This window comes from Diaphorobacter sp. MNS-0 (assembly GCF_019602835.1).
GTDB lineage: Bacteria > Pseudomonadota > Gammaproteobacteria > Burkholderiales > Burkholderiaceae_C > Diaphorobacter > Diaphorobacter nitroreducens.
Genome location: NZ_CP080761.1, coordinates 3,116,422 through 3,172,910, shown reverse-complemented (window position 1 = coordinate 3,172,910; position 56,489 = coordinate 3,116,422). Strand labels below are relative to the sequence as shown.

Sequence of the window (56,489 nt, the reverse complement as noted above, 5' to 3'; positions counted from 1 at the left end):
ACGATGCGCCGCCCCACGAGCAGCTGTCGGAGCGCGAGTTCCAGGTGTTCCTCAAGCTGGCCAAGGGCGAGACGGCGGGTGACATCGCCAAGTCGCTGTCGCTGAGCGTGAAGACCGTGAGCACCTACCGCACGCGGCTCATGGAAAAGATGGGGCTGTCCTCCAACAGCGATCTGACGTACTACGCGCTCAAGAACAAGCTCATCGATTGAGCGCAAAGCGCACAAAGCACAAGGGCCAGTCACTGACTGGCCCTTGTGCTTTGTGCAGAGGTTTGAGAGTAAGGATGGGCGCGTGTCAAAGTGCAGATGGGGCCCGCGCAGCGCCGTCAATTGGTGGCCGCTGAACTAGCGGCTGCCCGCTGCGTGCTGTTGCTGTGTTCGATGCAATAGTCCACCAGCGCCTCGATCTCGTTGGATTTGTCAAACACGGCGTCCACCCCCAACTGCGCACAGCGCATGCGCACGTCAGGTGTCGCGTAGTTGCTCAGCACCACCATCTTCTGCGCTGAAAGGCGGTTGCGGCAGGCGGCCAACACGCCCAGCCCGCTGCCTTGGCGCAGGAACAGGTCCACGATCGCCAGATCCCACTGGGAGGTGTGCGAGGTAAGCCACTCCTTGCCCTCGTCCTCCGTCTCGGCGATGCCGACGGCTTCCACCTCCGCCAGTTCTTCGAGCGTTCCGATCAGGTTTTCGCGGATGGTGGCGTTGTCTTCGACGATGTACGTGCGCAGTTTCACGGTGCTTCCTGTTCGGCCGGGAACGAAAAATAGGGCATCGGCGCTACTGTATGAAAACAGGCTGGCGGATTCTGCCAGCAGCCGGGTGCAGTGCCCGTAGGTGCATTCCTACCGGGCGGGTGCGTGCAGGGATCCGCATACGGGGCAGGCCGGGTCGCGCTCGGTGCGCACTTCGGTCCACTGCATGTCGCGCCCGTCCAGCATCAGCAGCCGGCCTGCGAGCGAGCTTCCGACCCCCACAAGCAGCTTGAGCGCCTCGGCCGCCTGCATGGTGCCGATGATGCCCACCATGGGGGCGAACACGCCCATGGTGGAGCACTGCACTTCCTCGAACTGCGCCTCGGGAGAGAACAGGCAGGCATAGCAGGGCGTGTCATCCCGGCGGGGGTCGTACACGGAAATCTGCCCGTCGAAGCGAATGGCCGCGCCTGCCACCAGGGGCTTGCGTTGGCGTACGCACGCGGCGTTGATGGCCTGGCGCGTCTGGTAGTTGTCCGTGCAGTCGAGCACCACGTCTGCGGCGTTGACCAGCCCATCCAGCGCGGCGGCGTCCACACGCTGGCGCACGGTGCGCACTGAAACCAGGGGGTTGATGGCCTGCACGGCCTGGGCCGCGGAGTCGACCTTGGGCGTGCCGACGCGCGCCGTGGTATGGGCGATCTGGCGCTGCAGGTTCGTGAGGTCCACCATGTCGTCGTCCACCAGCGTCAGGGTCCCCACGCCTGCGGAGCCGAGAAACAGCGCGGCCGGCGAGCCCAGACCGCCGGCACCGATGACGAGTACGTGGGCTGCCAGGATGCGTTCCTGCCCCTCGATACCGATCTCGTCGAGCAGGATGTGGCGGGAATAGCGCAGCAGTTGATCGTCGTTCATGGGGTGGTGGGCGTGAAAAAGGCCGGGCTCCGCGGGAGTCCCGGCCTGGTTGCCAAGAAAGACAGCGTCAGTTGTCCTTCTTCTCTTCCTTGCGTTCCGTGAGGGTCTTGCTGGCCAGCACGGTGCGGCCCTTGAGCTGGTTGAGTGCCTGGCTGAGCTGGAAGTCCTTGTCCGAACCGTACTCGGGCAGCTTGCGCTCGGACACGGGCTTCTTGGCCTCTTCCTCGAGGCGCTTGCGGGCCTCCTCGCGCGCCTTCTCGCGGCCGGCGTCCTTCGCTTCCTCGCCCTGGCCGCTGGTCAGGTGTTTTTCCAGGTCGGCTTCGCGCATGCGCAGCGATGCGTAGATGTCGCCCTCGGCGGTCTCGTCGAGCATGACGTCTGGCACGATCCCCTTGGCCTGGATCGATTTGCCCGACGGCGTGTAGTAGCGCGCCGTCGTGAGCTTGATGCCCGTGTCGGGGCCCAGCGGCCGCACGGTTTGCACCGAACCCTTGCCGAAGGTCTGGCTGCCCATGATGGTGGCGCGCTTGTGGTCTTGCAGCGCCCCCGCGACGATCTCGCTGGCCGAAGCCGAGCCTTCGTTGACCAGCACCACCAGGGGCACCGTCTTGATGGCGGCGGGCAGGCGCTTGAGCGGGTCGCCGCTGCCCCGGCGCAGATAGAACTCGGGCGAGGCCTTGAAGGTGGCCTTGCTCTCGGCCAGCTGGCCGTTGGTGGAGACCACCGTCACGTTCTCCGGCAGGAAGGCAGCCGACACGGCCACGGCTGCATCCAGCAGGCCGCCGGGGTCGTTGCGCAGATCCAGCACCAGCCCCTTGAGGCGGGGATCCTGCTTGTAGACCTCTTCGACCTTGCGCACGAAGTCGTCCACCGTGCGCTCCTGGAACTGCGACAGGCGGATCCAGGCGTAGCCCGGCTCGACGATCTTGCCCTTGACCGATTGGGTCTTGATCTCCTCGCGCGTGATCGTGACGGGAAAGCTGCGGCTCTCGTCGCGGCGCAGGATGGTCAGCGTCACTTGCGTGTTCGGCTCGCCGCGCATGCGCTTGACCGCGTCGTTGAGGGACAGGCCCTTCACGGCCGTATCGTCGATTTTCGTGATGAGGTCGTTGGTCTTGAGCCCCGCGCGGTCGGCGGGGGAGCCCTCGATGGGCGAGACGATCTTGATCAGGCCGTCTTCCTGGGTGATTTCGATGCCCACGCCCACGAAGCGGCCGGTGGTGCCTTCGCGGAATTCCTTGAACGACTTCTTGTCGAAGTACTGCGAATGCGGGTCGAGGCTGGCGACCATGCCACCGATGGCATCGGTGATGAGCTTGCGGTCATCGACCGGCTCTACATAGTCGGTCTTGATCAGGCCGAACACGGCCGAGAGCTGCTGGATTTCCTCCAGCGGCAGCGGGGTCATGGCGCCGCGTGCCACGGTCTGCAGCGAGACGGTCGTGAGCGCTCCGGCCACCACGCCCACCGATATCCATCCAGCAATTTTGAGTTTGTGGCCCATAGAACACCTCTACCGATTCAATATACACCTTGGAAGGGCTGCGGCCTGGGCAGTTCCTTCAGGATCTGCCTATTTTTCAAGCAAGACCGCGCTACGCTTTCCAGAAGGCGGCGGCTCAGGCCTTGCCTTGCGATGCCACCGCGGCTGCGGCCTTGGCGGCGGCCTCGGCGTCGCCCAGGTAGTAGCTGCGCAGGGGCTTGAGTTCCGCGTCCAGCTCGTACACCAGCGGAATGCCGTTGGGAATGTTCAGGCCCACGATGTCCTGGTCGGAAATGTTGTCCAGGTATTTGACCAACGCACGGATGGAGTTGCCGTGCGCTGCGATCAGCACACGCTTGCCCGAGCGGATCGTTGGCGCGATGGCTTCGTTCCAGTAGGGCAGCACGCGCGCCACCGTGTCCTTGAGGCACTCGGTCAGCGGCACCTGCTCGGGCGCCAGGCCCGCGTAGCGGATGTCGCCACGCTCGCAGCGCGGGTCGGTGGGCTCCAGGGCCGGCGGCGGCGTGTCGTAGCTGCGGCGCCAGACCAGCACTTGCGCGTCGCCATACTGCTTGGCCATGTCGGCCTTGTTCAGGCCCTGCAGAGCACCGTAGTGGCGCTCGTTCAGGCGCCAGCTGTGCTCCACGGGCAGCCAGGTGCGGTCCATCTCGTCCAGGCAGTGCCACAGCGTGCGCGTGGCGCGCTTGAGCACACTGGTGTAGGCCAGGTCAAAATCGTAGCCCTCGGCCTTGAGCAGGCGGCCGGCATTCTTGGCCTGCTCGATGCCCGTGGGGGTCAGATCCACATCGGTCCAGCCGGTGAAGCGGTTTTCCAGATTCCACGTGGATTCGCCGTGGCGGATCAGAACGAGTTTGTGCATGGTGTCCCTTGGGGCTTCAGGTCAAAAACCCGACATTCTAGAATTGCGCGGTTTGCATACCCCAAGGAACCCCGTGAATTTCGTTCTCGACAATTGGTATTTGATCTTCCTCGCGCTGGCCTCGGGCGTCATGCTGCTGCTGCCGGCGCTCAAGGGGGCCGGGGCCGGTACCCTGGGCACGGCGCAGGCCGTACAGCTCATCAACCGTGAGAAGGCGGTGGTGATCGACGTGTGCGAGCCTGAGGAGTTCGCCGCGGGCCACGTGGGTGGCGCCAAGAACATCCCGCTGGGGCAGTTGCAGGAGCGCCTGCCGCAGGTGGCCAAGAACAAGGCCGTGCCCATCATCCTCGTCTGTGCCAAGGGCGCCCGCGCGTCGCGGGCTGCAGGCATCGCCAAGGGCCTGGGCTACGAGAAGGCGCAGGCGCTGGCCGGCGGCCTGGCCGCTTGGCGCGAGGCCAACCTGCCGGTTGAAAAGGCCTGAGGCGCCCGCATCTACCAGCATTGTTCGTTACGCAGAAAGGTCGCCGTCCATGCAAGCCGTGAAGATGTACACCACCGCCGTGTGCCCCTACTGCATCCGCGCCAAGCAGTTGCTGAAGCTGAAGGGTGTGGAGCAGATCGAGGAAATCCGCGTGGACACCGACCCCGCCGCGCGCCAGCACATGATGGAGATCACCGGCCGGCGCACCGTGCCGCAGATCTTCATTGGTGACACCCACGTCGGCGGACACGACGACCTCGTGGCCTTGGACAGCCGTGGCGGCCTGGTGCCGCTGCTGGGCGCCTGAGCCTTTGCCGCCATTGGCGCGTTGCATAATGCGCCCCATGTTGCCCGCTGCGGGAGCCTCTCCCGGGCGGGCTTTGTTTTGACCGAAAGACCGAGACCACCATGGCCGAAGAAACCCCCGTGTTCCAGATTCAGCGCGTGTACCTGAAGGACCTGTCGCTGGAGCAGCCCAATTCGCCCGCGATCCTGCTGGAGCAGGAGCAGCCCAGCGTGGACATCCAGTTGGGGGTCGAGGCCACACCCGTGGTCGAAGGCATCTTTGAAGTGGCCGTGACCGCCACCGTGCAGACCAAGATCAAGGACAAGACTGTGTTCCTGGTGGAGGCCAAGCAGGCCGGCATCTTCGAGATCCGCAACGTGCCCGAGGACCAGATGGGCGCCATCATCGGCATTGCCTGCCCCCAGATCATCTACCCCTACCTGCGCGGCAACGTGGCCGACACCGTGACGCGTGCGGGTTTTCCGCCCGTGCACCTGGCCGAGATCAACTTCCAGGCCATGTACGAGCAGCAACAGGCCGCAGCCGCCGAGGCTGCCACCAGCACGGCCCAGTAAACGGCTTCTTGGTCGTAACGGGTGTTAGATCTGTTTCAGGCTCTAGCGCCCGCCTGATAAGCGCGAGTAGCTATGAAAATAGTAGTCCTTGGCGCAGGCGCCTGGGGCACTGCCCTGGCCATGAGCGCGGCTGCGCACGCAGCCTGCCATGAGGTGACGCTGTGGGCCCGTGACGCACCGCAGGCGCAGGCCATGCAGGTGAAGCGGCAGAACCCGCGCTACCTGCCCGGCCTTGCGTTCCCGCCCGGGCTGCACGTGGCGTCGGGTGACATGGGCGCGCTGGCCGCGGACGCCGACCTCGTCGTCGTCGGCACGCCCATGGCGGCGCTGCGCGGCATGCTGGAACGGCTGGACGGCTGCGCGGCGCCCATCGCGTGGCTGTGCAAGGGCTTCGAGGCCGGCACGGGGCTGATGGCGCATGAAGTGTGCGCGCAGGTCGCACCGCGGCTGCACAGTGGTGTGTTCAGCGGCCCCAGCTTCGCCCAGGAGGTCGCCACCGCCCAACCCACGGCCATGGTGGCCGCCAGCCCCCGTGCCACGGTGCGCGATGCGCTGGTGCTGGCCTTCCACGGGCCCGCGTTGCGCGTGTACGCCAGCGAGGACATCGTAGGCGTGGAAGTCGGCGGTGCGGTCAAGAACGTATTGGCGATTGCCACCGGCCTGTGCGACGGGCTGCAACTGGGGCTGAATGCGCGTGCGGCATTGATTACCCGCGGTTTGGCGGAAATGACCCGCTTAGGCCTTGCCCTGGGCGCGCGGCCCGAGACCTTCATGGGCCTGTCGGGCCTGGGGGATCTGGTGTTGACTGCTACGGGCGACCTGTCGCGCAACCGCCGTGTGGGGTTGTTGCTGGCCGAGGGGCGGACCTTGGCACAGGCGGTGGAGTCGCTGGGCCATGTGGCTGAGGGGGTGTACAGCGCCCGCACCGTGGTACAGCGCGCGCGTGCGCTGGGCGTTGAGATGCCCATTGCGGAGTGCGTCGTGGCGCTGCTCGACGGTGAACTGCGCGCTGCCGAGGCGGTGGCCCGGCTCATGGAGCGCGAGCCTACCGTCGAGCGCCATTGATGCGCACACATCTCCAGTGAACAGCAAAAAGCGGCCCGCAGGCCGCTTTTTGTCGTGCGCGGTTCAGGGTGCTTGGGTCACACGACACCGAACAGCATCAGCAGCAAAACGATACTCAGCGGGACACCCAGAAGCCAAAGAATGATCGGCATGTACGCCTCCTATAGGGATGGTTGAAACATGCCTTCACCTTAGCGATGGGCCAGACGCCCCGATGTCCGTCCAGGCTGCCACGCCGCGTAGGTCATCGCGGTCCTGTGCTTGTGCGAGTGCGCCTACGCACGGGCCGCCGCCGCGCGCGGTCTCAGAACTCCAGGTTGTCGATCAACCGCGTGCTGCCCAGGCGCGCTGCGCCCAGTGCCACCAGCGTACCGGCGGCGGCGCCTGTAGCGGGGGGCTGAAGATCGTGGCGCTGGCGCACGGTGAGGTAGTCGGGCGCCCAACCTTGCTGCGCCAGGGTCTGCAGGGCCTGTTGTTCCAGGGCGGCCAGCGGGGGGGCGCCGGGTGCCTGCGCCGCCTGGGCCAGCGCGCGCAGCGCCGCGGACAGTTGCACGGCCTGGGCGCGCTCGGCGGTGCTCAGGTAGCCGTTGCGTGAGCTCAGGGCCAACCCATCGTCGGCGCGGGCCGTCTCGCCTGCCACCACCTCTACGGGCAGCGCGAACTGCCGCACCATGCGGCGGATCACCATGAGCTGCTGGTAGTCCTTCTTGCCGAACACGGCCGTGCCGCCGCCGCTGGCGAAGAACACTGCGGAAAACAGCTTCATGACCACGGTGCACACGCCCGTGAAGAAGCCTGGGCGGAAATGCCCTTCCAGGATGTCGGCCAGTTGCGGGTCGGGCTGCAGCTTGAAGGTCTGGGGCTCGGGGTAGAGATCGCTCTCGCGCGGCGCGAAGACGATGTCGCAGCCCGCGGCCTCCAGCTTGGCGCAATCGGCCTCCCAGGTGCGGGGGTAGCTGTCGAAGTCCTCGTGCGGGAGGAATTGCAGGCGGTTCACAAAAATGCTGGCGACCAGCACGTCGCCCAGCGGCCGGGCCTGGCGCACCAGGGCGATGTGGCCGTCGTGCAGATTGCCCATGGTGGGCACGAAGGCGGGGCCCTTGCCGGGGCGGCCTGTACCGGGATGCGCGGCGATGGCGGCGCGCAGTTCGGGAATGGTGCGGACGGTGATCATGGGTGAAGGTGTTTGGTCAGTTCCAGGCGTGCAGTGCGTCGTCGGGAAAGCGCCCTTGCTTGACGGCCTGCACATAGGCCTCGATGGCGCCGCGCACGCTGCCCGCGCCTTGCATGAAGTCGCGCACAAACTTCGGGTTCTTGCCCAGGTTGATGCCCAGCATGTCGTGCATCACCAGCACCTGGCCGGCCGTGCCGCTGCCCGCGCCAATGCCGATGGTGTGGCAGCGCGGCAGTGCCTGGGTGAGGTCGCTGGCCAGCACGGCGGGCACCATCTCCAGCACCAGCATGGCGGCGCCGGCGTCCTGCAGCTCCAGGGCGTGGCGGCGCAGTTGCTGCGCGGCCTGGTCGCCCTTGCCCTGCACGCGGTAGCCGCCCAGGGCGTGCACGGTTTGCGGCGTCAGGCCCAGGTGGGCGCACACGGGGATGCCGCGCTCGACCAGAAACTGCACCGTGGGCGCCGTCCAGCCGCCGCCCTCCAGCTTGACCATGTGCGCGCCGGCCTGCATCAGCCGGCTGGCGCTGCGCAAGGCTTGTTCGCGCGATTCGTGGTAGCTGGCAAACGGCAGGTCGGCCACCACCCAGGCCGTGCCCTGCACGCGCTGCAGGCCGCGCACCACGCTTTCGGTGTGGTAGGCCATGGTGTCCAGTGCAACGCCCACGGTGCTGGGCAGGCCCTGGCAGACCATGCCCAGCGAGTCGCCCACCAGGATGCATTCCACGCCCGCGGCGTCGGCCACGGCGGCAAAGGTGGCGTCGTAGGCCGTGAGCATGGTGATCTTCTCGCCGGCTTCGCGCATCTGCGCCAGGCGCGGCAGGCTCACGGGGCGGCGCTGGGGCAGGGGCGATGCGGGCGGCAGGGTGCCATAGGGCGTGCCGGCGGCGGCTGCAGAGGTGTCGGTCATGGCGCTCTTGGTAGTGGCATTGCAAAAGTCCGGCGAGTCTATGCGATCGATGCGGCTATGCTCGCCCCATGACAACGAGAGAAGACTTGTTCGGCGCCGACGCGCTGGCGGCCCTGGCCCGTGCCGACGTGGCCCGCGCCCTGGCGGAAGACGTGGGCAGCGGCGACCTGACCGCCGCCCTGATTGACCCCGCGCGCCGCGCCCACGCCCGGGTGCTGGTGCGCGAGCCGGCCGTGCTGTGCGGCCAGCCCTGGGCCGAGGCCGCGCTGCGCGCCCTGGACCCCACGGTGCAGATCACCTGGCATGTGGCCGAAGGCGCGCGCTGCGCCGCCGACCAGGTGGTGCTGGAGATCGAAGGCCAGGCCCGCGCGCTGCTAAGCGCCGAGCGCACCGCGCTCAACTTCCTGCAACTGCTGAGCGCCGTGGCCACCAAGACCCGCACCTATGTGGATGCGGTGGCAGGCACGCGCGCGCAGATCGTGGACACCCGCAAGACGCTTCCGGGCCTGCGCCTGGCGCAGAAGTACGCCGTGCGCACAGGCGGTGGCACCAACCATCGCATCGGCCTGCACGATGCCGTGCTCATCAAGGAAAACCACATCGCCGCGGCCGGCGGCGTGACGGCCGTGCTGCGCGCGGCGCAGGCCGTGGCCGCGCAGGCCGCGTTCATCGAGATCGAGGTGGAAACGCTGGCGCAGCTGACCGAGGCGCTGGACGCCGGCGCCAAGATGGTGCTGCTGGACAACATGCCGCTGCCCATGCTGCGCGATGCCGTGCGCATCAACGCGGCGCACCCGGGTGGCGGGGCCATTTTGGAAATCTCGGGCGGCGTCACCCTGGAGGGGCTGCGCACCCTGGCAGAAACGGGCGTGGACCGTATTTCGATTGGCACCCTGACCAAGAATGTGCAGGCGACGGACTTTTCCATGCGCCTGCAAGAGATCGCCTGAGGAGGCCGCCATGACCACGATACCCATCAAAGACGTGGAGTACGAGCAGCCCGTCGCGGGCGCCGATGGCGCGGTGTGCTCCACCCGCCATGCCTGGGCGCGCGTGCCGCCCGAGCCCTCGCCCGCCGAGCGCGCGGCGCTCAAGGACCAGATCCGCCGCCTGCTCAAGGAAAAGAACGCGGTGATGGTGTCGCACTACTACGTGCACCCCGATTTGCAGGATCTGGCCGAAGAAACTGGCGGCATCGTCAGCGACAGCCTGGAGATGGCCCGCTTTGGCCGCGACCACCCGGCGCGGACACTGGTGGTGAGCGGCGTGCGCTTCATGGGCGAGACGGCGAAGATTCTGAGCCCGGACAAAACCGTGCTCATGCCCGACCTGGACGCCACCTGCTCGCTGGACCTGGGCTGCCCGATCGACGAGTTCAGCGCGTTTTGCGACGCGCACCCCGACCGCACCGTGGTGGTCTATGCCAACACCAGCGCCGCCGTGAAGGCGCGTGCCGACTGGCTGGTGACCAGCAGCTGCGCGCTGGACATCGTGCGCGCGCTCAAGGACGCGGGCCACAAAATCCTGTGGGCGCCCGACCGCCACCTGGGCGACTACATCCGCCGCGAAACCGGCGCCGACATGGTGCTGTGGAACGGCGCCTGCATCGTGCATGACGAGTTCAAGGCCTTTGAGCTGGAAGCCCTGAAAAAAGAGCACCCCAACGCCAAGGTGCTGGTGCACCCCGAAAGCCCGGCCGACGTGATCGCGCTGGCCGATGCCGTGGGCTCCACCAGCGCCATACTGAAGGCGGCGCGGACGCTGGATGCGCGTGAGTTCATCGTCGCCACCGACAACGGCATGATGCACAAGCTGCGCAGCCTCAACCCGGACAAAGTCTTCTACGAGGCTCCCACCGCCGGCAACAGCGCTACCTGCAAAAGCTGCGCCCACTGTCCGTGGATGGCCATGAACGGCCTGGCCGGCGTGGCCCATGCGCTGCAGACCGGCGCAGGGGCCATCACGGTGGACCCTGCGCTGATTCCGCGCGCGCGCCAGCCCATCGACCGCATGCTGGCCTTCACGGCAGCCCTTCACAGCGGGCAGCCCGCGGGCGCACTGGTACCGCATATCGGCGCGGCTTGATGCTTTTGTTTTGATAGCTGCTGGCGCATGTCTTTTCTGCGCTTCGCCCTGATTTCATGCTTACCCCGTCGCTGATCGATTTTGCCGACCCGCGCGACGCCGCCGCGCCGCGCCTGCGGCACGCCTTTGCCGCGCCGCGCCAGGTGCTGGCCGCCCGGCGGCTGGACGAAGTGCGCGGCGTGCTCGATGCGGTGCACGCTGCCGCCGCCGCTGGCCGCTGGTGCGTGGGCTGGCTGCGCTACGAGGCCGCGCCCGCGTTCGACCCGGCGCTGGTCGTGCGGGCCGACGCGCAGGAGGAGGGCGCGCCCGCGCTTGCGTGGTTTGCGGTGCATGACGCGCCGGCGCCCTGGCCCGCCGAGCCAGCGGGCGGCGCGGCGCACATCGACTGGGAGCAGGCCCTGCCGCGTGCAGCGTTCGATGCTGCGCTGGCGCAGATCCAGCAGGGCATTGCCGCGGGCCGCTACTACCAGGTCAACTACACCGCGCCGCTGGTGGGCACTTGGCTAGGCACCCGGCAGGGCGATGCTCGGGCGCTGTTTGCGGCGCTGCAGCGCGCCCAGCCCGGCGGCTATGCGGCGCACATCGACGATGGCGCCGGCACGCAGGTGCTGTCCGTCTCGCCCGAGCTGTTCTTTGACTGGCATGCGGCTCCGGGCGGCGTGGGCGACATACTCACCCGCCCCATGAAGGGCACCGCCCCACGCGGCGACACGCCCGGGCAAGACGCCGCCCTGGCCGCCGCGCTGCGCGCCAGCCCCAAAGAGCGTGCCGAGAACGTGATGATCGTAGACCTGCTGCGCAACGACCTGTCGCGCATCGCCCAGCCGCACAGCGTGCGCGTGCCCCGCCTGTTCCATACCGAGCCGCTGCCCACCGTCTGGCAGATGACGTCCGATGTGGTGGCGCGCACCCGCGCGGGCACGCGGCTGGCGGATGTGTTTGGCGCGCTGTTTCCGTGCGGCTCGGTCACCGGCGCGCCCAAGGTGGAGGCCATGCGCGCCATTGCCGCGCTTGAAGCGGCCCCGCGCGGCGTGTACTGCGGCGCCGTGGGCGTGGTGCGCCCCGACGCGGCGGGCGGGCCGGGCGCGATTGCCGCCACCTTCAACGTGCCCATTCGCACCGTGGAGCTGCACCCGGGCCAGGCCCGCTGCGGCATTGGCAGCGGCATCACGTCGGGCGCCACCGCAGAGGCCGAGTGGAACGAATGGCGCCACAAGCGCGTCTTTGTCGATCGCGCCAGCCAGCCCTTTGACCTGCTGGAAACCCTGGCGCTGGTCGATGGCCAGTTGCGCCACCTGGCCGACCACCTGGCCCGGCTGCAGGGCGCGGCCGCGCACTTCAATGTGCCGTTTGACGCCGCTGCCGTGCAGGCCAGCCTGCAGGCGCTGGCGGGCAGCCACCCCACGGGGGCCTGGCGCGTGCGCCTGCTGCTGGACGGGCGCGGCCAGCCGCGCGCCGAAGCCTTTGCCCTGCAGCCCACGCCCCAGCCGGTGCGCCTGCAGCTGGCCGATCGCCCGCTGGCGCAGGCACACAGTGAATTTGTGCGCTACAAGACCACGCGCCGCGCGCACTACGCGGCGTTTGCGCCCAACGCGCCCGGCGTGTTTGACACGGTGCTCTACAACGAAGCGGGCGAGATCACCGAAACCACCTTCGGCAACATCGCGCTGCTGCTGGACGGCCGCTGGGTCACGCCGCCGCTGGCCTGCGGCCTGCTGCCCGGCGTGGGCCGCGCCGTGGCGCTGCGCGAGGGCCGCCTGACCGAGGCCGTGGTGCGGCTGCAAGACCTGCCGCGGGTGCAGGGCCTGGCGTTTGTCAACAGCCTGCGGGGGTGGCTGACGGCTCGATGGGCGTCATGACTGCTGAAGCTGTGGGCTCCTGCCCTTGCCAATCAAAAGCGCGCAGCAATCAATGCCAGTCTTTCATCATCCAGTCATTGCCGCGAAAGCGGCAACCCAGTGTCCCTCCAGAAGGCCACAGAAAGCAGCCGTACCGGCTTTTTTGCAACAAAATGGAACTATTTCCACCAGTCTATGCGCTGGCGCTGCGGCTGCGGAGCCTTGACGGCTTGCTGCCTTGATCTGCGCCGCGCGGCATTCTTGAGCGCATGAGTCGATCTCTTCTTCACGCTTCGTTGCCGGCCCGACATCACCAGGCGGGCTTTTTGGGGGGGCGCAGTTCTGGTATTGCTGGTGTTTGCCGCTTACTGGGCCCAGTTGCTGGGTGACCACCAGGCGCGTCTGCAAGCGGCAGACAGTGATGCCCGCACGCGCGCAGTGCAGTTGTCAGCCAATGCGCAAGCCCATGTCAGCTCGCTGGTGGCCGGCCTGGAATACGTGGCCAAGACGCTGGCATCCACCTACGAGAGCGACCCCAAAGGCGCCTTTGTGCTGGCCGAGCGCACCGCGCGCAAGACCTTTGCGCACGACAGCATCACCCAGATCGGGGTGGCGGATGCGGAGGGGCGCATCGTGTATTCCAGCCTGGGCAAGCAGCCTGAAGGCGTGTCGGTGGCCGACCGCGAGTATTTCCGTGTGCAAGCACAGGGCGGACAGCCGCGGCTTTTCATCAGCCGGCCGCTGGTGGGCCGGGTGTCGGGGCAGTGGCTCGTGCAACTGTCCTACCCCATCATGCGGCAGGGCCGCTTTGCTGGCGTGCTGGCGCTGTCGGTGGCGCCCAGCCACTTCTCTCAGGGCTTTCACGACCTGTTTGGCAATGGCAGTGACGTGGCCATTCTGGTGCGTGACGACGGCAGCTACCTGACCATCTCGCATCCGCAGTTTGACGTGCTGGGCAAGTCGGTGCCGCAAGACCGGGGCTTCATCACTTCGCCCCAGGCGATGCACGGCGAGTACCGCGCCACCAACCCGATGGACGGGGTGGATCGCTATTACGCCTGGAGGCGGCTCAAGGCATACCCGCTGGTGGTCATCGTCGGGCTGGATCGCGATCGCGCCCTGGCGGCCGCGCGCAGTGCCAATCAGCAAAGCCTTTGGCGCAGCGGGGTGGGCAGCGCCGTCATCCTGGCGGCTTTGCTGGGCTTTGCGCTGCTGTTTCGGCGTACGCAACAAGACCGCGCGTTGCTTCAGGAAAACCGCCAGCGCTATTTGCTGGCGCTGGAGGGCGGCGCGCTGGGCGTGTGGGACTGGAGCCTGGCCAGTCAGCGCTTCAGCGTGGACCAGCATCTGGCCGGGGTGCTGGGCATGGCCCCTGACGGCATACAGCACAGCATCGAGGGTCTTCAGCCCCTGGTGCACCCCGACGACTGGCCCGCACTGCAAAGCCTGCGCGAGCAAATACGTCGCGGGCAGATCGACAGCTTTGCCCGCGAGCTGCGCATGCGCCACCAAAGTGGCCAGTGGCGCTGGCTGGACGTGCGCGGCAAGGTCAGCCAGCGCAACGCGGACGGACTGGCAGCGCGGGTGTTTGGCACCTTTTCTGACGTGACCGCCCGACGCGACGCCGAGGCCGCGCAGGCCGAACTGCAGGCGCGCCTGGCCAAACTGGTGGCGGCTGTGCCGGGCGCGGTGTATCAGTTTCGCCTCTGCTCCGACGGGCGCATCAGCTTTCCGTTTCTCAGCCCGGGCGTCATCAACGTGTATGGCGTCACGGCCGAGCAAGCCATGCAGGGTGACGCGCAACAACTGCTGCAGAATTTGCACCCTGAGGATCTGCAGCGCGTCAAGGAGGCCACGGCGGTGTCCGCGCGCGACCTCACGCCCTGGGAATGCGAATACCGCTACCTGCATGCCAATGGCGAGGTGCGCTGGCTGGCGGGCTATTCCCAGCCTGAGCGCGAGCCCGACGGCTGCACGCTGTGGCATGGCTATGTCCACGACATCACCGAGCAGCGCGCCACCCATGAGGCCCTGCGCCGCAGCGAAGAGCGCCTGCGCCTCACAACCGCCGCGGTGCGCGACGGCCTGTGGGAATACGACACCGCCAGCGGCTGCATCGAGTTTGATGCCCGCAGCCATGAGATCCTGGGCCATGCCGGCCGCGCCAACTGCATGGACTTTGCCGACTGGTGCCACGCCATCCACCCCAACGACCGCCCGCAGGTGCTGGCCGAGCTGCACCAGCAGGTTCAGGCGGGCGAGCCCTTTGCCCTGGAGCTGCGCCTGGGCACTGCCAGCGGCGACTGGTGCTGGGTGGAGCTGCGCGGCCAGGCGGCGCCCCTGCAGGACGCTGATGGCGAGCGCGTCATCGGCACCCTGACCGACATCACCCAGCGCCGCGCCGATGAGCACCTGCGCCGCGCCCTGCTGGACAACGCGGGCGCAGCCCTGGTGGTCACCGGCAACGACCGCGTCGTTCGGCTGGCCAACCAGCGCGCCGTGGAAGTCTTCGCGCCTGAAGGGCAGACCCTGGTGGGTGCCAGCATGCGCGTGCTGTACCTGGATGTGGCCGACTTTGACCACGCAGCCCGGCATTACTCTGAGATGCGCGAATATGGCAGCACCTGGGGCGAATACCTGTTGCGCACGGCCGAGGGCGAGCAGCGCTGGTTTGCCCTGAGGGGCACGCTGTTCGACCCGGACCAACCCGAGGGGCAGATCATCTGGACCCTGGTGGACACCACCGACCGCAAGCTGGCAGAGCAGGCGCTGACCAAGGCGCGTGCCCACCTGTTGGCAGTCATTGAACATGTGCCCGGCGGCGTGCTGGTGCACAACCTGGCCGGTGTGGTGGAAGTGGCCAACGAAGAAGCCTGCCAGCTGCTGGGGCTGCGCTCGCCGGCCGGCGCGCTGGTGGGGCTGGATGCCCAGGCATTGCAAAGCTTGATGCCGCCCGAAGTCCTCGGTCACTGGCAGGCGGCCCAGCAGGGCGCCCAGGTGGCAGAGTTGCGCGACGGCCGCACCCTCAAGTTCGAGCAGATACCCATGCGCAGTGCCGGCCAGGTCATCGGCCAGCTGTGGATCGTGCGCGACATTACCGAGCGCCGCCGCCACGAGCAGACCCTTCAGCACCTGGCCACAACCGACGCCCTGACCGGCCTGGCCAACCGGCGCGCCTTCATGGCGCGGCTGGAAGCCGAGCTGGAGCAAGTGGCTGAGGGCGGTGCGCCGGGCATGGTCGTCATGCTGGACCTGGACCATTTCAAGCGCATCAACGACACCTACGGCCACGCCGCCGGCGACCGCGTGCTGGTGCGCCTGGCGCAGATACTGCGCGGCCAGGGCTTGCGCCAGAGCGACCTGCCCGGGCGCCTGGGGGGCGAGGAATTTGCAGTGCTGCTGCCGGGCACCACGCCGGCCAATGCGCTGGCCGTGGCCGAGCGTCTGCGCCTGGCGCTGGAGCAAAGCGGCATTGACTCGGGCGAAGGTCACATCATCCGCGTCACCCTCAGCGCCGGCCTGGCACCGCTGGCTGGCGACGCCGAGCACAGTCTGGCCCTGGCCGACGCCGCGCTGTACGAAGCCAAAAACACTGGCCGCAACCGCGTGGTGCTGGCCGGCGTGCCCTCACCGGCCACCGCCTGAAGGACACCCATGACGCCCAAGACCCTGTCGGGTCCCCTGTACCGCCTGATCGAGCAGACCCATGACTATGTGCTGGATGAACTGGCCGAGGGGCTGACCTTGGCGCGATCGGGCTTTCGCACGGTGCATCGATATCCCGAGCGCGTCATCAAGGAGGCGATCACCAATGCCGTGATTCACCGCGACTACCGGCTCAATCGCGACATTCAGATCCGTATCTTCGACAACCGGCTCGAAGTGCTGAGTCCGGGGCTCCTGCCAGGCCGCATCACCGCCGCCACGATTCACAAGGCCGAATCGTTCGCCCGCAATCCCTTGCTGGCCAGCAATCTGCGGGAGTTTCCGGAGCCTCCAAATGTGGATGCCGGCGAAGGGGGCCGCATGATGTTCAATGTCATGCGCGCCAACAGCCTGTACCCGCCACAGTAGCGGGAACTTCGTGAGCAGACCCAAAAGGCCGTCATGGTGACCATGCTGAATGAAGAACGGCCGCCCATCTGGGAGCAGGTCAACGACTGGATGGATCGCCATGGGCCGATCAGCAACGGCCAGGTGTGCGCCATTTCGGACTTGGACACGTTGAGAGCCTCCAAGCTGCTGAGGCGCTGGGTGGAGCAAGGCTTGCTGGTGCCGGACCCCACCAAGGCCAAGCCCAAGCGCAACATGGTCTACCTCAAACCCGTCGCCGCGACCGGGAACGAGCCGGGTTTATTTGCCGGCACCGTGGATAACAACCCGGACGATATCGTTAACTGATTGAAATCATTGATGTTTTCAGAACGTTAATTATCCAGAGTGGGCAAGAACGACACACATGGGCCCTGCCGGACCGGAGGTCGTTTCTTATCCGTCGATCGGAAAAACAACCTGATGACTTCACCTAAGCAATTGAATTGATTGGATCTTTTCCGATCTTTGTTTTCCTGCGCCATCCGAATGAACACCTCCTCCTTCATCCAGAAAGTCTGGAACTTCTGCCACACGCTGCGCGACGACGGCGTGGGCTACGGCGACTACCTGGAGCAGCTGACCTATCTGCTGTTCCTGAAGATGGCCGACGAGTACGCGCAGGAGCCCTACAACCGCGACACCCGCATCCCCGCCCGGTACAACTGGGCCAGCCTGCGCAGCAGAACCGGCGAGCCGCTGGAGGCGCACTACCTGGCCACGCTGCACGCGCTCGGCCAGCAGCCCGGCATGTTGGGAGCGATCTTCTTCAAGGCGCAAAACAAGATCCAGAACCCGGCCAAGCTCTCGCGCCTGGTGCAGATGATCGATGAGCACAGTTGGGTGGGTATGGACGCCGACACCAAGGGCGACCTGTACGAGGGCCTGCTGCAGAAGAATGCCGAGGACACCAAGAGCGGCGCGGGCCAGTACTTCACGCCGCGCCCGCTGATCCAGGCCATGGTTGAGTGCGTGCGCCCCGAGCCGGGCAAGACGATTGCGGATCCGGCCTGCGGCACGGGCGGCTTCTTTCTGGGCGCCCACCAATGGCTGACCCGCCCCGGCGCCACCCTGAACAAGGCGCAGAAGGCCTTCCTGCGCGACCAGGCCTTTCACGGCCATGAGATCGTGCCGGGAACGCGCCGTCTGTGCCTGATGAACCTGTTTTTGCACAACATTGGCGAGCTGGACGGGGAGCCTGCGGTGGAGCGATCGGACGCGCTGATTGCCGAGCCGCAGCGCAAGGCGGACTACGTGCTGGCCAATCCGCCCGTCGGCAAGAAGAGCAGCATGACCATCACCAACGAGGAAGGCGAGGAGGACCGCGACGCGCTGACTTACGAGCGCCAGGACTTCTGGGAAACCACGTCCAACAAGCAGCTCAACTTTTTGCAGCACATCGTGAGCATGCTGAAGGTGGACGGCAAGGCGGCGGTGGTGCTGCCTGACAACGTGCTGTTTGAGGGCGGCGCGGGCGAGCGCATCCGGCGCAAGCTGCTGGAAAACTGCAACGTGCACACCATCTTGCGCCTGCCCACGGGCATCTTTTATGCGCAGGGCGTCAAGGCCAACGTGGTGTTCTTCGACAACGCGCCCAAGGATGGCCGCGTGCACACCGACGGCGTCTGGTTCTATGACCTGCGCACCAACAAGCACTTCACGCTGAAGACCCGGCCGCTGCGGTTCGAGGATCTGCAGGATTTCATCACCTGCTACCACCCGGAAAACCGCCATCAGCGCATCGCCACCGAGCGCTTTCGGTATTACCGCTATGACGAGCTGATCGCCCGGGACAAGGCCAGCCTGGACATTTTCTGGCTGAAGGACGAGGGTCTGGACAACCTGGATGATTTGCCGGCGCCCGAGGTGCTGCAGCAGGAAATCATCGAGCATCTGGAAGCCGCGCTGGCCGCCTTTCGGGACGTGGCCGCAGGCCTGCCGGGGCAGGGCGCTGCCACGCGGTGATGCAGCATCGGCCCAACGCGACCCAGCGCGACCCAGCCCAACGCGCCGCTACCGCCCCTGCCAAGCCGCCTGCTGCGCGACAAACCCATCAAACGCGCTGAGCAGCGGCGCAAACGCATCGGCGCTGCCTTCCAGCTGCGCCAGCGCCGCGCAGGTGGCCTCCAGGGTCGATAGCTGGTGAGGCTGGCGCGCTATGCGGACGCGGTAGCGCGAGACCGGCAGCGCGCGCAGCGGCAGTCGTGGCAGTTGCTGCAGCAGCGGGTTCAGGTGCAGCATCTTGCGGCTTTTGCGCCAGGTGCCGTCCAGCACCACCAGGCGCAGCCGCTCGGGCGTTTGCAGCAGCGCCGGGTTCAGCGGTGGCGGGGTGGCCAGGCCCAGGGCGGCATCGTGCGCCGATTCGGGGTACAGCAGCAGTGTCTGGCGCGGGGGCTCGGGTGCGTGGTGGGCGGTGAAGGGTGCGGTCAGCCAGTGCTGCAGCACGGTGGCGTCAAACTGTTCGCCCACCACCACGCGGCTGTGCGGCAGGCACAGGCGCAGCAGGCGGGCCGTACCCTTGGCCTGGTGCACCTCCAGCGGGTGCTGCAGGATCAGCACCTCGGTGCGGTGCGGCACCGCAGCCGTCCAGCGGCAGATGCACGCCCTGGGCGGACGCAGGCAGGCGGGGCAGCGGGGGCGCTGGGTCATCGTGAAACAGCGCCGCAGGCCGGGTGGGGATCAGCGCCGCAGCCCCGCGGCGTGCAAGCCATGGCGGTCACGGGCGGCTTACAGCCGCTCTTTGACGTAGGACGGACGATCCATGTCCACGATTTCCACACTCAGCTGCACCATCACGCCGGCCGGCCTGGGCGACAGGCGGCGCAGCACCTGGGCCACACGCTCGGACAGGTCTTTCTTGGCCTCGGGTGTGCGGCCCGACAGCAGGCGCAGCTGCGCATGCACGAAGGCGCGGTGGGCCGGCGCGGTGCCCACTTCGAACTGCGGCACCGCCGTGATGCGGCTCTTGAGGTCGGCCTCGTCGGCCACTTCGGGGCTGGCGCAGACGGCGGCGTTGAGTTCGGCCAGCGCCTGGGCTTCGGGGAAGCCGGCGAGGTTGCGGGAGTATTCGACGATCAGGTGGGGCATGGACAACCTTTGCGGGTGGTGAAAAAGTCAGGCGCGCCGGGGGCGCAGTTCGGCCAGGGCCTGCAGCAAGCGTGCCACATCTGCCGGGGTGTGGGCGGCCGACAGCGCAATGCGCAGCCGCGCCGTGCCCTCGGGCACGGTGGGCGGGCGAATGGCGGGCACCCACAGGCCGCGCGCGCGCAGGCCCTCCATCACGGCCAGCGCTTCGTCGTTGGTGCCGATCACCAGGGCCTGCACGGCCGTGCGCGACTCGCCCAATTGCCAGTGCGTGCCCTGCAGCAGCGGCGCCAGGCCGCCCCGCAGCTGTGCAATGCGCGCGGCCAGTTGCTCGCGGCGCCAGCCCTCGGCGGCAATCACCTGCAGGCTGGCCTGCAGTGCGCGCGCCAGTAGCGCGGGCGCGGCGGTGGCAAAGATGTAGCTGCGTGTTTTTTGCACCAGCCACTCGATGAGCGCGTCGGGCCCCGCAACGAAGGCCCCCGCCACGCCCGCGGCCTTGCCCAGCGTGGCCATGTACAGCACGCGCGGCGAGGCTGCTGCGCCGGTCAGGCCCGCCTCGGCCAGCGTGCCGCGCCCTTCGGGGCCCAGCACGCCGAAGCCGTGGGCGTCGTCGATCAGCAGCAGCGCATCGTGCCGCTCGCACAGCGCCAGCAGAGCGCGCACGTCGGCCACGTCGCCGTCCATGCTGAACACGGCATCGGTGATCACCAGCTTGCGCCGCGCGGGGCTGGCCGCCAGCAGGCGGCCCAGCGCGGTCAGGTCGGCGTGCGGGTAGCGGTGCACCGTGGCGCGCGACAGGCGGGCGCCGTCGATCAGGCAGGCGTGGTTGAGCTCGTCAGAAAACAACGCATCGCCCGCGCCCACCAGCGCGGGCACGATGCCCACATTGGCCGCAAAGCCCGCGTAGAAGTACAGCGCACGCGGCAGTTGCACGAAGCGCGCCAGGTCTTCTTCCAGAGCGGCATTGGCCTGGCTGTGGCCGCTGACCAGCGGCGAGCCGCCCGAGCCCACGCCAAACTCGCGTGCGCCCGCGCAGGCGGCTTCAGCCAACGCCGGGTGGCTGGCCAGACCCAGGTAGTCGTTGCTGCAAAACGCCAGCATGGGTGCGCCGTCCACCAGCAGGTGGGCGCCTTGTGCGGGCACCACGGCGCGGCGGCGCCGGCGCAGGTGGGCGGCGTCCAGCGCGGCGATGCGTGCGGGGAACTCATCGATCCAGGAGGTCATGTCCAGTCAGGGGGCAAGTGGTAGAGCGCGGCAAGGGCGCGTGCGTCGGGCTGGGGCTGGTGCGGCAGCTCGGCCAGCAGCGGCGCGCCCAGGTGCTGGCGCAGCCAGGCGATGTTGTCGTCGGGCGCCAGCATGTGCGGGTCCACCCGGTTGGCAACCCAGCCCGCCAGCGTCAGGCCGCGCGCGCGAATCGCTTCGGCGGTGAGCGCGGCATGGTTCAGGCAGCCCAGGCGCAGGCCCACCACCAGCACCACGGGCAGGCCCAGGGCCTGGGCCAGGTCGGCGCCGGTCTCGGTGTCGGACAGCGGCACATGAAAGCCGCCCGCGCCCTCTACCACCACGGCGTCGGCCAGCCGGGCCAGTTGCCGGTAGCTGTGCATGATGCCCGGGATGCTGATGCGCACCCCGGCGCGCGCGGCCGCGATGTGCGGCGACAGCGGGTCGGGCAGCAGCACGGGGTTGTCCAGCGCGGGCGGCACGGCCACGGTGGAGGCGGCGCGCAGGGCAATGGCGTCTTCGTTGGCCAGCTGGCCGCCGTGCAGCTCGGCGCCCGCGGCCACGGGCTTCATGCCCACCACGCGTGGGTGATGGCGCGCCAGCGCGTGCAGCAGCCCGGCCGATGCCAGGCTTTTGCCCACGCCCGTGTCGGTGCCGGTGATGAACAGGCCCCAGGTCATGGCAGGCGCTCCTCGGTGGGGGCTGCGGCACCGGCTTCCTCGGCCAGCGTGGCGTTCAGCGCGGCCAGTGCGTTGACGGCCAGGTGCTGCACGGCCTCGTCGTCCAGCACGTAGGGCGGCATGGCATACAGCGTGGTGCCAATGGGCCGCAGCAGCAGGCCGCGCGCCATGGCGTGGCGGTGGTAGCGGCGGGCGAAGTCGGGCAGGGTGGTGTGCACGTCCCAGGCCCAGATCATTCCCTGGCGGCGCGCATGGCGCACGCGCGGGTGCTGCGCCAGCGGCACGCAGGCCGCGTCGATGGCTCGCGCCAGATGCACGTTGCGCGCCAGCGCATCGGTCTGCTCGAACAGCTCCAGCGTGGCCAGCGCAGCGCGGCAGGCCAGCGGGTTGCCGGTGTACGAGTGCGAGTGCAAAAAGCCGCGCGCCACGTCGTCGTCGTAGAAGGCGGCGTAGATGTCATGCGTGGTCAGCACCGCCGACAGCGCCAGCGTGCCACCCGTCAGCCCTTTGGACAGACAAATGAAGTCCGGCCGTATGCCCGCCTGCTGGTGCGCAAACATGCTGCCCGTGCGGCCAAAGCCCACGGCGATCTCGTCGGCCACCAGGTGCACCTCGTAGCGGTCGCACAGCGCGCGCGCCTGGCGCAGGTATTCGGCGTCGTGCATGGCCATGCCGGCCGCGCACTGCACCAGCGGCTCCAGGATCAGCGCGGCGGTGGTGGCGTGGTGCTCGGCCAGCCAGGCCTCCAGCGCGGCGGCGGCGCGTAGGGCTACTTCACGCGCCGATTCGCCAGGCTGCGCGGCCCGCGCATCGGGGCTGGGCGCGGTGGCGGCCAGGCGCACCAGCGGCGCGTAGGCCGTGCGGAACAGGGCAATGTCGGTCACGGCCAGCGCGCCCACGGTTTCGCCGTGGTAGCCGCCGGCCAGCCCCACGAAGCGGCTCTTGTCCGGGCGGCCCTGGTTGCGCCAGTAGTGCGCGCTCATCTTGAGGGCGATCTCGGTGGCGCTGGCGCCGTCGCTGCCATAAAACGCATGGCCCAGGCCGGTGAGCGCGGCCAGGCGCTCGGACAGCTCCACCACCGGCGCGTGCGTGAAGCCTGCCAGCATCACATGGTCAAGCCGCGCCAGCTGGTCGGCCAGTGCCGCCTGGATGTGCGGGTGGCCGTGGCCGAACAGATTGACCCACCAGGAGCTGATGCCGTCCAGATAGCGCCGGCCGTCGCTGCCATACAGCCAAGGCCCCTGGGCGCGCGCGATGGGCACGGGCGGCTCGGCCTCGTGGCGCTTCATCTGCGTGCAGGGGTGCCAGACGCTGGCCAGGCTGCGCGCGGCCAGGGTGTCGGTGGTGTGGGTGGTGGCCTGCACGGCGGTAACCCTAGAAACGGCAGTTGGGCGCGCTTGCCAGCGCCGTGATCGACGTGGCAGGCAAGGCGCGACGACGCGGCGGGCTCATGCCCGCAAGAAGGAGCAACGCCGCATGGCGCGGCGAGCGCGGTGCTGGCGAGTGCGTAGCGCGCTCACCACGCAGGTGAGTCGTGCCGAAGCGGCAAAAGTCAATACACATGCGGCTTTCCTGATGGTGGCAAGCGGTCAACTGCCGTTTCTAGGGTCAGAGCGCCTGCGTGGGGACGTGGTGGCGCAGCTCGGTCTGGCGGTTTTTGTCATCGACAAACACCAGTTGCGGCTGATGCGCGGCGACATGGTCTTCGTGCACCTGGGCAAACGCGGCAATGATGAGCAGGTCGCCCACGGCGGCGCGGCGCGCGGCCGAGCCGTTCACCGAGATCATGCCGCTGCCGCGCTGGCCCTTGATGGCGTAGGTGACGAAGCGCTCGCCGTTGTCGATGTTCCAGATGTGGATCTGCTCGTTCTCGGCGATGTTGGCCGCGTCGAGCAGGTCTTCGTCGATGGCGCAGGAGCCTTCGTAGTGCAGCTCGCAATGGGTGGCGGCCACGCGGTGGATCTTGGACTTGAGCAGGGTGCGGAACATGGGGGCAAATCTCCTTGAACGTGAAAAACGTGGGGGCGGTGGCGCGGCGTTCTATCGCACCGGCGGCACCAGGATGGTGGGGGCGGCCGGGGCGGCCATGCCCGGCCAGTCGCGGCTGAAGTGCAGGCCGCGGCTTTCATGGCGCATTTGCGCGCTGCGCACGATCAGGTCGGCCACCTGCACCAGGTTGCGCAGCTCCAGCAGGTCGCGCGAGATGTGGAAGTGCGCATAAAACTCGTGAATCTCATCCTGCAGCAGCGCAATGCGGTGCGCCGCGCGCTCCAGGCGTTTGTTGGTGCGCACGATGCCCACGTAGTCCCACATGAAGCGGCGCAGTTCGTCCCAGTTGTGGGAGATGACCACCGACTCATCGGCGTCCTGCACGCGGCTGTCGTCCCAGCGCGGCAGCGCCGGAATCTGCGCGCGGGGTGCGGCCGCGATGGCCTGCGCCGCCGCGCGGGCAAACACCATGCATTCGAGCAGCGAGTTGCTGGCCAGGCGGTTGGCGCCGTGCAGGCCGGTGCAGGCCACCTCGCCCACGGCGTGCAGGCCGGGCAGGTCGGTGCGGCCGGACAGGTCGGTCAGCACGCCGCCGCAGGTGAAGTGCGCCGTGGGCACCACGGGAATGGGCTGGCGCGTGATGTCGATGCCCAGGCGGGCGCAATGCGCCAGGATGTTGGGGAAGTGCTCGTGCAAAAAGGCCGGGCTTTGGTGCGAGATGTCCAGGTGCACACAGTCCAGGCCGTGCTTTTTCATCTCGAAGTCGATGGCGCGCGCCACCACGTCGCGCGGGGCCAGCTCGGCGCGCGCATCGTGCTGGGGCATGAAGCGCGTGCCCCCGGCCGATGGCGGCAGCAGCAGCCGCCCGCCCTCGCCGCGCACGGCCTCGCTGATCAGGAAGGACTTTTCGTGCGGGTGGTACAGCCCCGTGGGGTGGAACTGGATGAACTCCATGTTGCCCACCCGGCAGCCCGCGCGCCATGCCGCGGCAATGCCGTCGCCCGTGGCGGTGTCGGGGTTGGTGGTGTACAGGTACACCTTGCCCGCGCCGCCGGTGGCCAAAATGGTGTGCGGCGCGCAAAAGGTCAGCACCTGGTCGGTGGCCTCGTCCAGCGCGTACAACCCCAGGCAGCGCGTCTGGCCAGGCAGGCCTAGCTTGGCGCTGGTGATCAGGTCCACCAGCGTGTGGTGCTCAAATACCGTGATGCCGGGCGTGGCGCGTACCACGTCGATCAGCGTTTTTTGCACGGCGGCGCCCGTGGCGTCGGTGGCGTGCACGATGCGCCGCGCGCTGTGGCCGCCTTCGCGCGTCAGGTGCAGCGCGCCGCCTTCCTGCGAAAAAGGCACGCCCAGGCCTTGCAGCCAGCGAATGGCGGCGGGCGCGCTTTCCACCACGAAGCGCGTGGTGGCCAGGTCGCACAGGCCGGCGCCGGCTTCCAGGGTGTCTTCGATGTGCGCGGCAAAGCTGTCGTCGTCGGCCAGCACGGCGGCAATGCCGCCCTGGGCCCAGCCGCTGGAGCCGTCTTGCAGCTGGCGCTTGGTGATCACGGCCACGCGGTGCGTGGGCGCCAGGTGCAGCGCGGCAGACAGGCCCGCCAGGCCGCTGCCTACGATGAGAACGTCGAAGTCATGAGATGCCATAGAAGGTATCAGTTGCCGTTGAGACGGGCGCTGCGCCATGCCAGGGCCACCGTGGAACTGGCTTCGCCAGGCCGCCGGTGGCGTCCCCCTCCCGCGCAGCGAGAGAGGGGAAGCGGCGCAGCCGCTCAGGGGGTGTCATACGGGTGTATAGGCCAGGCGCACGTAAATCGGTGCGAACGCCTCGGCCTGGGTGATTTCGATCAGGGTTTCCTTGGCCAGCTCCAGCAGGGCGATGAAGGTCACCACCAGCACGGTGCTGCCTTTTTCGGGCTGGAACAGATCCTCGAACGGTGCAAAGCGCCGGCCCTGCAGCGCCTTGAGCACATGGCTCATGTATTCGCGCACCGACAGCTCCTCGCGCGTGATCTTGTGGTGCTGCACCAGCTTGGCGCGCCTCAAGATGTCGCGCCAGGCTTCCTGCAGGTCGGTCAGGCTCACGTCCGGAAAGCGCGGCTGCAGGCTCTGCTCGATGGTGACCTGCGCGCGGAGGAAGTCGCGGCCGTACTGCGGCACCTGGTTCAGGCGCATGGCGGCCAGCTTGATCTGCTCGTACTCCAGCAGGCGGCGTACCAGTTCGGCGCGCGGGTCCTCGGGCTCGGCGCTGCCTTCCTGCTTCTTGGGCGGCAGCAGCATGCGCGACTTGATCTCGATGAGCATCGCCGCCATCAGCAGGTACTCGGCCGCCAGCTCCAGGTTGCGGCTGCGGATCTCCTCCACGTAGCCCAGGTACTGGCGTGTGACATCCAGCATGGGGATGTCCAGGATGTTGAAGTTCTGCTTGCGGATCAGGTACAGCAGCAGATCCAGCGGGCCTTCGAAGGCCTCCAGGAACACCTCCAGCGCGTCGGGCGGGATGTACAGGTCCTGCGGCAGGGCGAACAGGGGCTCGCCATACAGGCGCGCCAGCGCCACCTGGTCCACCACCTGCGGCAGGCCGTCGCCAGAGGCCGGCGGCGCACCGTCGGCGGCAGTCGCGGCGAGACGCGGGGCGGCCATGGAGCTTACTATTTATTCAATAGCTGCCAGCGCTTGCTGCATGGGCGCTGGAGCCTGATTTGATGTGTAGCGCGCTCAGGAGCGCGACTGGTACACGTAGGGCTGCTGGGGGATGCGCCCGGCGTTGTAGTCCTGCCAGGCATCGCGGTCCACCTGCTTGTCCCACAGCAGGGCGCGGCCGGCCTGCTGCTGGGCATCCAGCTCGGGCTTCTGGGCCTTGAGCTGCTTGATGAACTGGGTGGTGTCGGATTCGTAGTCGGGGCGGCGAAAGAAGGACATGGTGCGGTGCGTGAGCCTCTTGGTAACCGCGCATTTTAGCCCCGGCCCCTGGGCGACGGCCCGTGCGGCAGGCCCGCGGACGCTCTACAGTGCAGCCTGTGCGCCGCGACCGGGCGGCCGATCACCATGAGGATGGACCTACCGATGGCTTTACACCACTGGCTCAAGGGCGCGGGCGCCTCCGTGCTGGCCGTGCTCACCCTGCTGGCGGGCTGCGACGAGCAGCGCATCCGCGAATTGGAAGAGGGCGTCTCCACCGAGCAGGACGTACGTGCGCGCTTTGGCGAGCCCGAGCAGGTCTGGCAGGAGGCCGACGGCTCGCGCACCCTGGAGTACAACCGCCAGCCGGCCGGGCGGCGCAACTACATGATCACCATCGGCACCGACGGCAAGATGAGCGCGCTGCGCCAGGTGCTGGCACCGCACCACTTCGCCAAGGTGCAGCCCGGCATGACGCAGGAGCAGGTGCGCCGCCTGCTGGGCAAGCCTGGCAAGCAGGTGACCTACGAGCTCAAGCAGGAGACCGAGTGGGACTGGCATTGGACCGACGCCCCCGCGCAGGAGAAGCTGTTCACCGTGGTGTTCGGCGCCGACGGGCGCGTGCTGCGTGCGGCCAGCACCGAGAAGCTGCACGACGGCCCTTGAGCCGATCCTGGGCCGCCTCCTTGGAGCCGCCCTGAAATGCGCGAGCGGGGAGGGACGGGCGCGGGCGTCCAGCAGACCTAGGGTTTTCCATGAGATGATTGCGCCCCGGCGCCACCAGCGCCGCCCGCAGGATGCTCAGGAACCACACCATGGCCAGCCGCACCGCACACACTTTGCACGCCCAATCGTCTCTTTCCGCACTCGCGCCCGCTGGCGCGCACGTTCCCTCTTCCAACGCCACCCTGCGCCACGGCCCGTTCGAGGACGCCCAGGCGCTGTTCGCCGGCTCGCTGTTCGTCGGGCTGGCCATGCTCATGTACGCCCAGGCCGGGCTGCTCACGGGCAGCACGGCGGGGCTGGCGTTCGTGCTGCACTACGCCACGGGCTGGTCGTTCGGCGCGGTGTACTTTCTCATCAACCTGCCGTTTTACTGGTTTGCCTGGCGCCACCTGGGGCGCGCCTTCACGCTCAAGACCTTCGTCTGCGTGGCCATGCTGTCGCTGGTGATGGTGCTGGCGCCGAACGTGTTCCACATCGACTACCTGCACCCGGCGTTCGCCGCGGTGGCCGGAGGGTTGCTGATGGGCACGGGCGTGCTGTTCCTGGCGCGCCACCAGTCCAGCCTGGGCGGCGCGACCATCGTGTCGCTCTACGCGCAGCAGCGCCACGGCATCCGGGCTGGCAAGGTGCAGTTGGCCATCGACTGCTGCGTGGTGCTGCTGGCGCTGTGCGTGGTGCCATGGCAGCGCGTGGCCTGGTCGGTGCTCGCCACGGTGGTGATGTGCGTGTTCCTGTGGGTCAGCCACCGGCCGGGACGCTACCAGGGCGGTTGATGCCGTTGATATGAAAAAGTGAGCTGCTCGCGCTTTTCTGGAAAGCGCTAGAGGCCAAAATCATTCATATAAAGAAAGCCCCGCGGTGCGGGGCTTTCTTGCGTGGGGCTCTCGGCCGCCTCACGGCGCGATCTTGCGCTTGAGCGCGCGCGCCACCTGCGGCGGCAGGCTGGGCAGGGCGCGCAGCAGCCAGGGCAGCACCTTGCGCTTCGGGCCGGCGAGCGACTCGGGCACCAGTGCTTCGATCAGGTGCGGCCCGGGGTGCGCCAGCGCGTATTCCAGCGCCTGGCAGAAGTCCTCGGCCGTGCTGGCGCGCACCGCATGCACGCCCATGCCCTGCGCGAGCTGGGCGAAGTTGAGTACCGGGCCCTTCAGGTCGAGCTGCGACTTGGCCTTGGGGCCCGCTTTCTCAGCGCCCACGCGCTCCAGCTCCACGTTCAGCACCGAGTAGCTGGCGTTGTTGAAGATGACCGACACCACATGCAGGTTTTCACGCGCCATGCTCCACAGCGCCTGGAGGGTGTACATCGCCGTGCCGTCGCCGATCAGTGCGATCACCGGGCGGTTGGGGCAGGCGATGGCCGCGCCCACGGCATTGGGCAGGCCCTGGCCGATGGCGCCGCCGGTCAGCGTGATCAGGTCGTGGCGCGGGCAGCCCGCCGTCATCACGCCCAGCATCAGGCCGGAGGTGATGGCCTCGTCGATGAGGATGGCATTCTCGGGCAGCAGGTGGCCTACGGCCTTGCACACCTTGGGCGCGGTGAGCGGTCCGCGCGGGCGGCCGGGGCGCTGCGCCGGGGCCAGGGGCGGCTGCGTGGCGCTGGCGCGCAGCGCGGCGGACAGCTTGTCCAGGCTTGCCGCCGCGTCCTGCGCCGGGCTGCACAGGGTGTGCACCGTGCAGCCCGCGGGCACCAGGTCGCTGGCCTTGCCGGGGTAGGCGAAGAACGAGACGGGCGACTTCGCATCGACCAGCACCAGGTGCCGCGCGCCCGCCAGTTGCACGCCGGCCAGCTCGGCCAAGTAAGCCACGCGCTCCACGGCGGGCAGGCCCGCGCCGCGCTCCATGCGGGTGGGAAACACCTCGGCGAGCAACTGCACGCCGCTGTGGGCCGCAATGCGCGCGGCGCTGCGCAGCGCCCCCTCGCGCAGCGCGTGGCCGCCCAGCAGCAGCACGGTCTTCTCACCCGCGCGGATGGCCTGCATGAGGGTCTGAGCCAGGGCCTGCACCGCCTCGTCGCTGGCGGCGGCGGGCGCGGGCACCTCCGGGGGCGGGCAGGGCTGGCCGCCCTCGCCCCACGACACGTCGGCCGGCAGGACCAGCGTGGCCACCTGGCCCGGCAGGCCGCGCGCGGCAGCAATGGCATCTGCCGCGTCCTGGCACAGGTCCGCAGTGCTTTGCGCGGTGCGCACGAAGCCGGGCGAGACGTTGCGCGCCACGGTCTCGATGTCGGACTGCAGCTGCGCGTCGTACTGCGTGTGGTACGTGGCGTGGTCGCCCACGATGTTGACCACCGGCACCTTGCCCTTGCGTGCGTTGTGCAGGTTGGCCAGGCCGTTGCCCAGGCCGCAGCCCAGGTGCAGCAGCGTGGCGGCGGGCTTGCCGGCCATGCGCGCGTAGCCGTCGGCCGCGCCGGTGGCCACGCCCTCGAACAGCGCCAGCACGGCGCGCATGCGCGGCTCGCTGTCCAGCGCGGCGACGAAGTGCATCTCGCTCGTGCCAGGGTTGGTGAAGCAGACCTCGATGCCGGCATCGGCCAGGGTCTTGAGCAGGGCTTGTGCGCCGTTCATGGGAATCTCCTTGCTTCTTTATTCATAGCTGTTAGCGCTTGATGGGTAAGCGCTGGAGCCGTTTTTCATTACCAATCCGTGTCGAGGTGCTGGGGGCCGATGTCGGCCACGCGCGTCACGCCCGCCAGCGTCATTGCCAGCAGCAGCTCGCGCTGCCACTGGGCCAGCAGGGTGCGCACGCCCGCCTCGCCCTGCGCCGCCAGCGCCCACACCCAGGGGCGGCCGATGAGCACGCCGCGCGCCCCCAGGGCCAGGGCCTTGAACACATCCACGCCGCTGCGCACGCCGCCGTCCACCAGCACCTCAGTCTGCGCGCCCACGGCCTGGGCGATGGCGGGCAGCTTGGCGGCGGTGGAGGCCACGCTGTCGAGCTGGCGCCCGCCGTGGTTGGAGACGACGATGCCGTCCGCGCCCACCTGCACGGCGGCCTGGGCGTCCTGCACGTCCAGGATGCCCTTGAGCAGCAGGCGGCCCTTCCATTGGCCGCGCAGCCAGTCGATGTCCTGCCACGTCACGCTGGGGTCGAACTGCGCGTCCACCCAGGCCTTGAAGGCGCCCAGGTCGCGCGCGCCGGGCACTTGCGCGGTCAGGTTGCCAAAGCGCATGGGCTGGCCGCGCAGCGCCACGTCCCGCACCCAGCCGGGGCGCGCCAGCACCTGTGCGGCGCGGATGAGCGCCGGGCGCGCGCCACTCGCGGCCATGCCGTGGCGGATGTCGCGCAGCCGCATGCCGGGCAGGGGTAGGTCGACGGTGAAGACCAGCGTGCGGCAGCCGGCGGCCCAGGCACCGTCCAGCAGTGCGCGCACGGCGCCGCGGTCGCGCAGCATGTAGAGCTGGAACCAGGGCGGTGCGTCGGCGGCGGCCGCCACCTCGGAGATGGGGCAGATGCCCACGGTGGAGAGCGTGAATGGCACACCCGCCGCGTGTGCCGCGCGCGCGGCCTGCGCTTCGCCCCGGCGCGCGGCCATGCCCGCCAGGCCGATGGGTGCCAGCGCCAGCGGCAGTGCGCAGGGTTGGCCTGCCAGGGTGGCGCGCGTGTCCACCTGGGCCACGTCCACCAGCACGCGCTGGCGCAGGCGCAGGGCGGCGAAGTCCTGCACGTTGGCGGCCAGCGTGCGCTCGTCGCTGGCGCCGCCGTCGATGTAGTCGAACAGAAAGCGCGGCAGGCGCTGCGCGGCCCGGTGGCGCCAGTCGGCGACCGATGCGGGGTAGTGGGTCATGCGCCGGCCCTCCCGGTGATGGCGCGCGCCGCGGCGCGTGCGGTGAGGATGCAGCCGGGCAAAAAAGTGCCTTCCAGCGAGCGCTTGCCGTTCGCACCGCCGCCGCCAAAACCTGCCGCCTCGCCCACGCAGTACAGCCCGTCGATGGGCTGGCCTGCGCCGTCGAGCACGCGGCTGTGCAGGTCCGTTTGCAGCCCGCCCAGGCTTTTGCGCGTGATGAGCTGCATCTGGATGGCGATGAACGGCCCCGCGCCGGGCTTTTGCAGCGGCGCGGGCGCGCAGGTGCGCAGCCGGTCGGGGCCCCACTGGCGCGCGTGCAGGATGCGGCGGATCTGGTCGTCGTTGTGCAGCTTGGCGCCGTGGGCAAAGTTGGCGTCGAAGGCGTCGGCCGTGGCCTGCAGTACCTCAGGCGCCACATCGAGCGAGGCGGTCAGCGCGTTCATCTTCGCGGCCAGCCCGGCCAGCGTGTCGTCCACCAGGAAATGCGGGCTTTGCCGCTGCATCTGGCGCACCAGGCGGTGGTTGCCCAGCAGCGTTTCCTTAAGGAACTGCGGGAATTGCCTGTCGCGGATGCGCTGGTTGTGCTCGGCGCCGGAGATGGCGAACTCCTTGGCCGCGATGCGCCAGTTGAGCAGGTGCCAGGTCCAGGGCTTTTCCTGCGCGGCCACACGCTGGCACAGCCAGTGCGTGTCGAAGCCGGTGACCAGCGGCGCGGGGCCGATGCGCTCGCCCCGGTGGTTCAGCCACAGCGCCGACTTGCACGGAATGGCCGACAGGCCGTGCCCGTCGAAATGCGGGAACGGGTGTGGAAAGCCCGCCGCGTAGTTCCACATCTCGCCCGCGTGCGTGATCTGCGCGCCCAGGCGGGCGGCGTGGCGGTGCAATTTGCCATCGGCGAAGGGGTGCGCACCGTTGAGCATGGCGGCGGGGCGCGGCCGGCCTTGGGGCCAGTTGGCACGGGTCTCCTCGTGCCCGCCGTTGATGCCGCCCATGGCCAGCACCACCACCGGGGCGTGCAGGCGTACTTCCTCGCCCGTGGCTTCGTTCACCGCCACGGCGCCGGCGATCCGTCCGTCCTGGTGGTCCAGTGCCGTGACGCGGTGGCCGTGCAGCAGTGTGAGCCTGCTGCCTTCACCCGCACGCCGCAGCGCCGCGATCAGGCACCGCGTGAGTTCGCGCGAGGTGCCCCAGACGATGTGGTAACGCGGCAGGCTGTTGCCCTCGCCGTTCAATCCACGCTCCACCCAGTTCACCGCGGGCATGAACTTCACGCCCTCCTGCAGCAGCCAGTCGTGCACCTGCGCGCGCGAATGCTCCACGTAGTGGCGCGCCCAGGCGCGGGGCCAGTGGTCGTCAGCGTCCAGCTCGCCAAAGCGCAGCCAGTCGGCCAGCGCACGCTCGGGCGTGTCGGGGATCTTCATCTTCGCCTGCAGCGGCGTGCCCACCAGGGCCATGCCGCCGAAGGCCCACAGCGCCAGGCCGCCGAAGCGTTCGGGCGTGTCGCGGTCCACCAGCGTGACGCGCTGGCCCGCGCGCAGCAGCTCCAGCGCGGCCACGATGCCGGCCAGACCGCCGCCAATGACGACGGTGTCGGAATGTTGGGTTGCCATGCGGCTGTCTCCTTGCGCGCTCTGTGTGGCGCACTGCCGGCCAAGATAGCGGCATATCATGGCGCGGCATAGACTTTGGAGGCCACAGAAATTGACCTTGCAGGCCAGCGTTTCGATGAGTTGGGTGAACACCGTGCTGGCCGCCGCCGAGCGCGCGGGCGTGGCGCGCGAGCGCCTGCTGGCGCAGGCGGGCATCGTGCCGGCCGAGCTGGCGCACGAGCGCTGGCCCATTGACCACATCACGCGGCTGTGGCGCGCAGCCGTGCACTGCACGCAGGATTCGGGTTTTGGCCTCAAGGTGGGGGCACAGGTGGGGCCGGGCAGTTTCAATGTGGTGAGCTACCTGCTGCAGTCCGCGTCCAGCCTGCGCGCGGCCATTGCCGCGGTGCAGCAGTACCAGCGCCTCATCAGCGACGGCGGGCGTTTCCAGATGATCGCGGGCGAAACCGCCAGCTGGGTGGTGTACCACCCGCGCCAGGGCGCGCTGGCATTCAGCCCGCACCAGATCGAGGCGGTGCTGGCCGCGGTCGTGGCGTTTGCGCGGTGGGTCACGGGACAGGTGGTGCGTCCGCGGCAGGTGCAGTTCAGCCAGGCACGCATCGGGCCGCTGGCGGGTTACCGCGAGGCCTTCGGCTGCGCCGTGGAATTCGAGCAGGCCTTCAGCGGCGTGCTGCTGGACAACGCGCTGCTGGACGCGCCGCTGCCCCAGGCCGACGAGCAGCTCGCGCGCCTGCACCGCGAACATGCGACGACACGGCTGGCGGCACTGTCAGCGCCGGCCGACCTGGCACAGGCGCTGCGCGCGTGGATGGCCGATCAATTGCAAGCGCCGCTGCACGGCAAGGCGCCCGAGCGCGCCCAGGCCGCGGCAGCGCTGGGACTGAGCGAGCGCACCCTGGCGCGACGCATGCAAGCGCTGGGCTTGAGCTACACCGCCGTACTGGACGCGGCGCGGCACCAGGCCGCACTGCACGCGCTGGCGCAGGCGGACCGCCCGCTGGGCGAGATCAGCCAGTCGCTGGGGTTCGCGGAGCCCAGCGTGTTCAACCGGGCCTTTCGCCGCTGGACAGGCTGCACACCGGGGCAGTGGCGGCAGGCCGCACGGCCACCGGGCGAGCCCTCGGCGTGACCATGCGTACGTCCTGTGGCGGGCGCCGCCAGGCAACGCGCGCAGCGGCTACGGCAGCGCCTCAGGCGTGGGTGCCGCCTGCTCCTGCGGCGGGGCATCCGGCAGCGGCTGCGGTGCGCCGCCTTCGCGGTAGCGGATGGTGATGCCGCTGTGGTCTTCTTCGTCTTCGGTCATCGCGTCATAGGCCTTGCCCACGCCTTTACCGACAACCTTGGCCGTGCCCACGGCGGCGTCGGCCGCCAGCCCCACGGCGGTCGCCGTGACACTGACGGCGGCTGCACCCACCGCCACCACCGTGCACCCCGAAAGCAAGGCGCACAAAAAAACCCCTGCAGCCGCAAGGCGCAGGGGCTGGCGCGATCGCCGAGGCTGGGGCATCAGTGGATGCGCATGCCCGGCTGCGCACCGGGGAAGGGCTCCAGTACGAAGATGCCGGGGTGCGCCTTCTCGTCGGCGTGGCTGGCGGCCAGCACCATGCCCTCGCTCAGGCCGAACTTCATCTTGCGCGGCGCCAGATTGGCCACCATCACCGTGAGCTTGCCCTGCAGGTCCTCGGGCTTGTACATGCTGGCGATGCCGCTGAAGACGTTGCGTGTCTGCCCTTCGCCCACATCCAGTGTCAGGCGCAGCAGCTTGGTGGAGCCTTCCACGGCCTCGCATTTCACGATCTTGGCGATGCGCAGATCCACCTTGGCAAAGTCGTCGATGGTGATCGTCGGGGCGATTTCCTCTCCGCCGGGGATGACCTTTTCGACTGCGGGAGCCGGCGGCTCGAACAGCGCGTCCAGTTGCTCCTGCGTCACGCGCTGCATCAGGTGCTGGTACTGGCCGATCTGGTGGCCGGCGCCCAGGGGCTGGGCCACTTCGGCAAACTGCTCGGGCGGCACGATGAGAAAGCGGGCCACCTCGGCCGCCACCTGCGGCAGGATGGGCTTGAGGTAGATCGTCAGGATGCGGAAGGCCTCGATGCAGGTGGTGCAGACGTCCTGCAGGCGCGCCTCCATGCCTTCCTGCTTGGCCAGCTCCCAGGGCTTGTTGGCGTCCACGTAGCTGTTCACGCGGTCGCACAGCAGCATGGTCTCGCGCACGGCGCGGGCCGTGTCGCGCGCCTCGTAGGCCGCAACGATGGGGCCGGCCTGTTCGCGCAGCTGCGCCAGCAGCGCCTGGCCATCGGCGCTGACTTCGCCCAGCTTGCCGCCGAAGCGCTTGAAGATGAAGCCCGCGGCACGGCTGGCGATGTTCACGTACTTGCCGATCAGGTCGGAATTCACGCGGGCCATGAAGTCTTCGGGGTTGAAGTCGATGTCTTCGTTCTTGCCGTTGAGCTTGGCGCCCAGGTAGTAGCGCAGCCACTCGGGGTTCATGCCCAGGGCCAGGTATTTGAGCGGGTCCAGCCCCGTGCCGCGGCTTTTGCTCATCTTCTCGCCGTTGTTCACGGTCATGAAGCCGTGCACGCAGATCTTCGTGGGCGTCTTGCGGCCGCTGAACTTCAGCATGGCGGGCCAGAACAGCGTGTGGAAGGTGATGATGTCCTTGCCGATGAAGTGGTACTGCTCCAGCTGCGGGTCGGCCATGTAGGCGTCGTAGTCCTCGCCGCGCTTTTTCAAGAGGTTCTTGAGCGAGGCCAGGTAGCCCACGGGGGCGTCCAGCCACACGTAGAAGTACTTGCCCGGCGCATCGGGGATCTCGATGCCGAAATAGGGGGCGTCGCGGGAGATGTCCCAGTCGTCCAGACCTTCGCTGGTCGTGCCGTCGGGATTGGTGCGCGTGCCGAACCATTCCTTGATCTTGGCGGCCACCTCGGGCTGCACATGCTGGCCGTTCTGCGTCCACTCGGTCAGGAACTCCACCGCGCGCGGGTCGGAGAGCTTGAAGAAGAAGTGCTCGGAGGTCTTGAGCACCGGCTTGGCGCCCGACAGCGCCGAGTACGGGTTGATGAGGTCTGTGGGCGCGTAGACCGAGCTGCAGACCTCGCAGTTGTCGCCGTACTGGTCCTTGGCATGGCAGCGCGGGCACTCGCCCTTGATGAAGCGGTCGGGCAGGAACATGTTCTTCTCGGGGTCGAAGAACTGCTCGATGGTGCGCGTCTCGATGAAGCCGGCGGCCTTCAGGTCCAGGTAGATCTGCTGGGACAGCTCGTGGTTCTCCGGGCTGTCGGTGTTGCTCCAGTTGTCGAAGGCGATGTGAAAGCCATCCAGGTATTGCTTGCGCCCGGCGGCGATGTCGGCCACGAACTGCTGGGGCGTCTTACCCGCCTTCTCGGCGGCAATCATGATGGGCGCGCCATGGGCGTCGTCCGCGCCAACGAAATTGACCGCGTTGCCCTGCATGCGCTGCGCGCGCACCCAGGTGTCGGCCTGGATGTACTCCATGATGTGGCCGATGTGGAAATTGCCGTTGGCATACGGCAGGGCGGTGGTGACGAAGATCTTGCGTGCGGTCATCGGGGGCGGCTCTCCAGTCGCCTCGGGTTTCGAGGCGCAACCCTCGATTTTAGGGCGTGTCAGTTCCGCGGCGCCCGCACGGGATTGCCGTGGTCCTGCCAGCCGAAGAAGGCGCAGATCTCGCTGCGCCGCGCCATCGCGTCCCCGTGGCCCAGTGCCATGAGCTCTTGCGTGTAGCCGCGCTCGAACAGCAGGTAGCTGGCCAGCGCGCCGGTGCCCGCGTCGGGCCGGTCGGCACGCACGCCCAGCGCGCTGAGCAGGGTGCGGATGGTCCCCGGCAGGTCGCACACATGCCGCGCCGCCATCTCGTCCAGGTTGCGCGAGGGGGCGAACACCAGCAGCTCCAGCGGCCGCAGCGGGCTGTGGCTGCGCGCCTCGGGCGGAATCAGCGCCAGCGTCTGGTTGATGCGCTGGGCGCGCTCGATATCCACCGACAGCGCATCCAGAAAGATGTTGGACAGCGTGTGGCCCGCCACCTGGGCCAGCGCGGGGTAGGGCTGCTGCGTGCCAGCCATGCAGGGGCGCGGCGGCTCATAGGTGCGGCTGGTGCCCACCACCAGCAGGCGCCGCGCACCCAGGTGGATGGCGGGCGCCAGCGGCGCGGTCTGGCGCATGGAGCCGTCGCCGAAGTATTCGGTGTGTCCGTCGATGGCCAGTGGCGCTGCCGGGAACATGAACGGAATGGCCGACGAGGCCAGCAGGTGGTTGCGCGTGATGGGGCCGCGTGCGGACTTGCGCAATGAGCGTACCCAGGGCTCCTGGGCGTCTCCGGCGTCAAAGAACGCCACGTGCTGGCCCGAGCTGTAGCTGGACGCGGTCACCGCCAGGGCGCGCAGGTGGCCCGCACGGATCAGCCGCGGCACGCGCGCCAGCGGCACCAACTGGTCCAGCAGTTGCGCGAGCGGCGCGTTGTCCAGCAGCGAGTGCGGGCGCATGCGGCTCCAGCGGGTGAGAGCCCAGCCCAGCGACAGCAGCGTGAGCCAGCGCGCGCCGCTGCGCATCACGCTCAGGGAGTCGGCGCGGTACACCTGTCGGGCATGGAACTGGGTCCACACGCGCGCCAGGCGCCGCACCGTGCGGTCGAACTGGTCCGCGCCACAGGCCATGGCCGCCGCGTTGATGGCGCCGGCCGAGGTGCCGGTGAGGATGCCGAATGGCCCCGGCCCGCGCCGCTCGCCGCAAGCCAGCCGCAGGTCGGCAATCGCCTGCAGCACGCCCACCTGGTAGGCGGCACGCGCGCCGCCGCCCATCAGCACCAGGCCGGTGTGCGCAGGGGCAGGGGAGTGGGTCATGGAGCCACGCGGCTTGGGTTGCGCCCTGTTTTTTTAACCTGCGGGCGTGGCCTTGAGCAGCAGGGCAGCCAGGGCATCGCCCTCCAGCAGCACCACGCCATGCTCGCGCGCAAAGCTGCGTGCGGTCTCGCTCACGGTGCCGGTCAGCGCCACGTACACGGCCTGCGCGCCTTGCTGCTGCGCTTGGGCGTGCAGTTCACGCAGGGGTTCCACGCCATGGGTGGCGGCCTTCCAGCGGCGCGCGGCCACCAGCACCGCGCGGTCGCCCTGCGTGATGCGCAGGTCCGCGTGCAGGCCGGCCAGGCGCTGCACCTCGTGCCCCTCGGTGCGCCATGCGCGCTCCAGCGTGTTGGCGAAATCCTTCCACGGCATGGCGGCAGCGGCCTGCAGGGCACCCTGAACGCGCGCGGCGCTGGGGGCGCGCCACTGGCGCCACGCGGCGATGCAGCCGATCACGGCGATCGGCAGCGCGCCCATGGCGGCGAACGGGGCGATGTCCCTCGGCAGCAGTGCGCCGCAGACAAGCACGATGGCGGCGGCGATGGCAAAGCTCACCCACCAGGGCGAGCGCAGCAGGATTGCGAAGCCCGAGTTCGGGGCCATCTTCAGTTTCACAAAGGAGTCCTTGAGGAATGAGGTGGGTTTGAGCCTAGCCGAAGGCGGCGTGTTCCCGTACGAATCGCCGGGATTTCATGTACGCGAGAGGGTTTCAAAAATGATAGCTGCTTGCGCTTGTCCATAAAGCGCTACAGCCTGATTTGACGCCGAACTATTCCAGCGCCAGCACGGCCTGCGCCACGCTGGCGATGCCCTCGGGCGACAGGTCCGACGCGCCCACGCGCTGGCGTGTCTCCCAGTGCGTGAAGTTGCGCGCCTGCGAGCGTCCGTAGTGCGGGTCGTAGTGCAGCAGCATCAGCTCGGCGAACAGCGCGGACAGCTCCCCCGCCCGGGCCCAGGCCTGCCAGCGCTGCACGACTTCCTTGCCCTGCAGCTCGGTGAGCGTGCCCAGGCGCTTGGCCAGTGCATCGGGGTCGTCGCCTAGGTAAGCGTAGTCGCGCAGCAGGTAGGCCAGGCGCTCTTCGGGCGTGGCTTCGATCTCGATGCACGCGGCGGCGCGCAGACGTTGCACCAGCGGCACGGGTACCGTGAGGCGGCCGATGCGCGCGCTCTCACCCTCCACATACACGGGGCGGGACAGGTCCAGCGCCTCCAGTGCGGTGGCGATCTGTGTCTCGAAATTCTTTTGCGACGGCTGGGGTACGCCCGGCAGCGCGCCGAGCAGTGAGCCCTTGTGGCGGGCGCAGTGCTCCAGGTCCAGCACCTGCGCGCCCATGCCGGCCAGCTGCTGCAGCACGCGCGTCTTGGCGCTGCCGGTGGCGCCCACCAGCACGCGCAGCTCCAGCTGCGGCACCAGGGTTTCGATCTGCGTCATCACATGGCGGCGAAAGGACTTGTAGCCGCCGGCGAGCTGCTGCGCGTCCCAGCCCACCAGGCGCATCCACTGCACCATGGAGCCGCTGCGCATGCCGCCGCGCCAGCAGTAGACCAGCGGGCGCCAGTGCGCAGGCTTGTCGGCGAAATGCGTGCGCAGGTGGTGCGCCAGGTTGGCCGCCACCATGGCCCCGCCCACGCGGCGCGCTTCGAAGGCGCTTTGCTGCACGTAGATGGTGCCGACGATGGCGCGCTCCTCGTCGTTCAGCACCGGGCAGTTGATCGCGCCGGGGATGTGGTCCTCGGCGTATTCGGCGGGCGAGCGCGCGTCGATGAGGGCGTCGAACTGGTGGCGGTCTTCGGGACGGATGGGGCGGTGGTGGGACACGGGAATGCGGTGCTGAACAAAGCCGGGCAGGTGCGAATCTGGGATGATGCGCGCGGCGCGCCCGCGGCACACTTTTTTGCGTCGGGGCAGGCGCCATTGTCCGTCACCGCGCTTTTTCCCTGTTTGCCATGAATGCTTCAGCACCCACCACCGCCCCTTCCCATCCGCGCCTGACCTCGCTATCGCATGGCGGCGGTTGCGGCTGCAAGATCGCGCCGGGCGTGCTGTCGCAGATCCTGCAGCAAAGCGGCGCGGGCGCCGTCATGCCGCCCGAGTTGATGGTGGGCATCGAGACCTCGGACGACGCGGCCGTGTACCGACTGAACGAGAGCCAGGCGCTGGTGGCTACCACGGACTTCTTCATGCCCATCGTGGACGACCCATACGAGTTCGGCCGCATCGCTGCCACCAACGCGCTGTCCGACGTGTACGCCATGGGCGGCAAGCCCATCATGGCGCTGGCGCTGGTGGCCATGCCGGTGAACACGCTGCCGCTGGACGTGATCGGCGCCATCGTGCGCGGCGGGCAGGACGTGTGCCGCGCGGCGGGCATCCCGATCGCGGGCGGCCACACCATCGACTCGGTCGAGCCCATCTACGGCCTGGTGGCCATGGGCCTGGTGCACCCGGACCGGGTGCGCCGCAACGCCGGCGCCCAGCCGGGCGACGTGCTGGTGCTAGGCAAACCGCTGGGCGTGGGCGTGTATTCGGCCGCGCTGAAGAAGGAGCAACTGGCCGACGCCCACTACCGCGAGATGATTGCCGCCACCACGCGCCTGAACACCCCCGGCCCGCTGCTGGCCGAGCTGCCCGGCGTGCACGCCATCACCGACGTGACGGGTTTCGGCCTGGCTGGCCATGCGCTGGAGGTGGCGCGCGGCGCGGGCGTCACGGTGCAGATCGACTGGGCGCGCGTGCCGCTGCTGCCCGGCGTGGCGGACCTGGCCGCGGCGGGCTTCGTGACCGGTGCCAGCGGCCGCAACTGGGCCGGCTATGGCGAGGGCGTGGCGCTGGACGCCGGCCTGCCGGCCACCGCACAGGCGCTGGTGACGGACCCGCAGACCTCGGGTGGCCTGCTGGTGGCCTGCGCGCCGGACAGCGTGCAGGACGTGCTCGCGGTGTTCGCGCGCGAGGGCTTCGCGCAGGCGGCGGTGATCGGCAGCGTGCAGGCGGGGCCGGCACGGCTGGAGCTGCGTTGAACACGCCGCCGGGGTCGCCGCCGCAGCTGGCTACTCCGGCGGGGCAGGGGGGATTGCGCGAGCTGTCGCCGGCCTACTTCGGCCTGGTCATGGCCACAGGCATCGTTTCACTGGCTGCGGACATGCTGGGCCATCCCCTGCTAGCGCGCGCGTTGCTGGCCCTGAATGCCGTGCAGTACGTGGTGCTGTGGGTCTTGTATGTACTGCGGGCCTGGCGCTATCCCCGGCGTTTCTTTGGCGACATGGTGGACCACGCGCGCGGGACCGGCTACTTCACCATGGTGGCTGCCACGGGCATCCTGGCCAGCCAGTGCATCGTGCTGCTGGGCCATGTGCCGCTGGGCTTCGCGCTATGGGCGCTGGCGGCGCTGCTGTGGCTGGTGTTGACCTACACCATCTTCACGGCCTTCACCATCCGCCGGGACAAGCCCCCGCTGGACCGGGGCATCAGCGGTGCCTGGCTGCTGGCCGTGGTGTCCACGCAGGCGCTGGCCGTGTCCAGCGCCCTGCTGGCCGCGCGCATCGGCCAGCCGCTGCGGCTGGAGCTCAACCTGCTGGCGCTGTCCATGTGGCTGTGGGGCGGCATGCTCTACATCTGGATGATGGCGCTGATCTTCTACCGCTACCTGTTCTTTCCCTTCTCGCCGGGCGACTTGTCGCCGCCGTACTGGATCAACATGGGGCCATGGCCATTTCCACGCTGGCCGGCTCGCTGCTGATCCTGAACGCGCCACAGGCGCCGTTCCTGGTGTCGCTGCTGCCGTTCCTCAAGGGCTTCACGGTGTTCTACTGGGCCGCGGGCACCTGGTGGATTCCCATGCTGGTGCTGCTGGGCATCTGGCGCCACGGCGTGCGCCGCTTTCCGCTGCGCTACGACCCACTGTACTGGGGCGCGGTGTTTCCGCTGGGCATGTACGCGGCCTGCACCTGGCAGATGGACCAGGCCATGGCCTTTGGGTTTCTGGATGCGCTGCCCCGGCTGTTCTTTGCCGTGGCGCTGCTGGCCTGGCTGCTGGCGTTCATCGGCATGCTGCGCAGCGTGGCGCGCCAGCTGCGTGGGCTGTAGGTAAACAAAGGCACAGGCGCGCCAGTGCCAAGGCCGCTTGGCTAGACTCCGGCTTTCTCTTCAGCAAACCACACAACCATGGCACTCACAGAACAGGCATTGTTGGCGGCGATCGCCGGCGTCCAGGATCCGCACACGGGCAAGGACTTCGTGAGCACGCGCGCGGTGCGCAATGTGCAGATCAACGGCGGCGATGTCGCCTTCGACGTGGAGCTGGGCTACCCCGCCAAGAGCCTGGTGCCCGAGTTGCGCCGCCAGTTCATCGCCGCTGCCAAGGCAGTGGCGGGCGTGGAGAACGTGTCGGTCAACATCAACACCAAGGTGATCGCGCACGCGGTGCAGCGGGGCGTACAGCTGCTACCGCAGGTGAAGAACATCATCGCCGTGGCCTCGGGCAAGGGCGGCGTGGGCAAGAGCACCACGGCCGCCAACCTGGCCCTGGCGCTGGCCGCTGAAGGCGCCCGCGTGGGCGTGCTGGATGCCGACATCTACGGCCCCAGCCAGCCCATGATGCTGGGCATCAGCCGCCGCCCGGAGAGCGAGGACGGCAAGACCATGGAGCCGCTCGAGAACTACGGCGTGCAGGTCATGTCCATCGGCTTCCTGGTGGACCAGGACGAGGCCATGATCTGGCGCGGCCCCATGGCCACGCAGGCGCTGGAGCAGCTGCTGCGACAGACCAACTGGAAGGACCTGGATTACCTCATCATCGACATGCCGCCGGGCACGGGCGACATCCAGCTCACGCTCTCCCAGCGCGTACCCATGACCGGCGCGGTGATCGTCACCACGCCACAGGACATTGCGCTGCTGGACGCCAAGAAGGGCATCAAGATGTTCGAGAAGGTGGGCGTGCCCATCCTGGGCATCGTGGAGAACATGGCCGTGCACGTGTGCAGCAACTGCGGCCATGTGGAGCACATCTTCGGCGCCGACGGCGGCAAGAAGATGGCCGCCGACTATGGCATGGACTACCTGGGCGCGCTGCCGCTGGACATGCACATCCGCCTGCAGGCCGACAGCGGCAAGCCCACCGTGGTGGCCGACCCTGACGGCGAGGTCGCGCAGATCTACAAGAAGGTGGCGCGCGATGTGGCCGTGAAGATCGCGCAGCAGGCCAAGGACTTCTCCAGCAAGTTCCCCACCATCTCGATCAGCAAGAACACTTGATCTGCCAGGGCGCGTTGCGGCTCAGCGCAGCGCGAGCCGCGCGCCCGCGCCTTCCTCTGCTCCGCCCATCACGGGCAGCGGCTTGCCGTCCGGTGCGCGCACCGTGCTCAGCAGCGCCACCACGCGGGCCTGCGTCTCGGCGGGCAGTGGCGCAAACCCGGTGCCGGCCACCGCGCGGTCGCCCATCAGGAACGAGCGATAGAAGAAGTTGAGCGCGCGTGCCGTGCGCACGGGCGCGGCGGGCTTGCTGTCGATCACGATGTAGGTGGCCGACACGATGGGCCAGGCCATGGGGGTGTCCACGTCCACCAGCGGCGGCGCGTTCAGGCCGTCACGAAACAGGTTGGCGCCGCGCACGGCGGCGCGGTAACTCGCCACCGAAGGGGTCACCCATTCGCCGCGCCGGTTACGCAGCGCGACGGCGGCGGGACCGTCGCCCACCACATAGTCCGATGAGACGTAGCCCAGGGCACCGGCGGTGGCCTGCACCGCCGCCACCATCTTGCTGGAACCCTCCACGGCCTGGATCGCGCCGCCGGCGGGCCAATTCGCACGTCCGTCCTTGAGGGGGATGGCGCTGTCGTCCGCGGCCGCGGCCAGCCGCAGGTAGGCGAGCAGCACTTGCGTGGTGCCCGAGCCGTCGGCCCGCACGACGCGCGTGATCGGCAGGTTGGGCAGCTTCAATTCAGGGTTCAGCGCGGCAATCGCCTTGTCGTTCCAGTGGTCGATGCGTGCGGCGAAGATGGCGGCCAGCACGTGCGCATCCAGGCGCAGCCGCCCGCTGGCTACGCCCGGCAGGTTCACGACTGGCACCACACCGCCCACCAGCGTGGGGAACTGGATCAGGTGATGCTGGGCCAGCTCCTGCTGCGACAGGGGAATGTCGGTGGCGCCGAAGTCGACCTGCTGCGCCTTGATCTGCTGCACGCCTTGGGTAGAGCCGACGGCTGCGTACTGGACCTTGGTGCCGCGCTCCTGCGCATAGTGGCTGGCCCACTGGGCATACACCTTGGCAGGAAAGGAAGCGCCCGCGCCACGCAGGGTGATGTCTTGGGCCAGTGCGGGTGCGGCCAGGCCCAGGCTGACCAGCGCGGGGGCGGCGATCAGCGCGATACGCGATCGGAAAGTCGTTTGCATAGCGAGAAAGCGTCGGAAAGAGTGGTAGAGCAGGGCCCGCATGCGCCGCAATCCAGGGGTGCGGCGGCGGGGGCCTGCAGGGCCGGGCGGGAGCCAGGAGCGGAGCGCGGCTTTGAAGGGCGCGAATCTTACCGGCCTTTGCAAGGAGGCGGGACGGTTGGATGAGATGCCAGCGGGAGCGGGATGGGACCAAGGTGCCGAGGGCAAGCGAAGTGCGCGCAGGCAAGCGCGGGGCGGCGTGCCAGACAGCAGGGCCCGGCCTTAGTCCTGCCCGGTGGGACGGCGTGCATTGACGCCGCGGGGGGCGCGGCGCACACTGCCTGCGCTTCCTTTTCCCCGCGATTCCATGATCTCCCGACCCGAATTCACCGCCGTGCCCGTGGCCACGGCAGACGATCTGCGCGAGCGCCTGCGCCGCAAGGCCCACCTCAAGGGCCGCCAGCCCGAGGCCTCTGCCTTGACCGAGGTGCAGACGCTGATCGGCGCGCGCCCGCCCGAGGGCTATGCGCGCGACCGGCTTATCGAGTACCTGCACCTGATCAATGATCGCCACGGCGCGCTGTACGAGCGGCACCTGGTGGCGCTGGCGCGCCTGATGAACCTGCCCATGGCCGAGGTGTACGAGGTGGCAAGCTTCTACCACCACTTCGAGGTGCTGCGCGACGCCGACGGGCCGCCGCGCCTGGTGCTGCGCGTGTGCAACGGGCTGTCCTGCTGCATGGCCGGGGCCGACGCGTTGCTGGCCGAACTGCCCGGGCGGCTGAGTGCCGCGGGCCATGGCGACGTGCGTGTGCAGGCCGCGCCGTGCGTGGGCCGCTGTGAGCAGGCGCCTGTGGCCGTGGTGCACCAGTGCCCGGTGCCGCGTGCCACGCTGGGCGCGGTGCTGGAGCGGGTCGATTTGATGCCGGATCGGGCTCAGGCCCAGCACCCTCAAGCGCCGACAGCTCCTGTTTTTGAAGCGCTGCCGCAAACGGCGATCACGCGCGGGCCGGAGGCGGTCGCGCCGCCGTGGGTGGGGTTGGCCGCCTATCGGGCGCGCGGCGGCTATGCGTTGGCCGCCGGCCTGGCGCAGGGGCGCGTGCCGGCCGACGGCGTGCTTGCGGCCATGGAGGACTCGGGCCTGCGCGGCCTGGGCGGTGCGGGTTTTCCGGCGGGGCGCAAGTGGCGCATCGTGCGCGAGCAGGCGGCCCTTGCCGGGCGCCAGGCCGCCCCAAGCGAGGCATCGGCCCCCTCGGCGGGCAGCGGACCACGCGAAGCGGGGGAGCGTGGGGGCGTGGCCCTCATGGCGGTGAACATCGACGAGGGTGAGCCCGGCACGTTCAAGGACCGCACTTACCTGGAGCGCGACCCGCACCGCTTCCTGGAGGGTGTGCTGGTGGCTGCACAGGTGGTGGGCACCGCAGAGGTGTACATCTACCTGCGCGACGAATACCACGGCTGCCGCGCCCTCCTGCAGACAGCGATTGCCGAACTGCAGGCCGACCCGCCGTGCGCCTTGCCGCGCATCGAGCTGCGCCGCGGGGCAGGCGCCTACATCTGCGGCGAGGAGTCCGCGATGATCGAGAGCATCGAAGGCAAGCGCGGCGAGCCGCGTATGCGCCCGCCCTATATCGCCCAGGTGGGGTTGTTCGGCCGGCCCACGCTGGAGCACAACTTCGAGACGCTGTACTGGGTGCGCGACATCGTGGAAAAGGGCCCCCAGTGGTTTGCCAGCTTCGGCCGCCACGGGCGCAGGGGGCTGCGCAGCTTCAGCGTGAGCGGGCGGGTGAAGGAACCCGGCGTGAAGCTGGCGCCCGCGGGCATCACGCTGCGTGAACTGGTGGATGAATACTGCGGCGGCATGGCCGACGGGCACGTGCTGTATGCCTACCTGCCCGGTGGTGCGTCGGGCGGCATCCTGCCGGCCCGTCTGTCTGATGTGCCGCTGGACTTCGACACGCTGCAGCCGCACGGCTGCTTCATCGGATCGGCGGCCGTGATCGTGCTCAGCCAGCACGACCGCGCGCGCGATGCGGCACTGAACATGATGCGTTTTTTTGCGCACGAGAGCTGCGGCCAGTGCACGCCGTGCCGCGTGGGCACGGCCAAGGCCGCGCAGCTCATGCAGGCGCCCGTGTGGGACGGCGACACGCTGGATGATTTGGCGCAGGTGATGCAGGACGCATCGATTTGCGGCCTGGGCCAGGCGGCGCCCAACCCGATCCGCTGCGTGCAGCGCTACTTTGCGCACGAGGTGCAGGCATGAGCCCTCAATCCGCCGCCATACCGTTCGATCTGGACGGCCAGCCGCTGCAGGCGCAGCCCGGCGAATCCATCTGGCAGGCCGCGCGGCGCCACGGCGTGCAGATCCCCCACCTGTGCCACACCGATGGCCTGCGGCCCGACGGTAACTGCCGCGCCTGCGTGGTGGAGATCGAAGGCGAGCGCACGCTGGCGCCCAGCTGTTGCCGCGCGCCCACGCCTGGCATGCGCGTGCACGCCCAGAGCCCCCGCGCGCTCAAGAGCCAGCAGATGGTGCTGGAGCTGCTGCTGTCTGATATGCCGGAGACCGGCCACAAGTGGAACGACGCTGCAAAAACAATAGCTGGTAGCGCTTGCCAGGAAAGCGCTGGAGCACAATTTGACCAAGTACCAACGCCCCCGGGGCAGCATGGCGAGTTGAGCGCCTGGGCCGATGCGCTGGGCGTGGCCGTGCGTCCCGCGCTGGCCGCGCTGCGCCGCGCGCAGCCCGCGCCCGACCTGAGCCACCCGGCCATGGCCGTGCACCTGGACGCGTGCATCCAGTGCAACCGCTGCGTGCGCGCCTGCCGCGAGGAACAGGTCAACGACGTGATCGGCTATGCGCTGCGCGGAGCCGACAGCAAGATCGTCTTCGACCTGGACGACTCCATGGGCGCCAGCACCTGTGTGGCCTGCGGCGAATGCGTGCAGGCCTGCCCCACGGGCGCGCTGAGTCCCAAGACCCACATCGGCCCGCAGAAGGTGGACCGCACGGTGGACTCGGTCTGCCCGTTCTGCGGCGTGGGCTGCCTCGTCACCTACCACGTGAAGGACGAAAAAATCGTGCGCGTGGACGGCCGTGACGGCCCGGCCAACCGGGGCCGCCTGTGCGTGAAGGGGCGCTTCGGCTTTGACTACGCGCACCACCCGCAGCGCCTCACGGTGCCGCTGGTGCGCAAACCTGGCGTTCCCAAGGACTGGCAGGGCGCTGTGAGGCCCGAAGACTTGCGCGAGGTCTTCCGCGAGGCGACCTGGGACGAGGCACTGCAGCGCGCCGCAGGCGGACTGCGTGCGCTGCGCGATGCGCACGGCCCCAAGGCGCTGGCGGGGTTTGGCTCGGCCAAGGGCAGCAACGAAGAGGCCTACCTGTTTCAGAAGCTGGTGCGCACCGGCTTTGGCAGCAACAACGTGGACCATTGCACGCGCCTGTGCCACGCCTCCAGCGTGGCGGCGCTGCTGGAGGGCGTGGGCTCGGGCGCGGTGAGCAACCCGGTGAGCGACGTGGCGCATGCCGAGGTCATTCTGGTGATCGGCTCCAACCCCACATCCAACCACCCCGTGGCCGCCACATGGATGAAGAATGCCGCCCGGCGGGGTGCAAAGATCGTGCTGGCCGACCCGCGCGTGACCGACATCGGGCGCCACGCCTGGCGCGTGCTGCAGTTCCGGCCCGACACCGATGTGGCCGTGCTCAACGCGCTGATCCACACGGTGATCGAGGAGGGCCTGGCCAACGAGGCCTTCATCCGTGACCGTGCGCTCAACTACGAGGCCCTGCGAGAGAACGTGCGCGCCTACAGCCCTGAGGCCATGGCGCCGCTGTGCGGCATTCCCGCGGACACGCTGCGCGAGGTGGCGCGCGCGTTCGCCACGGCCAAGGCGTCGATGGTCCTCTGGGGCATGGGCGTGAGCCAGCATGTGCATGGCACCGACAACGTGCGCTGCCTGATTGCCCTCGCCACCGTCACCGGGCAGATCGGCCGGCCCGGCACGGGCTTGCATCCGCTGCGCGGCCAGAACAACGTGCAGGGCGCAAGCGACGCGGGCCTGATCCCGATGATGTTCCCCAACTACCAGCGCGTAGAGAACGCCGAGGCGCGCGCGTGGTTCGAGCAGTTCTGGGGCTTGCCGCTGGACGACGCGCCGGGTTACACCGTGGTCGAGATCATGCACAAGGCCCTGGCCGATGAGGCCGACCCGCACAAGGTGCGCGGCATGTACATCATGGGCGAGAACCCGGCCATGAGCGACCCTGACCTGAACCATGCGCGCCAGGCGCTCGCGAGCCTGTCGCACCTCGTGGTGCAGGACATCTTCCTGACCGAAACCGCCTGGCTGGCCGACGTGGTGCTGCCCGCCAGCGCCTGGCCCGAGAAGACCGGCAGCGTGAGCAACACCGACCGCATGGTGCAGCTGGGCCGGCGCGCGCTCACGCCACCGGGTGACGCGCGGCCCGATCTGTGGATCGTGCAGCAGATGGCGAAGGGCATGGGCCTGGCCTGGGACTACGAGGGCGCAGAAGCTGGCGTGGCTGCCGTCTATGAGGAAATGCGCCAGGCCATGGCCGGCGCCATCGCCGGTATCAGTTGGGACCGGCTGGAGCGCGAGTCCAGCGTGACCTACCCCTGCCTCTCGGTCGAGGATCCGGGCCAGCCCATCGTATTCACCGAGCGCTTTCCCACCCCCACGGGCCGTGTGACGCTGGTGCCGGCCGACATCATCCCGGCCGACGAGCGGCCCGATGCCCACTACCCGCTGGTGCTCATCACGGGCCGCCAGCTGGAGCACTGGCATACGGGCAGCATGACGCGGCGATCGGCCGTGCTGGACGCCATCGAGCCGCTCGCCACGGCCTCGCTGCACGGCGACGAACTGGCGCGCCTAGGGCTGGCGCCGGGCGACTGGGCGGCGATCCGCTCGCGCCGTGGTGCCGTGCAGGTGCGTGTGCGCCGCGACGACGGCACGCCGCGCGGTGCGGTGTTCATGCCGTTTGCCTATGTGGAAGCGGCGGCCAACCTGCTCACCAATGCGGCGCTGGACCCGTTCGGGAAGATTCCCGAGTTCAAGTATTGCGCCGTGGCCGTGCGGGGCATTGCGCCGCCGCAGGGGCAGGGCGGCTGACTCCGGCGTACAGTGGCGCGCATGTCCTCCCGCCCCTTTATCTCCGTTGCTGTGGTCATGCGCCGCGAGCACCTGAACAACCGCTGGCAGCCCTGGCGCTGGTCCCTGGGCGAGGTCGTGCCGCATGAAGACGTGTTTGGCACCACGCCCCGCCTGTTGCGCCAGAGCGAGGCCGAGGAGCACTGGCTGTTCCCCGGCTTCGCCGTGGAGCTGTTCCGCGACGATGTCGAGGGCTACCACCTCAATCTGAGCGCGCCCGAGCCCTGTTGGTTCGTGCACTGGCGCATGGACGAGGAGCCCGGCGCGGACGGGCACCAGCTGGCGCGCCCGGTCGATGTGAGCCTGAGCTACCACGACGCGGGCCGATGGCTGGATGCGCAGGAAAACGTGGACCAGGTGCCCGCGCCCGGCCCGGTGCGCGAATGGCTTCAGGCCTTCGTGACGGAGCACTACCAGCCCGAGCCCAAGCGCCGCCGCCGGCCCGAGAGCTTCCGCCCACTGACCGACCGGTTCGGCAACCCCGCTTCCATCTCCACGGGCAAGACGCGCGGAGGCGGCGGTGGCGGTGGTGCGCCGGCAGAAGGCGAGGGCGGTCATGGCTGAGGGCTTCCTGGGCCGCTGGTCGCGGCGCAAGCAGGAGGCGCGAGACCCCGAAACCGCTTCCCAGACCGAGGTGGAGGTTGCTGCGGCGCCCGATCTGCCGCCGCAGCGTGAAGCACCTATGCAGCAGCCTGCCGCACAGCCAGCAGCGCAACCGGCAGCCGCAGCGCGGCCGTTGCCCACGCTGCAGGACGTGCAGGCGCTCACGCCAGAGTCCGACTTCTCCAGTTTCGTGACGCGCGGCGTGGCGCCGGAGGTTCGCAACGCCGCCATGAAGAAGCTGTTCAGCGACCCGCACTTCAATGTGATGGATGGGCTGGATGTCTATATCGACGACTACACCCAGCCCACGCCGCTGCCGCTGAGCACGCTGCGCCAGCTCGCCAGCGCCAAGGTGCTGGGGCTGGTGCAGGAGGACGCGCCGCAGGAGCGCGCCAGCGCGGCAAAGGCCAGCCAGGGTGCTGGGGTGATCGCGGCGCCGCAGGCCGCGGGCGGCCTTGATGTGGCACAGTCCGGCGTATGCAACACCATTCCTAGCCCGCAGGCGCCGGATGCTGCACCGCAGCAGACCGCGCCCGCCAGCCACCTACCCGATGCCCAAGACGCTGATATGCGATTGCAACCGGACCATGCCTCTGGACCCCAGGGCACTGGGAACGGCTCTGCATGAGGAGCTGACGCTCCACTCCACCCTGTGCCGCCGCGAGGCCGGCGCCTTCCAGCAGGCCGTGCGCAGCGGCGAGACGGTGCTTGTCGCCTGCACCCAGGAACAACGCTTGTTCACCGAACTGGCCGAGCAGACTGAAGGGGCCACTTCGCCCCTGCGCTTCGTCAACATTCGCGAGACCGGCGGCTGGAGCCGCGATGCGCGCCAGGCCGGCCCCAAGATCGCTGCGTTGCTGGCGGCGGCCCATCTGCCAGAGCCCGAGCCTGTGCCCACCGTGAGCTTTCGCAGTGGTGGACGTCTGCTGATCATCGGCGCGCTGGATGCCGCCGAGCGTGCGGCCACGCTGCTGGCCGACGTGCTGGACGTGACGCTGTTCGCGCAAGGCCCCGGTGATGCCGGTGGCCGGCAGGAGCGGCGCTTTCCCGTGCTGGGCGGGCGCGTTGTGTCACTCAAGGGTTGGCTGGGGCGATTTGCGCTGCAATGGACGGCGGACAACCCCATCGACCTGGACCTGTGCACGCGCTGCAATGCCTGCGTGACCGCCTGCCCCGAGAACGCCATCGGGCTCGATTACCAGATCGACATGACGGCCTGTACCGGCCACCGCGATTGCGTGAAGGCCTGCGCGGTGGCGGGTGCCATCCGCTTCGAGCGCGAGGCCGAGGTGCAGTCGCAGGACTTTGATCTGGTGCTGGACCTGCGCCCTGCCGGCGCCGGGCCCACCTTTTTGCAGCACGCGCTGCCGCAGGGGTACTTCCGCTGGGACGGGCACGACCTGCAAGCGCTGCTGCGCCTGCGCGACCTGGTGGGTGAATTCGAGAAGCCCAAGTTTTTCAGCTACCGCCAGAAGCTCTGCGCCCACAGCCGCAACCGTGGGGTGGGCTGCAATGCCTGCGTGGACATCTGCTCGGCCGAGGCCATCAGCAGCGACCCCGTGCGCCAGCAGGTGGTGGTCAATCCACACCTGTGCGTGGGCTGCGGCGCCTGCACCACGGTCTGCCCCACGGGCGCCATGGGCTATGCCTACCCGTCCGCGCAGGACATGGGCACGCGCATCCGTACCCTGCTGTCCACTTATGCCCAGGCCGGCGGCCGCCAGCCCAGCCTGCTGCTGCACAGCCAGGAGAGCGGGCAGCAGCTCGTGCATGAACTGGGGCGCGCGGCCCAATTGGGCGTGGCCCAGGGCGTGCCCGCGCACATGATCCCCGTGGCGCTGTGGCATACAGCCAGTGTCGGTATCGATCTGTGGCTCAGTGCCATCGCGCAGGGGGCGACACAGGTGGCGGTGCTGTTCACGGGGGACGAGGCACCGCAGTACGTGGAAGGCCTGCAGTCCCAGATGGCGGTGGCGCAGGCGTTGTTGCACGGCCTGGGCTATACGGGCACGCATCTGCATTGCGTGCATGCGCGCTCCGCGACCGATCTGGATGCGGGGCTGCGCGCGATCGGCGGCGCGTGTGGCAGCGTACCGGCGCAGGCCGCCCGCTTCACGCCGACCAATGACAAGCGCGCCACGCTGGAGCTGGCGCTGGATCATCTGGTGACCAATGCCCCCGCGCGCGAGTTGCCCGAGGCCATTGCGCTACCCAAAGGGCCATCTCCGTGGGGTACGGTGGTCGTGGACAAGGACCGCTGTACGTTGTGCCTGAGCTGCGTGAGCGCCTGCCCCGCCGGCGCGCTGCAGGACAATCCGCAGGCACCGCAGCTGCGCTTCACTGAGCAGAATTGCGTGCAATGCGGCCTGTGCGAGCGCACTTGCCCCGAGAACGCCATCGCGCTGCAGCCGCGCATGCTGCTCACGCCGGAGCGCGGCCAGCCGCGCGTGCTGAACGAGACCCAGCCCTATGGCTGCATCCGCTGCGGCAAGCCTTTCGGCACGCTGCAGGCCATCGAGGCCATGCTGGGCAGGCTGGCCGACCACCCGATGTTCCACGGTGAGGCGCTGGAACGCCTCAAGATGTGCGGCGACTGCCGCGTGATTGACTTGTACTCCGCCCAGAACGAAGCGAAAGTGACCGACCTGTGAGCAGCCCCACCACAGCCCACCTCACCGCCCCGGCCACCACCTCCGCGCTGGATGAGGAAACCGCGCGCGCAGAGTTGTACGGCCTGTTGGCCCAGCTGTACTACGCCTCGCCCGATCCGGCCCTGCTGGATGCGTTGCGCGTCGCCGTGACCGAGGCGCCCGCCAGCGGCGCCTTTCTGCAGGAGCCTTGGCAGCAGCTCGTGGCCGTGGCACGAGAGCTGACGGACGGCGCGGTGGCCGACGAGTACGACGCGCTCTTTGGCGGCGTGGGCAAGCCCGAGGTATTCCTGTACGGCTCGCACTACCTCAGCGGCTTCTTGAACGAGAAGCCCCTGGCGCGGCTGCGCACCGACCTGCAGCGGCTGGGCCTGGCCGCCCGGGAGGACATGCCCGATACCGAGGACCACATCGCCTACCTGTGCGAGGTGATGCGCTACCTGATCGCTGGTGACGATGGGGGCGTGTGCCACCTGGAGTCGCAGCGCACCTTCTTTGCCGCGCATATCCAGCCTTGGGTGCTGCAGTTGTGTGATGTGCTGGAGCAGCAGCCGCGGGCGCGCTTTTACGCCGTCCTGGCGCGGTTTACGCGCGCCTTCGTGGCTGTGGAGGCGCAGGGCTTCGACATGCTCGAGTAAGCGGCGCCGCACCTAGCGCGGAACGTACAACAGTGCAGCACGCCCATCGCCAAAGGCGAGCCCGGTCCTCGGGTGACGTTGCCGCATTGTGACCAATGTCATAGACTGTATGCATGCGGCTTCATACGCCGCGATTTTTTCCGTTTTCTTGCCAGCATTCCTGGAGACAAAAATGCAGGACCGCCAGCCCGCCCCTTCCCGTCGTCGTTTCTTTGCAGGTGCTGCCACCGTCGGTGCCGCAGCTGCTTCCGTGGCCGTGCTTGCGCGCATGGTGACCACCCCGCAGGCTGTGGTGGAACAGGCCCCGCGCCCTACCCCCGAGCGGGGCGGCGGCTACCATGAGTCGGACCATGTCCGCCACTACTACAACACCACCCGCATCTGATGCGGCACAGCGGGGTTCGCCATGTTGCTGACTAAAAAATCTTCCCATGCGCCGCAAGGTGCACAGGCCTCTTCCTCTTTCGTGCACAGCTTGCGGCGCGGACTCTCGCAGGCGCTGCCCACCATGGACCGCCGCGCGTTCCTGCGCCGCTCGGGCCTGGGGGTAGGCGTTGGCATTGCAGCCTCGCAACTTACCCTGGTCAAGAAGTCGCAAGCGGCTGAAGGCGCCAAGGTGGGCCTGGGCGACAGCAAGATCGAAGTGCGCCGCACCGTGTGCACCCATTGCTCGGTGGGCTGTGCTGTGGATGCCGTGGTCGAGAACGGCATCTGGGTGCGCCAGGAACCGGTGTTTGACTCGCCCATCAACCTGGGCGCCCACTGCGCCAAGGGGGCGTCAGTGCGCGAGCACGGCCACGGCGAGTACCGCCTGCGCTACCCGATGAAGCTGGTCAACGGCAAGTACGAGCGCATCAGCTGGGACACAGCCCTCAATGAGATCACCGCCAAGATGCTGGAGCTGCGCAAGCAAAGCGGCCCGGACAGCCTGTACGTCGTCGGCTCGTCGAAGCACAGCAACGAACAGGCCTACCTGCTGCGCAAATGGATGAGCTTCTGGGGCAGCAACAACTGCGACCACCAGGCGCGCATCTGCCACTCGACGACGGTGGCTGGCGTGGCCAATACCTGGGGGTACGGTGCGATGACCAACTCGTACAACGACATGCAAAACAGCAAGGTCGCTCTGTACATCGGCTCCAACGCGGCTGAAGCCCACCCCGTGAGCATGTTGCACATGCTGCATGCCAAGGAAACCGGCTGCAAGATGATCGTGGTGGACCCACGCTTCACCCGCACGGCCGCCAAGGCCGACGAGTACGTGCGCATCCGCTCGGGCACCGACATTCCTTTCCTGTTCGGCCTGGTCTATCACATCTTCAAGAACGGCTGGGAAGACAAGAAGTACATCCATGACCGTGTCTACGGCATGGAAAAGGTGCGCGACGAGGTCATGGCCAAGTGGACACCCGACAAGGTGGAAGAGGCCTGCGGCGTCAAAGAAGAACAGATGTTCAAGGTTGCCAAGATGCTGGCCGACAGCCGCCCTGGCACCATCGTATGGTGCATGGGCCAGACGCAGCACTCCATCGGCAACGCTATGGTGCGTGCCTCCTGCATCTTGCAGCTGGCCCTGGGCAACGTGGGCAAGAGCGGTGGCGGCACCAACATCTTCCGCGGCCACGACAACGTGCAAGGCGCGACTGACGTTGGCCCCAACCCCGATTCACTGCCCGGCTATTACGGCCTGGCCGAAGGCTCGTGGAAGCACTTTGCCAACGCCTGGGGGGTCGACTTCGAGTGGATCAAGGGCCGCTACGCCACGCCCGCGATGATGACCAAGAACGGCATCACCGTCTCGCGCTGGATCGACGGCGTGTTGGAGAAGAACGAGCTCATCGACCAGGATTCCAACCTGCGCGGCGTGTTCTTCTGGGGGCATGCCCCCAACTCGCAGACGCGCGGCCTGGAGATGAAGCGTGCGATGGACAAGCTCGACCTCTTGGTCGTGGTTGATCCCTATCCGTCGGCCACCGCCGCCATGGCGGCCATGCCCGGCAAGCCCGAGGACTTGAACCCCAACCGCGCGGTGTACCTGCTGCCCGCGGCCACCCAGTTCGAGACCAGTGGCTCGTGCACGGCATCCAACCGCTCGCTGCAGTGGCGCGAGAAGGTCATCGAGCCTCTGTGGGAAAGCCGCTCCGACCACATGATCATGTACCAGTTCGCGCAGAAGCTCGGCTTCGACAAGGAACTGGTCAAGAACTACCAGATGCAGAAGGTCAAGGGCATGGACGAACCCGTGCCCGAGGACATCCTGCGTGAGATCAACCGCTGTGTCTGGACCATTGGCTACACCGGCCAGAGTCCGGAGCGCCTGAAGGCGCACATGAAGAACATGCACATGTTCGACGTGAAGACGCTCAAGGCCAAGGGCGGCAAGGACAAGGAAACCGGCTACGACTTTACGGGCGACTACTTTGGCCTGCCCTGGCCGTGTTTTGGCTCGCCCGAGATGAAGCACCCGGGCTCGCCCAACCTGTACGACACCAGCAAGCATGTGATGGATGGCGGCGGCAACTTCCGCGCCAACTTCGGCGTGGAACGCGACGGCGTCAACCTGCTGGCCGAAGATGGCTCGCACTCGGTGGGCGCCGATCTCACCACCGGCTACCCCGAATTCGACCATGTGCTGCTCAAGAAGCTGGGCTGGTGGGCCGACCTCACCGAGGCGGAGCAGAAGGCGGCCGAGGGCAAGAACTGGAAGACCGACCCCTCGGGCGGCATCATCCGCGTGGCGATGAAGGTGCACGGCTGCCACCCGTTCGGCAACGCCAAGGCGCGCGCGGTGGTCTGGAACTTCCCCGACCCCATTCCGCAGCACCGGGAGCCCATCTACGGCACGCGTCCGGATCTCGTGGCCAAGTACCCCACGCACGATGACAAGAACGCGTTCTGGCGGCTGCCCACGCTCTACAAGAGCCTGCAGCAGAAGAACGTGGCCGACAAGGTGTATGAGAAATATCCGCTGATCCTTTCGTCCGGCCGTCTGGTCGAGTACGAAGGTGGTGGCGAGGAAAGCCGCTCCAACCCCTGGCTGGCCGAGTTGCAGCAGGAAGCGTTCGTGGAAATCAACCCCAAGACCGCTGCCGACCGTGGCATCCGCAACGGTGAGCGCGTTTGGCTCAGCACCCCCACGGGCGCGCGCCTGAATGTGCAGGCCCTGGTGACCGAGCGCGTAGCGCCCGACACCTGCTGGATGCCATACAGCTTCTCAGGCCGCTGGCAGGGCGCCGACATGCTGGCGTATTACCCCAAGGGGGCAGCGCCTCTGGTGCGTGGCGAGGCCGTGAACACCGCGACAACGTATGGCTACGACGTCGTGACCATGATGCAAGAAACCAAGACCACGATCTGCAACGTGGAACGCGCATAAGGAGGCAGCGATGGCACGGATGAAATTCATTTGCGACGCGGAGCGTTGCATCGAGTGCAACAGCTGCGTGACGGCGTGCAAGAACGAGCACGAGGTGCCCTGGGGTGTGAACCGCCGCCGCGTGGTGACCCTGAATGACGGCGTGCCCGGTGAAAAGTCCATCTCGGTCGCCTGCATGCACTGCAGCGATGCGCCTTGCATGGCGGTGTGCCCCGTGAACTGCTTCTACCGCACCGAAGAAGGTGTGGTGCTGCACGATAAGGATGTCTGCATCGGCTGTGGCTATTGCAGCTATGCATGCCCGTTCGGTGCGCCGCAGTTCCCCTCGCAGGGCACTTTTGGTGTGC

At 68.5% G+C, this 56,489-nt stretch carries 50 protein-coding genes and 1 pseudogene (2 of these 51 only partly in view); 27 read left to right on the top strand and 24 right to left on the bottom strand.

Going from position 1 to position 56,489, the window contains the following annotated elements; translation table 11 throughout:
• Positions 1 to 212, top strand: the 3' portion of a protein-coding gene (locus K2L43_RS15140; protein WP_015914143.1) for a response regulator transcription factor. Its footprint begins 421 nt before the window's first position; 212 of the gene's 633 nt are visible here — the last part of the coding sequence; its start codon lies off the left edge, out of view; the stop codon is at positions 210 to 212.
• A 116-nt stretch (positions 213 to 328) separates the two neighbouring features.
• Here the strand turns inward: K2L43_RS15140 and K2L43_RS15135 are convergent, their stop codons facing one another.
• From K2L43_RS15135 to gpmA, 4 genes are all read right to left on the bottom strand, one after another.
• Entirely contained in the window at positions 329 to 739 is a 411-nt protein-coding gene (locus tag K2L43_RS15135; protein ID WP_015914142.1) for a response regulator, read from the bottom strand.
• A 108-nt stretch (positions 740 to 847) separates the two neighbouring features.
• A complete protein-coding gene (locus K2L43_RS15130) occupies positions 848 to 1,612 on the bottom strand; it encodes a molybdopterin-synthase adenylyltransferase MoeB (RefSeq protein ID WP_220637903.1) in 765 nt (254 codons plus the stop codon).
• 67 nt (positions 1,613 to 1,679) lie between these two features.
• Positions 1,680 to 3,116 (bottom strand): S41 family peptidase, encoded by a 1,437-nt coding sequence (locus K2L43_RS15125; RefSeq protein ID WP_011806604.1) that lies wholly within the window; start codon positions 3,114 to 3,116, stop codon positions 1,680 to 1,682.
• 115 nt (positions 3,117 to 3,231) lie between these two features.
• Positions 3,232 to 3,975, bottom strand: coding sequence for a 2,3-diphosphoglycerate-dependent phosphoglycerate mutase (gpmA, locus tag K2L43_RS15120; protein WP_220637902.1), 744 nt, complete (start codon positions 3,973 to 3,975; stop codon positions 3,232 to 3,234).
• A gap of 73 nt (positions 3,976 to 4,048) precedes the next feature.
• On the opposite strand from gpmA, the gene K2L43_RS15115 reads away from it, so the two are divergent.
• The 4 genes from K2L43_RS15115 (at position 4,049) to K2L43_RS15100 (ending at position 6,382) form a co-directional block, all read left to right on the top strand.
• On the top strand, positions 4,049 to 4,456 hold the full coding sequence (locus tag K2L43_RS15115; protein ID WP_047349768.1) for a rhodanese-like domain-containing protein: 408 nt from the start codon (positions 4,049 to 4,051) through the stop codon (positions 4,454 to 4,456).
• Between the two features lie 49 nt (positions 4,457 to 4,505).
• Positions 4,506 to 4,763 carry a glutaredoxin 3 gene (grxC, locus tag K2L43_RS15110; RefSeq protein ID WP_011806601.1) on the top strand — a complete coding sequence of 86 codons (258 nt, stop codon included), beginning with the start codon at positions 4,506 to 4,508 and terminating at the stop codon, positions 4,761 to 4,763.
• A gap of 101 nt (positions 4,764 to 4,864) precedes the next feature.
• A complete protein-coding gene (gene secB / locus K2L43_RS15105) occupies positions 4,865 to 5,317 on the top strand; it encodes a protein-export chaperone SecB (RefSeq protein WP_011806600.1) in 453 nt (150 codons plus the stop codon).
• Between the two features lie 72 nt (positions 5,318 to 5,389).
• Positions 5,390 to 6,382 (top strand): NAD(P)H-dependent glycerol-3-phosphate dehydrogenase, encoded by a 993-nt coding sequence (locus K2L43_RS15100; RefSeq protein ID WP_220637901.1) that lies wholly within the window; start codon positions 5,390 to 5,392, stop codon positions 6,380 to 6,382.
• Between the two features lie 304 nt (positions 6,383 to 6,686).
• Here the strand turns inward: K2L43_RS15100 and panC are convergent, their stop codons facing one another.
• On the bottom strand, positions 6,687 to 7,556 hold the full coding sequence (panC, locus tag K2L43_RS15095) for a pantoate--beta-alanine ligase (RefSeq protein WP_220637900.1): 870 nt from the start codon (positions 7,554 to 7,556) through the stop codon (positions 6,687 to 6,689).
• 16 nt (positions 7,557 to 7,572) lie between these two features.
• The gene (gene panB / locus K2L43_RS15090) at positions 7,573 to 8,460 is read right to left on the bottom strand and encodes a 3-methyl-2-oxobutanoate hydroxymethyltransferase (protein WP_220637899.1); all 888 of its coding nucleotides are present in this window, start codon (positions 8,458 to 8,460) and stop codon (positions 7,573 to 7,575) included.
• Between the two features lie 68 nt (positions 8,461 to 8,528).
• On the opposite strand from panB, the gene nadC reads away from it, so the two are divergent.
• The 7 genes from nadC (at position 8,529) to K2L43_RS15055 (ending at position 18,440) form a co-directional block, all read left to right on the top strand.
• The gene (gene nadC / locus K2L43_RS15085) at positions 8,529 to 9,410 is read left to right on the top strand and encodes a carboxylating nicotinate-nucleotide diphosphorylase (RefSeq protein ID WP_220637898.1); all 882 of its coding nucleotides are present in this window, start codon (positions 8,529 to 8,531) and stop codon (positions 9,408 to 9,410) included.
• A 10-nt stretch (positions 9,411 to 9,420) separates the two neighbouring features.
• A complete protein-coding gene (gene nadA / locus K2L43_RS15080) occupies positions 9,421 to 10,545 on the top strand; it encodes a quinolinate synthase NadA (protein ID WP_220637897.1) in 1,125 nt (374 codons plus the stop codon).
• Between the two features lie 56 nt (positions 10,546 to 10,601).
• Complete coding sequence (locus tag K2L43_RS15075) at positions 10,602 to 12,404, top strand: chorismate-binding protein (protein ID WP_220637896.1); 1,803 nt, start codon at positions 10,602 to 10,604, stop codon at positions 12,402 to 12,404.
• A gap of 333 nt (positions 12,405 to 12,737) precedes the next feature.
• Positions 12,738 to 16,028: a diguanylate cyclase gene (locus tag K2L43_RS15070; protein WP_220637895.1), complete on the top strand. Its 3,291-nt coding sequence runs from the start codon at positions 12,738 to 12,740 to the stop codon at positions 16,026 to 16,028.
• Positions 16,029 to 16,037: 9 nt separating this feature from the next.
• Positions 16,038 to 16,457, top strand: coding sequence for an ATP-binding protein (locus K2L43_RS15065; protein ID WP_220637894.1), 420 nt, complete (start codon positions 16,038 to 16,040; stop codon positions 16,455 to 16,457).
• 33 nt (positions 16,458 to 16,490) lie between these two features.
• Positions 16,491 to 16,784, top strand: a complete 294-nt coding sequence (locus tag K2L43_RS15060) for a hypothetical protein (RefSeq protein WP_220637893.1) — start codon at positions 16,491 to 16,493, stop codon at positions 16,782 to 16,784.
• A gap of 180 nt (positions 16,785 to 16,964) precedes the next feature.
• Complete coding sequence (locus tag K2L43_RS15055; protein ID WP_220637892.1) at positions 16,965 to 18,440, top strand: class I SAM-dependent DNA methyltransferase; 1,476 nt, start codon at positions 16,965 to 16,967, stop codon at positions 18,438 to 18,440.
• Positions 18,441 to 18,488: 48 nt separating this feature from the next.
• Here the strand turns inward: K2L43_RS15055 and K2L43_RS15050 are convergent, their stop codons facing one another.
• The 9 genes from K2L43_RS15050 to K2L43_RS15010 form a co-directional block, all read right to left on the bottom strand.
• Positions 18,489 to 19,124 carry a tRNA-uridine aminocarboxypropyltransferase gene (locus K2L43_RS15050; protein WP_220637891.1) on the bottom strand — a complete coding sequence of 212 codons (636 nt, stop codon included), beginning with the start codon at positions 19,122 to 19,124 and terminating at the stop codon, positions 18,489 to 18,491.
• A 78-nt stretch (positions 19,125 to 19,202) separates the two neighbouring features.
• Entirely contained in the window at positions 19,203 to 19,562 is a 360-nt protein-coding gene (locus tag K2L43_RS15045) for a 5-carboxymethyl-2-hydroxymuconate Delta-isomerase (RefSeq protein WP_220637890.1), read from the bottom strand.
• Between the two features lie 27 nt (positions 19,563 to 19,589).
• Entirely contained in the window at positions 19,590 to 20,783 is a 1,194-nt protein-coding gene (bioF, locus tag K2L43_RS15040) for an 8-amino-7-oxononanoate synthase (RefSeq protein ID WP_220637889.1), read from the bottom strand.
• Positions 20,780 to 21,460, bottom strand: a complete 681-nt coding sequence (bioD, locus tag K2L43_RS15035; RefSeq protein ID WP_220637888.1) for a dethiobiotin synthase — start codon at positions 21,458 to 21,460, stop codon at positions 20,780 to 20,782. The genes bioF and bioD overlap by 4 nt, the downstream gene beginning before the upstream one ends.
• Entirely contained in the window at positions 21,457 to 22,824 is a 1,368-nt protein-coding gene (bioA, locus tag K2L43_RS15030; RefSeq protein ID WP_255580463.1) for an adenosylmethionine--8-amino-7-oxononanoate transaminase, read from the bottom strand. The genes bioD and bioA overlap by 4 nt, the downstream gene beginning before the upstream one ends.
• Positions 22,825 to 23,068: 244 nt before the next feature.
• Positions 23,069 to 23,449, bottom strand: coding sequence for an aspartate 1-decarboxylase (gene panD / locus K2L43_RS15025; protein WP_047349779.1), 381 nt, complete (start codon positions 23,447 to 23,449; stop codon positions 23,069 to 23,071).
• Positions 23,450 to 23,500: 51 nt separating this feature from the next.
• A complete protein-coding gene (nadB, locus tag K2L43_RS15020; protein WP_047349780.1) occupies positions 23,501 to 25,090 on the bottom strand; it encodes an L-aspartate oxidase in 1,590 nt (529 codons plus the stop codon).
• Between the two features lie 135 nt (positions 25,091 to 25,225).
• Entirely contained in the window at positions 25,226 to 26,086 is an 861-nt protein-coding gene (locus K2L43_RS15015) for a ScpA family protein (protein ID WP_220637887.1), read from the bottom strand.
• A gap of 75 nt (positions 26,087 to 26,161) precedes the next feature.
• A complete protein-coding gene (locus tag K2L43_RS15010; RefSeq protein WP_011806589.1) occupies positions 26,162 to 26,365 on the bottom strand; it encodes a DUF3460 family protein in 204 nt (67 codons plus the stop codon).
• Between the two features lie 144 nt (positions 26,366 to 26,509).
• Here K2L43_RS15010 and bamE point away from each other — a divergent pair, with 144 nt between their 5' ends.
• Positions 26,510 to 27,010: an outer membrane protein assembly factor BamE gene (bamE, locus tag K2L43_RS15005; protein WP_220637886.1), complete on the top strand. Its 501-nt coding sequence runs from the start codon at positions 26,510 to 26,512 to the stop codon at positions 27,008 to 27,010.
• A 149-nt stretch (positions 27,011 to 27,159) separates the two neighbouring features.
• Positions 27,160 to 27,843 carry a YitT family protein gene (locus tag K2L43_RS15000; RefSeq protein WP_220637885.1) on the top strand — a complete coding sequence of 228 codons (684 nt, stop codon included), beginning with the start codon at positions 27,160 to 27,162 and terminating at the stop codon, positions 27,841 to 27,843.
• A gap of 120 nt (positions 27,844 to 27,963) precedes the next feature.
• On the opposite strand, the gene K2L43_RS14995 is transcribed toward K2L43_RS15000, so the two are convergent.
• The 3 genes from K2L43_RS14995 to K2L43_RS14985 all read right to left on the bottom strand — a co-directional run bounded on the left by K2L43_RS14995 (position 27,964) and on the right by K2L43_RS14985 (position 32,461).
• Positions 27,964 to 29,631: an acetolactate synthase large subunit gene (locus K2L43_RS14995; RefSeq protein WP_220637884.1), complete on the bottom strand. Its 1,668-nt coding sequence runs from the start codon at positions 29,629 to 29,631 to the stop codon at positions 27,964 to 27,966.
• A 68-nt stretch (positions 29,632 to 29,699) separates the two neighbouring features.
• A complete protein-coding gene (locus tag K2L43_RS14990; protein WP_220637883.1) occupies positions 29,700 to 30,851 on the bottom strand; it encodes an L-lactate dehydrogenase in 1,152 nt (383 codons plus the stop codon).
• Complete coding sequence (locus K2L43_RS14985; RefSeq protein WP_220637882.1) at positions 30,848 to 32,461, bottom strand: FAD-dependent oxidoreductase; 1,614 nt, start codon at positions 32,459 to 32,461, stop codon at positions 30,848 to 30,850. Before K2L43_RS14985 ends, K2L43_RS14990 begins: the two co-directional genes overlap by 4 nt.
• A 115-nt stretch (positions 32,462 to 32,576) precedes the next feature.
• Here K2L43_RS14985 and K2L43_RS14980 point away from each other — a divergent pair, with 115 nt between their 5' ends.
• Entirely contained in the window at positions 32,577 to 33,590 is a 1,014-nt protein-coding gene (locus K2L43_RS14980; RefSeq protein ID WP_234305505.1) for an AraC family transcriptional regulator, read from the top strand.
• Positions 33,591 to 33,638: 48 nt separating this feature from the next.
• Here the strand turns inward: K2L43_RS14980 and K2L43_RS14975 are convergent, their stop codons facing one another.
• From K2L43_RS14975 to mnmH, 5 genes are all read right to left on the bottom strand, one after another.
• Positions 33,639 to 33,968, bottom strand: coding sequence for a hypothetical protein (locus K2L43_RS14975; RefSeq protein WP_047349792.1), 330 nt, complete (start codon positions 33,966 to 33,968; stop codon positions 33,639 to 33,641).
• On the bottom strand, positions 33,968 to 36,034 hold the full coding sequence (gene metG, locus K2L43_RS14970) for a methionine--tRNA ligase (protein ID WP_220637881.1): 2,067 nt from the start codon (positions 36,032 to 36,034) through the stop codon (positions 33,968 to 33,970). Before metG ends, K2L43_RS14975 begins: the two co-directional genes overlap by 1 nt.
• Positions 36,035 to 36,093: 59 nt before the next feature.
• A complete protein-coding gene (locus tag K2L43_RS14965; protein ID WP_196995867.1) occupies positions 36,094 to 37,326 on the bottom strand; it encodes a patatin-like phospholipase family protein in 1,233 nt (410 codons plus the stop codon).
• 33 nt (positions 37,327 to 37,359) lie between these two features.
• Positions 37,360 to 37,929, bottom strand: coding sequence for a restriction endonuclease (locus K2L43_RS14960; protein WP_015914120.1), 570 nt, complete (start codon positions 37,927 to 37,929; stop codon positions 37,360 to 37,362).
• 166 nt (positions 37,930 to 38,095) lie between these two features.
• Positions 38,096 to 39,145, bottom strand: a complete 1,050-nt coding sequence (gene mnmH, locus K2L43_RS14955; protein ID WP_220637880.1) for a tRNA 2-selenouridine(34) synthase MnmH — start codon at positions 39,143 to 39,145, stop codon at positions 38,096 to 38,098.
• Positions 39,146 to 39,273: 128 nt separating this feature from the next.
• Here mnmH and selD point away from each other — a divergent pair, with 128 nt between their 5' ends.
• The 3 genes and pseudogenes from selD (at position 39,274) to apbC (ending at position 42,580) form a co-directional block, all read left to right on the top strand.
• Positions 39,274 to 40,344 (top strand): selenide, water dikinase SelD, encoded by a 1,071-nt coding sequence (selD, locus tag K2L43_RS14950; protein WP_220637879.1) that lies wholly within the window; start codon positions 39,274 to 39,276, stop codon positions 40,342 to 40,344.
• Positions 40,341 to 41,410 (top strand): annotated as a pseudogene (locus K2L43_RS14945) (tellurite resistance/C4-dicarboxylate transporter family protein). Before selD ends, K2L43_RS14945 begins: the two are co-directional and overlap by 4 nt.
• Before the next feature lie 78 nt (positions 41,411 to 41,488).
• The gene (gene apbC / locus K2L43_RS14940) at positions 41,489 to 42,580 is read left to right on the top strand and encodes an iron-sulfur cluster carrier protein ApbC (RefSeq protein ID WP_103737100.1); all 1,092 of its coding nucleotides are present in this window, start codon (positions 41,489 to 41,491) and stop codon (positions 42,578 to 42,580) included.
• Between the two features lie 21 nt (positions 42,581 to 42,601).
• Here the strand turns inward: apbC and pstS are convergent, their stop codons facing one another.
• A complete protein-coding gene (pstS, locus tag K2L43_RS14935; RefSeq protein ID WP_220637878.1) occupies positions 42,602 to 43,717 on the bottom strand; it encodes a phosphate ABC transporter substrate-binding protein PstS in 1,116 nt (371 codons plus the stop codon).
• Positions 43,718 to 44,063: 346 nt separating this feature from the next.
• Between pstS and K2L43_RS14930 the strand changes: the two genes are divergently transcribed.
• From K2L43_RS14930 to fdh3B, 9 genes are all read left to right on the top strand, one after another.
• On the top strand, positions 44,064 to 45,962 hold the full coding sequence (locus K2L43_RS14930; protein ID WP_220637877.1) for an NADH-ubiquinone oxidoreductase-F iron-sulfur binding region domain-containing protein: 1,899 nt from the start codon (positions 44,064 to 44,066) through the stop codon (positions 45,960 to 45,962).
• Entirely contained in the window at positions 45,959 to 48,838 is a 2,880-nt protein-coding gene (gene fdhF / locus K2L43_RS14925) for a formate dehydrogenase subunit alpha (protein WP_220637876.1), read from the top strand. The genes K2L43_RS14930 and fdhF overlap by 4 nt, the downstream gene beginning before the upstream one ends.
• Before the next feature lie 21 nt (positions 48,839 to 48,859).
• A complete protein-coding gene (locus tag K2L43_RS14920; protein WP_011806569.1) occupies positions 48,860 to 49,441 on the top strand; it encodes a DUF3305 domain-containing protein in 582 nt (193 codons plus the stop codon).
• Entirely contained in the window at positions 49,434 to 50,108 is a 675-nt protein-coding gene (locus K2L43_RS14915; RefSeq protein ID WP_220637875.1) for a DUF3306 domain-containing protein, read from the top strand. Before K2L43_RS14920 ends, K2L43_RS14915 begins: the two co-directional genes overlap by 8 nt.
• Positions 50,068 to 52,131, top strand: a complete 2,064-nt coding sequence (locus K2L43_RS14910) for a 4Fe-4S dicluster domain-containing protein (RefSeq protein ID WP_220637874.1) — start codon at positions 50,068 to 50,070, stop codon at positions 52,129 to 52,131. Before K2L43_RS14915 ends, K2L43_RS14910 begins: the two co-directional genes overlap by 41 nt.
• Positions 52,128 to 52,766 (top strand): molecular chaperone, encoded by a 639-nt coding sequence (locus K2L43_RS14905; RefSeq protein ID WP_220637873.1) that lies wholly within the window; start codon positions 52,128 to 52,130, stop codon positions 52,764 to 52,766. Before K2L43_RS14910 ends, K2L43_RS14905 begins: the two co-directional genes overlap by 4 nt.
• A 172-nt stretch (positions 52,767 to 52,938) precedes the next feature.
• Positions 52,939 to 53,151 (top strand): formate dehydrogenase, encoded by a 213-nt coding sequence (locus tag K2L43_RS14900; RefSeq protein WP_220637872.1) that lies wholly within the window; start codon positions 52,939 to 52,941, stop codon positions 53,149 to 53,151.
• 21 nt (positions 53,152 to 53,172) lie between these two features.
• Positions 53,173 to 56,142: a formate dehydrogenase subunit alpha gene (locus tag K2L43_RS14895; RefSeq protein WP_220637871.1), complete on the top strand. Its 2,970-nt coding sequence runs from the start codon at positions 53,173 to 53,175 to the stop codon at positions 56,140 to 56,142.
• 10 nt (positions 56,143 to 56,152) lie between these two features.
• On the top strand, positions 56,153 to 56,489 hold the 5' portion of the coding sequence (gene fdh3B / locus K2L43_RS14890) for a formate dehydrogenase FDH3 subunit beta (protein WP_011806563.1). It continues 284 nt past the right edge of the window; only the first 337 of its 621 coding nucleotides appear in the window; its start codon is at positions 56,153 to 56,155; its stop codon lies off the right edge, out of view.

Excerpts from the sequence above, each read along its gene's own strand:
- K2L43_RS15130 (WP_220637903.1), bottom strand. The coding sequence starts at position 1,612 with ATGAACGACGATCAACTGCTGCGCTATTCCCGCCACATCCTGCTCGAC.
- K2L43_RS15125 (WP_011806604.1), bottom strand. The coding sequence starts at position 3,116 with ATGGGCCACAAACTCAAAATTGCTGGATGGATATCGGTGGGCGTGGTG.
- gpmA (WP_220637902.1), bottom strand. The coding sequence starts at position 3,975 with ATGCACAAACTCGTTCTGATCCGCCACGGCGAATCCACGTGGAATCTG.
- grxC (WP_011806601.1), top strand. The coding sequence starts at position 4,506 with ATGCAAGCCGTGAAGATGTACACCACCGCCGTGTGCCCCTACTGCATC.
- secB (WP_011806600.1), top strand. The coding sequence starts at position 4,865 with ATGGCCGAAGAAACCCCCGTGTTCCAGATTCAGCGCGTGTACCTGAAG.
- K2L43_RS15100 (WP_220637901.1), top strand. The coding sequence starts at position 5,390 with ATGAAAATAGTAGTCCTTGGCGCAGGCGCCTGGGGCACTGCCCTGGCC.
- panC (WP_220637900.1), bottom strand. The coding sequence starts at position 7,556 with ATGATCACCGTCCGCACCATTCCCGAACTGCGCGCCGCCATCGCCGCG.
- panB (WP_220637899.1), bottom strand. The coding sequence starts at position 8,460 with ATGACCGACACCTCTGCAGCCGCCGCCGGCACGCCCTATGGCACCCTG.
- nadC (WP_220637898.1), top strand. The coding sequence starts at position 8,529 with ATGACAACGAGAGAAGACTTGTTCGGCGCCGACGCGCTGGCGGCCCTG.
- nadA (WP_220637897.1), top strand. The coding sequence starts at position 9,421 with ATGACCACGATACCCATCAAAGACGTGGAGTACGAGCAGCCCGTCGCG.
- K2L43_RS15075 (WP_220637896.1), top strand. The coding sequence starts at position 10,602 with ATGCTTACCCCGTCGCTGATCGATTTTGCCGACCCGCGCGACGCCGCC.
- K2L43_RS15065 (WP_220637894.1), top strand. The coding sequence starts at position 16,038 with ATGACGCCCAAGACCCTGTCGGGTCCCCTGTACCGCCTGATCGAGCAG.
- K2L43_RS15060 (WP_220637893.1), top strand. The coding sequence starts at position 16,491 with ATGGTGACCATGCTGAATGAAGAACGGCCGCCCATCTGGGAGCAGGTC.
- K2L43_RS15055 (WP_220637892.1), top strand. The coding sequence starts at position 16,965 with ATGAACACCTCCTCCTTCATCCAGAAAGTCTGGAACTTCTGCCACACG.
- K2L43_RS15050 (WP_220637891.1), bottom strand. The coding sequence starts at position 19,124 with ATGACCCAGCGCCCCCGCTGCCCCGCCTGCCTGCGTCCGCCCAGGGCG.
- K2L43_RS15045 (WP_220637890.1), bottom strand. The coding sequence starts at position 19,562 with ATGCCCCACCTGATCGTCGAATACTCCCGCAACCTCGCCGGCTTCCCC.
- bioF (WP_220637889.1), bottom strand. The coding sequence starts at position 20,783 with ATGACCTCCTGGATCGATGAGTTCCCCGCACGCATCGCCGCGCTGGAC.
- bioD (WP_220637888.1), bottom strand. The coding sequence starts at position 21,460 with ATGACCTGGGGCCTGTTCATCACCGGCACCGACACGGGCGTGGGCAAA.
- panD (WP_047349779.1), bottom strand. The coding sequence starts at position 23,449 with ATGTTCCGCACCCTGCTCAAGTCCAAGATCCACCGCGTGGCCGCCACC.
- nadB (WP_047349780.1), bottom strand. The coding sequence starts at position 25,090 with ATGGCATCTCATGACTTCGACGTTCTCATCGTAGGCAGCGGCCTGGCG.
- K2L43_RS15015 (WP_220637887.1), bottom strand. The coding sequence starts at position 26,086 with ATGGCCGCCCCGCGTCTCGCCGCGACTGCCGCCGACGGTGCGCCGCCG.
- K2L43_RS15010 (WP_011806589.1), bottom strand. The coding sequence starts at position 26,365 with ATGTCCTTCTTTCGCCGCCCCGACTACGAATCCGACACCACCCAGTTC.
- bamE (WP_220637886.1), top strand. The coding sequence starts at position 26,510 with ATGGCTTTACACCACTGGCTCAAGGGCGCGGGCGCCTCCGTGCTGGCC.
- K2L43_RS15000 (WP_220637885.1), top strand. The coding sequence starts at position 27,160 with ATGGCCAGCCGCACCGCACACACTTTGCACGCCCAATCGTCTCTTTCC.
- K2L43_RS14995 (WP_220637884.1), bottom strand. The coding sequence starts at position 29,631 with ATGAACGGCGCACAAGCCCTGCTCAAGACCCTGGCCGATGCCGGCATC.
- K2L43_RS14990 (WP_220637883.1), bottom strand. The coding sequence starts at position 30,851 with ATGACCCACTACCCCGCATCGGTCGCCGACTGGCGCCACCGGGCCGCG.
- K2L43_RS14985 (WP_220637882.1), bottom strand. The coding sequence starts at position 32,461 with ATGGCAACCCAACATTCCGACACCGTCGTCATTGGCGGCGGTCTGGCC.
- K2L43_RS14980 (WP_234305505.1), top strand. The coding sequence starts at position 32,577 with ATGAGTTGGGTGAACACCGTGCTGGCCGCCGCCGAGCGCGCGGGCGTG.
- K2L43_RS14975 (WP_047349792.1), bottom strand. The coding sequence starts at position 33,968 with ATGCCCCAGCCTCGGCGATCGCGCCAGCCCCTGCGCCTTGCGGCTGCA.
- metG (WP_220637881.1), bottom strand. The coding sequence starts at position 36,034 with ATGACCGCACGCAAGATCTTCGTCACCACCGCCCTGCCGTATGCCAAC.
- K2L43_RS14965 (WP_196995867.1), bottom strand. The coding sequence starts at position 37,326 with ATGACCCACTCCCCTGCCCCTGCGCACACCGGCCTGGTGCTGATGGGC.
- K2L43_RS14960 (WP_015914120.1), bottom strand. The coding sequence starts at position 37,929 with ATGGCCCCGAACTCGGGCTTCGCAATCCTGCTGCGCTCGCCCTGGTGG.
- selD (WP_220637879.1), top strand. The coding sequence starts at position 39,274 with ATGAATGCTTCAGCACCCACCACCGCCCCTTCCCATCCGCGCCTGACC.
- apbC (WP_103737100.1), top strand. The coding sequence starts at position 41,489 with ATGGCACTCACAGAACAGGCATTGTTGGCGGCGATCGCCGGCGTCCAG.
- pstS (WP_220637878.1), bottom strand. The coding sequence starts at position 43,717 with ATGCAAACGACTTTCCGATCGCGTATCGCGCTGATCGCCGCCCCCGCG.
- K2L43_RS14930 (WP_220637877.1), top strand. The coding sequence starts at position 44,064 with ATGATCTCCCGACCCGAATTCACCGCCGTGCCCGTGGCCACGGCAGAC.
- fdhF (WP_220637876.1), top strand. The coding sequence starts at position 45,959 with ATGAGCCCTCAATCCGCCGCCATACCGTTCGATCTGGACGGCCAGCCG.
- K2L43_RS14920 (WP_011806569.1), top strand. The coding sequence starts at position 48,860 with ATGTCCTCCCGCCCCTTTATCTCCGTTGCTGTGGTCATGCGCCGCGAG.
- K2L43_RS14915 (WP_220637875.1), top strand. The coding sequence starts at position 49,434 with ATGGCTGAGGGCTTCCTGGGCCGCTGGTCGCGGCGCAAGCAGGAGGCG.
- K2L43_RS14910 (WP_220637874.1), top strand. The coding sequence starts at position 50,068 with ATGCCTCTGGACCCCAGGGCACTGGGAACGGCTCTGCATGAGGAGCTG.
- K2L43_RS14900 (WP_220637872.1), top strand. The coding sequence starts at position 52,939 with ATGCAGGACCGCCAGCCCGCCCCTTCCCGTCGTCGTTTCTTTGCAGGT.
- K2L43_RS14895 (WP_220637871.1), top strand. The coding sequence starts at position 53,173 with ATGTTGCTGACTAAAAAATCTTCCCATGCGCCGCAAGGTGCACAGGCC.